The sequence below is a fragment of the Leisingera sp. McT4-56 genome, from assembly GCF_020514995.1.
Taxonomy (GTDB): Bacteria; Pseudomonadota; Alphaproteobacteria; order Rhodobacterales; family Rhodobacteraceae; genus Leisingera; species Leisingera aquaemixtae_A.
The window spans coordinates 1-49,181 of record NZ_JAJALF010000028.1 but is presented as its reverse complement, the minus strand read 5'-3'; the positions used below and the strand labels follow the sequence as shown (position 1 = coordinate 49,181).

Here is a 49,181-nt window from a genome sequence, read left to right as displayed (position 1 = left end):
GCGGACCGAGGAGGATTCGAACCCCCGACCCCTTGATTCGTAGTCAAGTACTCTATCCAGCTGAGCTATCGGTCCACTGCGGCGGGGTTTAATCATAGCTCGGCACGGGCGCAACCCCAAAAGACGCTGGTTCAAACAATTCTTGCCGCATAGGTCGCCGGATCTCGCTGCGGGCATTGAAGCTGGTTACCGCCTCTCCGGCCTGGCTCAAAATAGGCGGTGCCCCGCAAGAACGATGCCAAGGTGCGAATGCCCCGAACCGGCCGAAAATGTGGTACTGTTGGCCGACCATTGCATTTTCAGCCGCAGCAGCTGCGCAACACTTGGCGCAAAGCAAATTGAAAGGGACAGCAGATGCCAGAGCGGCAGTCAGCAGCATTCCGGCTCAGGCCACTGGAGACCGGTGACCTCCCACACATGGCCGGGTGGTTCCAGAATGTCGCCGACCTGGCGCGCTTTGACCGGTCTGTTCGGGCACCCTTCAACACAACGGAGCTGGAGCGGTCATGGGGGCCAGCAATGGATGCGGAAAAAGACGCCTGCAAGTGCTGGTTCGCCATCACCACGGAAAAAGGTGAGCTTTGCGGAATTACCGGGCTGGAAAGCATATCGCCAGTGAACCGGGATGCAGTCATTGCGCTGTTCATCGAGGAAAACCGGCGCCGGCAAGGCATCGGCATCCGGTCTATGGCATTGCTTCTGGACTTTGCCTTCCTCCAGATCGGGCTAAATCGCGTTACATCCTACTACCGGGCTGACAACACGCGCAGCCAGCAAATGACCGCCCGCGCCGGCTTCAAAACAGAGGGCAGGATGCGGGAAGCCTGGTTCGCCGAAGGCCGGTACTTTGACATGATCACTGTCGGGCTGTTGCGCCGGGACTGGACTGCCAGCCGAGAGGGGCTGGCACAGGAGCTTGGCGCCGGCTGCAGTGCCAGCTTCCGAGGCGCCGGCGTCTCCGGGTGGTCATGGCCGCCCGGCCCGCAAGCCCGCCCCGGGTGAGCAGAGATACAACATCCGGCCCGGCAGCAGCAGAACACCGGCCCAGAATGGCAGCCGGTATCAGCCCATACTCACAGGAGGAGGACAGCTTGTGAGCGGCAAAAGCAAGACAACAAAGGTCCGGCGCCAGCTGGGAGCGGTGCTGTTTGCCGATGTGGTCGGATATGCCCGGCTGATGGGAAATGACGAAATCGACACATACAGCGCCCTGAAATCCCTCCTGGAACAACTTGAAGCAGCGTGCCAAGCGCACGATGGGCGGGTTGTAGCGGTCCGTGGCGACGGAGTTCTGGCACTGTTCGAGACCGCCACAAATGCGGTGAAATTCGGGGTCGAGCTGCACCGCATTGCAGATCAGAACAACAGCTCCCGTCCAGAGGACCAGCAGCTGCGCTTTCGCGCCGGCGTGCATATGGGCGAAATTCTGGTCGATGACCGAGGCATTCACGGCGACAACGTCAATATTGCAGCCCGGCTGCAGGAGATCGCTGAACCGGGCCGGGTCTTCGTCAGTTCTTCTGTTTACGAACAGATCCGCAATCGGCTGCGCTTCGGCTTTGAATTCATTGGCCCGCAACGGCTCAAGAACATCGCCGAACCGGTCCCGGCCTATTGCGTCCGCAGCGAGATTGAAGGCGCGGCCATGGCCGCCACCCTGCGACCGGCGACCCAGCCCGTGCATCCGCAAAAACCGGACGTCCCCTCGGTTGCTGTTCTGCCGTTTACCAGCCTGGGCGGAGATCAGTCTGACAGCTGGTTTGCCGACGGGCTGACAGAAGACATCATCCTGAACCTGTCCAAATTCAAGAACCTCTTCGTTATTGCGCGCAACTCCGCATTCTTTTTCAAGGCGCGGTCGATGCCGCCGCAGGAGGCCGCGCGCGAGCTGGGCGTGCGGTATGTCGCCCGCGGCAGCGTCCGCCGGGCAGCGGCACGGGTGCGGATTGCCATCGAACTGATTGACGCCGATTCCGGACGGACGATCTGGGGCGAACGCTACGACCGCGACATCGATGACATCTTTGCCATCCAGGATGAGGTCACTGACGCCATCGTCGCAGCGACGGCTGTGCTGATCGAGGCCCAGGAACGCAAGCGGATGGCGCAGGCCGCCCCCTCCGACCTGGCCGCCTACGGCTATGTCCTGCGCGGCCAGCAGTATATCTTCCGCTATACGCGGCGGGACAACCGAGAGGCCCAGTCCCTGTATGAAAGGGCTTTGGCCCGCGACCAGGACTATGCCCGGGCTTCGGCGGCAATTTCGCGCACCATGAACATTGACTGGCGGTATTCCTGGGCCAAGGACGCCGATCATGCGCTGGATACGGCGCTGGCTTTTGCGCAAAGAGCGGTGGAGCTGGATCCGACCGATGCCCGCGGCTTTGGCGAGCTTGGGTTTGTGCATCTTTACCGCAAGGAGCATGATGCTGCAATCGGTGCCTACCGGCGCGCCCTGGCGCTCAACCCGAATGATGCCGATCTCCTGTCGGACTACGCCGATGCACTGGCCCATTCCGGAGACAATGAAACGGCGATCAGCAACCTGAAGCAGGCGATGCGGCTCAACCCGTATTTCCCGGATCAGTATCTGTGGCACCTGGGCGGCGCATATTACAATCTCAAAGAATATGATGCAGTGATCGACACTCTGACGAGGATGAACAACCCGACTGAGGGCCAGCGCATGCTGGCTGCCAGCTATGCCCAGCTTGGCAAGATGGAACTGGCACGCGAGATGGCAGCCCGGCACCACGATGCACATCCGAATTTCTCGCTGGACCGCTGGGCCAAGGTGCAGCCCGACCGGCTCAAAGAAGACACCCAGCATTTCGTTGAAGGGTTGAAGAAAGCGGGGTTTTGACGGGCGGCAGCACTTCAGGCCGGTCCCTCCGACCTGCCGCTGGTTTTAATTACGCAGTGGTTCAGTCGCCTGAACCGCGCGCCTTTGCTCCGCTCACCTTGGCACCGCTGACTTTCGCGCCGCTCACTTTGGCGCCGCTGACCTTAGCACCGCTGACTTTGGCTCCGCTGACCTTGGCGCCGCTGATATCAGGACCACCGCCGCCGAAGTAGACATCCAGCAGCACCTGCTCCAGCATGCCGGTCATCACGTCCATACGGATCGAGTAATCGGCCTTGTCATAGTCCCAGACCCGGATGTCGTTTGCGATCTGGTACTCGGCTGAGGCGACCCCTGTCACGGAAGGATCCAGAGGAGCGCGGGCTGCCTGACTTGCGGGACTATTCCCACCTGTTGCACTCTCGCCGTCACCGTGCACTAGGAATATCACCGGCTCTGGCAGCTCAAAATATGTGCCTTCATAAGAGAACCCGTAGATCCGCGCGAGCTTCGCATCTTCGCTCAGCTGATCCCCCAGCAAGTTGTTGCGCCCCCGCCCCTTCTGCCGCCGGTTCCGTGCGCGGGAAAACTCCTGCTCCCCTGCGCTGAAATCACCGACCTGTTTCCACAAGCCCTGACGGGGGCCGTGCGTAATCTCAATCACGGTTCCCTTGGGGAATTGCTGCTGATGCAGCCAAGGGTTGTTGTTCCCGCTGCCGACTTCATAGAGTCCGTTTTGCCCCTTGTCGGTCTGAGCCATAACCAGAACCCGGTCTCCTGGTGCAACAGTCTCACCGTTCACAGCAGTACCGCGCAAGTTAGGCAGATTGTTAACTGTGCCAACAGCGGCTCCTGCGATTTTAGGAACCAGCCTGATGTCGTCGATCAAACGTCCAAATAACAGCACTTCGGAAAAACTCAGTAATGACTCGGCCACCGTTCACACTCCCGTGGCTATGGAAACAACACCAGAAGATCTTTTCACATTTCCGCGGGCACGATTGGCGCTGCCCCAATTTCCGGAAAAGTCCCCCTAAGGATGAAAGTAGCACAAAACGGCCAAAATTTACAGCCAATAGGCCCATCAGTTGCCCGGCACTCTTGTCCGCACCGAATGCGCATGGCTGTCCTCGTCCGGTTCATCCAGCCGGGGGCCTGCCTGGACCAGGCCAATGCCGCGCATCCGGAAGTTGCCTTCAATGATCGACTGGAACGCGCCGCCTGTCGATTTCCGGTCTACCAGAAGCAGCGCCTGCGCTACTGCTGCATAGGTGAGGGTTTCCGCCTCCAGCATGCTCCACGCTGCCGCGAGATAAGAGCCCAGAATGTCCCGGGCTTCCAGCAGGGCCAAGCGAAAACCTTCAGGATCAGCGGCATAGCGGGTGTCGAATAACGCCTGCATGACCTCTCCGTAGTAGGGGCTTTCCTCCAACTGGTCGGAGAGATCCTCCATCTCCGGCGTGATAAGACCATGCACCAGTAAACGCTCATGGAAGATATCCACCAGGATATCGAACATCGCACCGGTCAAGGGTTCAGACAGCGCATGCTCGCTGCTCCAGCCTCGGACAAAGTCTTGCAGCGTCCGTGTATTCGCTGCCATCCGGATCTGCGCGCTCCCGGCAAGCTCTGCAAAACGGTTCAATTGGTTGAAGGTGTAAAGGTTGCCGCTGGTGTTTTCGAGCAGCTCCTCGACAACTGAACCAAAGTGCAGGGATGCGATCAGCGCCACCATATCCGCCGCGGATTCGTGAAAGCCGTAATACTCACCCGGAACATTCTCGGTTACCGGCATTCCGGCCATACTGTAGATGATGGCGTGGCCGATTTCATGAGCAACCACATCGAAATTCAGGCTGTATGCGCGGTACTCCCCGCCATGCTCACTGGTGCCGCCGGTCTCCAGAAACCCCCAGCCGATATGGGCATTGTCCAGGCTCGGCAGCAGGGACAACTCCAGCCGGTCGTAATCTCGGGCAAAATGCCAGGGGATTTCATGACCGAAATATTCTTCCCACACATCCAGGGTGAAATGCGCGGCGGCAAACAGATGCGCGGCCTCAAACCCCGGATCGGACGGCGTGATATGAAGGAAATGCCCATCATCATCCGGTTCCGGCGGCGCCTGCAGCTCTCCGTGCCAGGGCGGCAGGTACATGCCCGGTCCGGCAGGCCCCTGTACAATCGCGCCATAAGGGATTGTCTTGCCCAATGCGTTGACCGTGTACATCCGCGGTCCGGACGGCCCCGGGCCAATCGAGCCGGGCGGCGCGGAAATCTCGACCAGTTCCAGCACCGGGTCCTCGTTTCGGAAAGGGGATTGCGGAAACAGCAAAAAGCGGGTTCCCGGAGCTTCCTCCGCCATCTCGTACGGGTCTTCCATTCGGTCCTCCAACCCTGCGGAGGTTTCGCCCGATTGCCCTGCCTAGCCCCTGCTTTTTCGAGCAGATTGTGTTTTGCACCCCTGATGATACATGAATTCACGCCGGATCAGCTCAAAGAATTCTTCCGCACCGTTGAGGCCGATGGACTCAGCATAAGCGCCGAAGTCCTCGGGGACGTCCCGGTGGAGGCGCGTTTCGAAATACCAGACCGCCAGCTGCAGGCGGCCTGCATCAGTCTCTGGCTTGCCTGGCTCACTTATTGCGGCGATCTGCAGCTCTTTATCGGCCGCGCGCGCTTTCAGCCCGGCAAAGGCGCCTGCCTGCCGGAGTTCGGCCAGCAAGTGCGGCTCCAAGTCTTGTTGGCGGGCATCTACGGCAGCCCCGGCAAGGACTGTTTCCTCCAGCTGGTCTTCATACTCCGCAGCCGTCAGCCCGTTCTCTTGCAGCCAGTTCTGCAGGTCTTTGCTGCGGAACAGTTTCTGCGCCTGCCGGTGGCTGTTCAGTTGGGTCAGGATTTCTTGCCGCTCGGCCTGGGCACCCTCACGGCGGGCCTCTTTCAATGCCAGCAAGCGCAATGCAGCCCGGGTCCGGAACAGGCCGAAACGCTCCGGCTCCAGCCGCAATTCATCCAGTACCCGCCGGTCAGCACCCTGCAAACCGCGCTCTTGCGCCTCGACGCGCCGCACCAGCCCCTTCCAAGCCAAGGTGTGCTCCATCGGTTCGGCAGCTGTGCCTGGTACACGGTCTTCACCGTTTAGGAACGCCGCCATCCGGGCGAGCATCTCCTGGGCATCTTCGCGTTTGGTGTCTACCCGCCCGGTCTTCACCCAGGCCGAAAACCGGTCCAGCCAGGGTGCCGCAGGAATATCCGCGAGGATGTTCCGCCAGGTTCTTTGCTGATAAAACCGCGCCTTGGCGGCTTTCAGCACCGCTGCCGCCTGATCTGCATCCAGCACAGCACTGCTGACCGCGCTCTCCACCGTCGCGCGGATGGAAACCATCGGCTCACTCAAAGGTGCGAAGCCCAGTTCCGCCGGGCTGTGCAGAACCGCCACCTCGTCATCGTCACTGATCGCCCCCGCGGCATAGGCCTCGTATATCCTGCCAACGCCAATCATCCCGAAAGCTGACAATTCCGCGGCGCGCAGTGCCCCCATGCTGGCGCTCCCGAACACCGCAATGCCGTGCTCCAGTGCCCAGAGGATTTCCTTGTGCCAGACCGAGGGCACACCTTGGAAATACCCGTCTATCAACCCGATGGCCGTGGCCCCCTGACGGGCTGCCCGAAAGATATCGCCCTGGCCCGCAGGCGGCAGAACGGTGGCCTCCAGCACCGACTGAACGTCCTTGGCCCCGATTGTCGGGCCTGCGAAGACAACCGCACTCACTCCCGAGCCTCCGCTGCTTTCTGCACCCGTTCTCCGGCCACGAAATCCGGATCGTCATGCGGCGCTTCCAATCCGGGAATGACCGCCCTTACCACTGAGATTCCTAAATCGGAGCGTGACAGATCCACGATAAGGACCTGGGCCATCCCCGCGGCGGCAAGCTGGTGCAGAAGCCAGGCCTGATCTTCCTCGGAGGAAGGTGATGAAAACGATGGGCAATCCTGAAAGCGGTCCAAAGCCTGTGTCCGGGAGAGCAGACTGCGGACAAACTGCGCCCGCTCTGCTGAAGCCGCCGGGGTGAACTCCTCCGGGTCCAGATCATCGCGTGCACCGGAAATATATGTCAGCCGGGTTTGCGCCGCCTCGGTCAGCGCCCGCAGCAGAGCAATAGAACGATCCGGATGGCAGCCGCTGCCAATGCCGATGTGGCCGGGCACACTGCCGACTTCGCAAATCATGCAGTGAAACGCCGCAACACCAATGTCCGAAGCAATATTCCACACGCCAGCCAGCAACCCCGCCTGTGAAAACAGGTTCAGCGCTTCTTGGCAGCGCGGGTCGTCAATGGTTGCTGGGTCTAACCGCGGGCCCGGCGGCGCGTGATGCCACAGGGTGATCGCATCCCTTTCGATTAGCTCGCAAATGGCATGGCAGGCGGCCTCTGCCAGGCTGTTCCCGGAGGCAAGACCGTTGGTCGTTCTCGGAAACGCGCCCTGCCCGCCACAGGGCCGCGTGGTGTAATCGGTGTCCACCATTTCATACGGCAGCCAGTGCGCAAGGCCCGTTGCAAGGTCGGCGCCCTCGATCCACAGCATACGGGATTGCGGGTCGAAACTGCCGCCGGTCACGCGCGGCAGCCGCCAGACATCGGCGACACGCGCCTCCTGCCGCAGATCCTGATAGCTGGCCGCGCGCAAGGGCAGCGCGACCCGTTCCGCATGCCAGGTCTCAACGGCCTCCATCACGCCCGATGCCCGGGCCGCGTCCAGCGTCAGCCCCTTGCCCAATGCCACAGCAACTGAGCGGGAATTGGGCCGCGTCACCATTACCGTCGGCAGGCCAACCCGGTCCAGCCCGGTCAGATTTGCAATCCGGGTGATGCCCATGTCCGCCAGGTGCGGGCGGACAGCGGCCAGCGTCTGCGCCGGATCACACAGCCGGTGAGTGTCGTGCAGATATCCTTTCCGCTGTGCCTTTGGCATTAGGCTGGCCTCACTGTCATGACCGCCGCAAGATATCCGCCCTGGGCCAAGCCGCTTGTGGCGGACGTTACCGCAGGATGGTGGATCACACGCTGCCGGTCAACAATGCGGCAGCGTGCTGTATTTGCTGTGCCGTCCGCAGGTCCGTTTGCCAGCAAGCAGAAAACCGGCCCCCGTTCCAAACAGATCCAAGGACTGCAACCGCTTCTCAATCCGACACAAAAGACCCCGGGCGATGCATGCCCGGGGCAGTTTGCCCTAGCGGGCATTCAGGGGAGGTTCTTACTTCTTGAGGTTGGTCCAGATCTGGTCGTAGACCGCTTGGGTTTTCTGGTCGCAGACCTCGATGAATACGCCATCGCCCGCATCGGCATGAGGGTTCTTTTCCGGCTGCGCGGCCAGAGCGGGATCCAGGAAATCGGCGACCCCGGTCACACCGGCATTGTACTGCGCATAGTTGGTGACGGCGGCGATGTTTTCCGGCTCCAGCAGGAAGTCCATGAACTTCAGAGCATTATCGCGGTTGGGCGCGTCCTTCAGCAGAACCACATTGTCCATCCAGGCGACGTAGCCCTGGGTCGGATAGGCATATTCCACATTGGCGCCCTCCTCTCTCGCCTTGGCAGCAAAGCCATCGTAGATCTGCCCGACTGCCGCGTCGCCGGACACCAGCACTTCCTTGGCAGTGTCTGAGTTGAACGAGGCCCAATGCTGCTTGGCGTCCTGCAGCATGGCGTTCAGCGCCTTCAACTGCTCACGGTCGGCGGAGCATTGCGGGATCCCCAGATGCAGCGAAGCCATCGCCATCACCTCACCCTGGCTGTCCAGCATGTTGATCTTGCCCGACAGCTCTGTCGGCGGGTTGAACAGGATGTCGGTGGTCTGGATGTCGCCGCTGTAGGCGTCGCGGTTCACAGCAAAGGAGGTGGATCCCCACTGGTAGGGGATCGAGGAAGCGCGGCCCGGGTCGAAACTGGGGTCGGCCCACTCCGGGGCGATGTTGCCCTTGTTGGCCAGTTCGCCGTCGGCAATGGTGTCCAGCAGGCCCTCGCCCGCCATGATGCTGACCATGTAATCGCCGGGAACTGCCAGGTCATAGGTGCCCATGCCGCCGGCCTTCAGCGTTGCCAGCATGGATTCATTGGAATCGTAGGTGTCCATCGTCACCTCGACGCCGGTTTCCGCTGTGAACTTGTCCAGCACCTCCTGCGGCATGTATTCGAACCAGTGGTAGAGGACCAGTTTGCCCTCGGCCGCGGCGGCATTGGCGGCAACACTCAAAGCAAGGGTTGCGGCGCTGGCTTTCAGCAGGTTTTTCATGTGTTTTCCTCCGGGTTGGATCATTTTGTGTTGTCGGATTTGCTGACGAAGTAACTGATGGTGACCATCACGATTGAGATGCTCAGCAGCATGGTCGAGATCGCCATGATGTTGGGTTTGATGCCCTGTTTGACGGAGCCGAAGATCGCGGTGGGCAGGGTCTCGACACCCGCACCCTTGACGAAGTTGGTGATGATGAAGTCGTCGAGCGAGACGATGAAGGCCAGCAGGAAGCCGGAGATGATGCCCGGTGCCATCAGCGGCATCAGGATCTTGGTGAAGGCCTGCCTGCGGGTTGCGTAAAGATCCATCGCCGCCTGCTCGAAACTGTCCTCAATCCCCTGCATCCGGGCCGAAATCGGCAGGTAGGCGAAGGGGATGCAAAAGGCGATATGGGCAACCAGGATGGTCATGTAGCCGCGGGTGAAGCCGATCGAATTGAAGAAGATCAGCGTGGCCACCGCAGTTACGATTTCCGGCACCATCAGCGGCAGTGAGATCAGGCCGAAAGACACGGTGCGCAGCTTGAAGTTGCCGCCGCGGACCATCGCTGTGGCCGCCAGTGTCGCAATTGCTGTGCTGCAAGTGGCCGCAATGATCGCGATGGTGAAGCTGTTGAAGGCTGCGACCTTGAACTTCTCGCTTTCCGGCCCGGTGAACACATCGGCGTACCAGCGCAGGGAAATCCCTTCCCAGTTGGTGATCGATTGGGAGGCGTTGAAGCTGTAGATGGTGACGATCACCAGCGGGGCATATAGGACCACCAGACACAGCAGGGTGACAGAGCGGAAGCCCTTGTAGGCTTTGATATTGTCATTCACATGCGCCATGGCTCAGCCCTCTGTCTTGTCTGCTTTGGCCTGCTGGCGGGCGGAGAACATCAGGATGATCAGCACCATGGTCAGCAGGATCATTGAGGCGGCGGCGCCGAACGGCCAGTTGCCTGCGTTGCCCTTGAACTGCTCCTCGATCAGCGATCCGATCATGAAGTTCTTGGCGCCGCCCAGCAGATCCGGCGCCAGAAAGGATCCCATCGAGGGCACGAACACCAGGATGCAGCCCGCTACGACGCCCGGTTTCACCGCGGGCAGCACGATCCGGCGCAGGGTGGTCCATTTGCTGGCATAGAGATCCGCCGCAGCCTCACTGAGCGAGAAGTTGTAGCGTTCCACCGCCGCATAGACCGGCAGCACCATGAACGGCAGGTAGGAGTAGAACAGGCCCAGCTGCACCGCAAAGTTGGTGTTGACGATGTGAATGGGGCTGTCGATCAGCCCGGTGCCGATCAGGAAGTCATTGAGCGGCCCCTGGTCGCGCAGCAGGAACTTCATGCTGACGGTACGGATCAGCAGGTTCACCCAATAGGGAATGGTGATCAGGAACACCCAGACGGGCCGCACGTTTTCAGGCCGTGTGGCAATGAAATAGGCGGTCGGGAAGCCGATCACCAGGCTGAGAAGCGTCGCCGCCCCGGCCTGCCAGATCGAACGCCAGAAGATGGTGATATAGGTCCATTCGATGCTTGGCGGCTCATCTCCGAACAGCCCGCGGTCAAAGAAGAACTGGTCATAGGCCGCCAGGGAGAACTCCCAGATCACCCCGCCTCGGAATTCCTTGGTCAGGAAGGAATAGATCAGCATCATGCATACGGGGCCCAGCACAAAGATGCCGAGCACCGCCCAGGACGGCAGCAGCAGCCAGCCGCGGGCGTCCTTGTATGTGTCTGCGCGGGCTGAACCGCCGCTTGCTGCGCCTGCTGCCATCAGTCCATCAGGAGGCGCCCGGCCCCCAGCTCCATGTTGACGAAAATCTCGCTGCCCGGCTCAAAGATCCGCTTGTTGCCGCGGTCGGAATTGGAGGTCCGCACAATGAACTGCGGCCCCTCGGCCAGATCGACCAGCGTGCTGATGTCGGTGCCGACAAAGATGTTTTCTGCGACCCGGCCCTTGAGGCTCTCGGTCTCCACCGGCACATCGGACATGAACAGCCGTTCCGGCCGCACAGACATATGCACCTTGGCACCTTCGCCGATGCCCTCAACTGAGTTACAGGTCAGCGCGTGGCCGCCGCCCAGGTGGCAGAGCGCGCGGCCGTTCATGACTTGATCAACGGAGACTTCCAGCAGGTTTGTCTCGCCGATGAAATCCGCCACGAACATGTTGCGCGGTTGTTCATAGATTTCGGTCGGGGTGCCCAGTTGCTGCATCTCGCCCGCCGACATCACCGCAATGCGGTCGGACATGGTCAGCGCTTCCTCCTGGTCGTGGGTCACGAAGATGAAGGTGATCCCGGTTTCCCGCTGCAGGTGCTTCAGTTCCAATTGCATCTGCTTGCGCAGCTTCAGGTCCAGCGCCGACAGCGGCTCATCCAGCAGCAGGACTTTAGGCTGTGGCGCCAGCGCACGCGCCAGCGCCACACGCTGCTGCTGGCCGCCTGAGAGCTGGGACGGTTTGCGTGCAGCGAATTGCGACAGCTGGACCAGCTCCAGCATCTCGCCCGCGCGCTTGCGGGCGGCGGCTTTGGATTTGCCGCGCATCTCCAGGCCAAAGGCCACGTTGTCCAGAATGGTCATATGCGGGAACAGAGCGTAGTTCTGGAACACGGTGTTCACCGGGCGCTGATGCGGCGGCAGGCTTTCGATCTCGTCGCCATAGAGCAGGATCTCGCCCTCGGTCACGTCCTCGAACCCGGCAATCATCCGCAAGAGGGTGGTCTTGCCGCAGCCTGACGGCCCCAGCAGGGTGAAGAACTCATTGTCCTTGATGGTCAGCGAGATCTGCTTGAGGGCAGTAAAATCCCCATAGCGTTTGACCGCATTGCGCACATCAATCGCGTCTGTCTTGTTACCGGGCACTTGCGCCTCCCCATCTGCCGCGTGTCGTTTGAACCAGCATAGGAAGGCCGGGGGGCTTGCTTAAGAATTGACTCCCTCAGCAAATGTTAGCCTTTGCCTAACCTTTAAAATAACTTCAAAATCAATGAATTGACCACTCCAGGGCCAGTCCTGCGCCTGCTTCGGCAGCTCCTAAGCCGCGCAGCGGAAACCACAGCTTTGGCGCGGCAGCAGATATTGTTAAGGTCACAGAAGACATCCCAGCAGCAGGACAGCAGACAATGCATAAAACGCGCACGGAACGGGATTCCATCGGCCAGGTTGAGCTGCCCGCAGATTGCCTGCACGGCATCCAGACAGAGCGGGCCCGGCAGAACTTCCCGATCACCGGGGTGCCGCTGTCGCATTTCCCTGCACTGGTGCGGGCGCTGGCGATGGTGAAATCCGCCGCCGCCCGCGCCAATGAGGAAACCGGCGGCCTGGTGACGGAGAAGGCAAAGGCAATTGCCGCCGTCTGCAAGGAGATTGTGCGCGGCCGCCATCACCGGCACTTTAGCGTCGACATGATCCAGGGCGGGGCGGGCACCTCCACCAACATGAACGCCAATGAGGTGATCGCCAATCTGGCGCTGCTGCGTATGGGGCACCCGCCCGGTAGCTACGCGCATCTGCACCCGAATGACGACGTGAACCACGGCCAGTCCACCAATGACGTCTACCCGACCGCGATCCGGCTGGCGGTGCTGGCCAGCACCGAACCGCTGTGCGAGGCGCTGCACCGGCTGCAGCAGTCATTCGGCGAACGTGCAGAGGCCTTTGACGGCATCCCCAAGGTTGGCCGCACCCAGCTGCAGGACGCGGTGCCGATGTCTCTGGGCATGGAATTCGCCTCCTTTGCCGTCACCGTGGGCGAGGACGTCGACCGGCTGCGCGATGTCAGCCGCCTGCTGACCGAGGTTAACCTGGGCGGCACCGCGATCGGCACCGGCGTCAACGCCGAACCAGGTTATGCCCCGCTGGCGCTGCAGTATCTGTCGGAAATGTCCGGGTTCGAGCTGCAGCAGGCGGGCAACCTGATCGAGGCCTCGTCCGACCTAGGCGCCTTTGTCGCCTATTCCGGCATCCTGAAACGGGTGGCGGTGAAGCTCTCGAAAATCTGCAATGACCTGCGGCTTTTGTCCTCCGGCCCCCGCGCAGGACTTGGCGAGATCACCCTGCCCGCGGTACAGGCGGGGTCGTCGATCATGCCGGGCAAAGTGAACCCTGTAATCCCAGAGGTGGTCAATCAGGTCTGTTTCCAGGTGATTGGCAATGACCTCACCATCACCATGGCTGCGGAAGCAGGGCAACTGCAGCTGAATGCAATGGAGCCGGTGGTCGCCTACAACCTGCTGGAATCCATCCGTATCCTGAGAAACGCCGTTGACGTGCTAACGGAGAAATGCGTGGCCGGCATTACTGCTAATGCGGACCGCTGCGCCGCCCTGCTGGACAACAGCCTGGTGCTGGCCACTGCTCTTGCCCCGCATCTAGGTTACGACGCCGCTGCCAGGATAGCCAAGGCAGCGCTGTCCTCGGGCCGCAGCATCCGCGCCGTGCTGGAGGAAGAGGGCAGTCTGTCTGCGGACAGGATTGATGAAATCCTTTCGCCCGCTGCCATGCTGAACGGGCCGGAGCGTTAAGCTCTGGCCCGCAGGTTCCGCAGGATGGCAAGCACAGCAATCAGCAAGAACATCACCTCGATCACGATGGCGCCGAGGTTGGGGCGGTAGACCAGCGACAGCATCACCAGCGCACCGCCCGCGATATTTGCGGCATTGAACGGGATCCTGTCCGCAGGCAGCGCACCACGCGTGGCCAGATAATAGGCCGCAACGATGATCACCGAGCCGGCAAGGCCGAGCGCGTCGAACCAGGTGATTTCCGCCATCACAAAGGAATATCCGTGGTCACCGCCAGATAGGATTTGCGCGCAATGTCGCTGCGGATGTCCCACAGGACAGGGGTGCCCTTGGCAATGATCCAGCTGTCACCCGGCCCATAGATCACGGTTTCGCCATTGGCTTCATTGGTCAGTGCCACCTCACCGTCCAGCAAGGTAGCGTGCTCGTGAAAGCCGTAAGTGACGCGGTACTTGCCCTTGGTCACGCTATACAAACCGCCAAACACCGGATCACCGGGAGTGCCCAGCGCAAAACTGCCCGCACATTCAGGCGTGCCTTCAATGGTTTCCGAACCGATGTCCTCCGGCGTGCCCCAGGGCTCCAGGTCTCCGCGTTCCATGGTTTGCAGATAGGCGGTCATTGCCATGTCACATTCCTTAAGTTGTCAGATCTTCCAGAATCCGGTCCATCATCGCGTCGCATTGGCTGAGCTGGCTCAGCTCCAGATATTCGTCGGGCTTGTGCCCCTGCCCCTCCATCGAACCCGGACCGCAGACCACCGTGGGGATACCCAACTGGTCAAAGAACCCGGCCTCAGTGCCAAAGGCGACCTTGGTGGTGGTGTGGCTCTGGGCAAGCTTCTGGGCAAAAGGGACGACAGGGCTGTCTGCGGACACGTCGAGGCCGGGATAGGCGTTGTACTGCTCGACCTCGATGCAGGCCTTCGCCGGGTAACGGCTGCTGACCCGCTCGGCGGCAGCATGGATGCGGGCCAGGATGTCCTCGCCGCGGTCCGCCGCCAGATGGCGGTATTCAAATGTCAGCTCTGCCCGGTCCGGCACGATGTTAAGCGCTGTGCCGCCGATCATCTTGCCGACATGCACGGTCGAGTACGGCACTGCGTAAGCTGCATCCCGCGCGCCATTGGCGGCAAAATCCTCCTGCAGCGCCCGCAGTTCGGCCAGAATATCCCCAGCCAGATGCAGTGCATTGGTGAAATTCGGGGCAAGTGCGGAGTGGCCGCTTTGGCCATAGCAAACCGCACGCAAGGCAGCCTTGCCTTTGTGGCCGATGGCGACTTTCATCTCCGTTGGCTCCCCCACGAAACAGGCCCGCGGCTTGCCGATCAGCAGCGCCAGGCGCTCCAGCATCTCCTGGATACCGACGCAGCCGACTTCCTCGTCATAGGACAGCGCGATCTTCAGCGGCTCTTTCAGTTCTGCTTTCGCCGCCCGATCAGCCAAAGCCAAGGCACTGGCAACATAGCCCTTCATATCGGTTGTGCCGCGGCCATAGACCCGGCTGCCATCACGGGTCAGACGGAACGGGTCGCGGGTCCAGTCCTGCCCGTCCACCGGCACCACATCCGTGTGCGCAGACAGCAGAATCCCCTGCCCCCCCGGACCTTTCTCGGCGTAAAGCCCGGTCTTGGAGCCATCCGGCGAGGGCAGCCGCATCACGGCAAAGCCGCGCTCGGTCAGGAAGCCCTCCACATAGGCGGCAAGCTCCAGGTTTGAGTTGCGGCTGACCGTGTCGAACCCGGTCAGCCGCTCCAGTATGTCCAGCGTCGCTGTCATCGTCAGTCCAGGGCCAGCTCGGTGATCTCGCGGCGGAAGGGCAGCGCATCGCCGATGTCCGGCCCGTCCAGCTCGCGGGCATAGCGGTGGCCCGCATAAGTCGCCCAAGCGATCGGCCCCGGCGCGCTGGCGTCACCGATGGTCTTGACCGACTTGATGCCGGCATCCGCCCATTCCGCCTCGCGGGCGCGCAGGTCTTCGTAAAGGCTGTCGTTGCCGGTGCGCGAGGCGACCATCACCACGGCATCTGCTTCGATGTTCCAGGTTCGATCGGTGTAGGTGCAGTTTGAAACCACATGGCTTGCATGGATTTCGGTCACCCCGCGGTTCAGAACGATCTCCACCCCGGCCTCAACCAGGCGCGGATGGATCGCCACCTGTTCCAGCGTGTTGTTGGTCCAGTCGCTGACATAGGCCGAGGGCGTGACCAGCGTCACCTGCGCGCCCTTGGAGGCCAGTAGTTCGGCCAGAACGCCGCCCATGTAATAGTGATCATCGTCATAAACCACGACGCGGCCTTCGGGGATGGTGCCGTCCATCAAGTCATCCGGTGTATAGACTTTCGCCCCTTCTGCAATCGGCATTGGCACTACGTGCTGGCGCGAGACTCCGTCCCGGCGCCAGGTGGAGCCGGTGGCGATACAGATGTTCTCAAAACCGAACTCAAGGATGCTGTCCGCATCCAGCGGGCTTTCGCGGTAGATCTCCACATTGGGGCGCTGGCTCAGCTGGTAGTCGCGATAATCCACAACGCGGCCCCAGGCATTTAGGCCCGGCAGTGTGCGCTCGCGGGTCACACGCCCGCCGATCACATCCTTGGCCTCTGCCACCGCCACATCATAACCGCGGCGGCAGAGCGCCCAGGCGGCTTCCAGGCCGGCAGGGCCGGAGCCGACCACCAGCACGTTGGAGCTGTCACCCTTGGTATTCATCTTCTCCGGATGCCAGCCCTTGCGCCATTCCTCCATGAAGGTCGGGTTCTGGGTGCAGCGGCTGATCGACATGGTCATGTCGCCGGTGATGCAGATGTTGCAGCCGATGCATTCACGGATGTCCTCGATCCGGCCCTCCTCGATCTTCTTTGGCAGGAAGGGGTCAGCAATCGAGGGGCGCGCACAGCCGATGAAATCGAGCGTGCCGGACTTCACCATCTTGGCCATCACATCCGGGCTGGTGAAGCGGCCGACGCCGACGATAGGCTTGTTAGTCAGTTCATGAATGCCGCGCACCAGTTGTTCCTGCGCAGCTTCTTCCTTGAAGCGGCTGGGCCCAGAGCAGTCTTCCCATGTGCCCTGCGCCAGGTCCCACAGGTCCGGCAGGTCCTTGTTCATCTCGATGTAATCGCGCACCTCGGCGTTGGAGAAGCCCAGCTCGCCAATGGTTTCATCCAAGCTGACGCGCAGGGTGATCGCCATGGTGTCGCCCACGGCGTCGCGCATATCCGCAATAACTTCCTGGCTGAAGCGGGCGCGGTTCTCCAAGGAGCCGCCGTATTCATCCGAACGCTGATTGGTCGCCCGGCTCAGGAAGTGCTGAAAGATGCCAAAGCCATGGGCACCGTAAAGGCAGATCAGGTCGAACCCGGCCTCCTTGGACCGCTTCGCCGCATTCACGAACCAGCGGCGCAGATCCTTGATGTCCTGCTTGTCCAGCGCGCGGGCCTGCACCGGGTCGTTGGTGAAGGTGCGGATCGGCAGCGCAGAGGGCGCCAGCGGCACCTCCTTGGAATAGAGGTTCGGGCCGTTGATCCCGGAGTAGGCCAGCTGGATACCGGCCAGTGCGCCGTGGGTCTTCATCCGCTCCGACATCTTCCTGAGCTGCGGGATGTCCTTGTCCTCCCACAGGCGCAATTCGATGAAAGGCGTGATTTCAGAGGTGTGATGCATCTCGCACTGTTCAGTGAAGATGACGCCCCATCCGCCTTCAGCCTTGATGCCCCGCATCGCCGCAGCGGCAGAGGGGTCACGGTAGCCGCCGCCGTTGCAATGGGGCACCTGGTAAAAGCGGTTTTTGGCGGTGAGCGGGCCGATCTCCATCGGCTCGAACAGAATATCATAGCGGGGGTCGCGCAATTTCCATCTCCTTCGGTGCAAGAGCACTCAAAGGGTACAGGACCCGGTCACAGGCGAAAGTTGCGCTTACGGAAGCATTGATTAGCCGCCGCCTAAGCGCCGCTGCCGTCCCCGATGCGGATCCCCGGAACGGTGCCGTCAGTGATCCGTTCCTGGCAGTAGCTGATGAAGGTCTTGACTGTCAGCACGTTCTCGGCGCCTTCGGCGGTCAGCAAGCCCATCCGCATCGGCCGCAGCTTGCCCTCAATCGGCACGAACTTCAGCCTGCGCCCGTCCGGCGCCATGTCCGTCACCGGGCGGATATTGGCGATTGAATAGCCGAACCCGTTCGCCACCAGCCCGCGCATCACCGCCATATCGCGGGTGCGCTCGGCGATCTGCGGGGCGGCGCCGGCATACTCAAAGAACGATAGAAAATACTCGGCGCTCAAGGGCAAGTCGAGCAACACCATCGGATGTGCGGCCAGTTCCTCTACAGTGACACTTTCGCGGCCAGCAAGCGGATGATCCTCGCTCAGCAAGGCGTAGGGCGGCAGCTCGGCCAGCGCGCTGAACTTCAGGTCTGCAGGAATGTTCAGGTCATATGTCAGCGCCACGTCGATCCGCGCCTGGCGGATCAGGTCGATGAGACCGGCCTGGTCGCGCTCCATCTGGCTGATGGTGACTGCGGGATAGAGCGCCTCGAACTGGCGGCGCAGGCCCGGCACAATCAGCTGGGCAAAAGTCAGAAGGCAGCCCACTGACAAAGGCCCCTGCACAAAACCCGATATATTGTCTGCCAGCCGGCTGAGAGCGCCGGCCTCGTACAGAACAGCGCGCGCCTGATCCATGAACTGGTGGCCGGCCTGGGTCAGCGACAGACCTTGTGCGTGCTTGCGCACGAACAGCTGCAGGCCGAACTCATTTTCCAGCTGCGACACCGCCGCCGAGATCGACGGCGAGGACACATTCACCTTCTCCGAAGCCAGGGCAATGGACCCGGCCTCGCCGACGGCGACGAAATACTCCAGCTGGCGCAGTGTGAAACGCAAAGGCATGTCAGCGACTATGCCGGAGCAGGACCGGGCCGATCAAGCCCGGTATTTGATCCAAGTGGTTTTCAGTGCGGTATATTTTTCCAGGCTGTGCAGCGACAAATCGCGCCCGAAACCGGATTGTTTCATGCCGCCAAAGGGCGTCTGCGCAGACAGAGCGTCCACCGTGTTGACTGAAACCGTGCCCACCTGCAGCTTGTCCGACACCCGGCACGCGCGGCTGAGATTATCGGTCCAGACTGAAGCTGCCAGGCCATAGATCGAGTCATTGGCCATGGCGACCGCCTCATCCTCGCTGTCAAACGGGATCACCGACAGCACCGGGCCAAAAATCTCATCCCGCGCCAGCGGGTTGTCGTGGCCTACGTCGTCAAAAATCGTCGGCTGCACAAAACAGCCCTTGCCATCGACGGTGACACGTTCGCCGCCCGCCACCAGATTGGCCGTAGCTTTGCCTGCCTTGACAAAGCGCATAATGCCCTCGGTCTGCCTCTCATCCACGATGGCACCCATTTTCGAGGCCGGATCCAGCGGATCGCCCGGCTGTGTGGCCGCGGCGCGGGCAATCAGCTTCTCGACAAAGGCATCCTTGATCGAGCGCTCCACATAGAGCCGTGAGTTGGCAGAGCAGACTTCGCCCTGGTTGAAGAAGATACCGAATGCGGCCATGTCGGCAGCCGTTTCCAGATCTTCGCAGTCCGCAAACACCAGGTTGGGACTCTTGCCGCCGGTTTCGGGCCAGACCTGTTTCAGGTTCGATTGCCCCGAATACTGCATGAACATCTTGCCGATGGCGGTGGAGCCAGTGAAGGCGAGGCAATCCACATCCATATGCAGCCCCAGTGCCTTCCCAGCGGTGGCGCCAAAGCCGGGCACCACATTGAATACCCCATCCGGCACGCCGGCCTCTGCCGCCAGCTCTGCCAGCCGCAGGGCAGACAGCGGCGATTGCTCCGCCGGTTTCAAAACCACGGAGTTGCCGGCCGCCAGCGCGGCCGCGGCCTTCCATGTCGCCATGTCCAGGGGGAAGTTCCAGGGCGTCACCGCTCCTACAACTCCCAGAGGCACGCGGGAAACCAGCGCCAGATCGCCCGGCCCGGTCGGCGCCACCTCGTCATAGACCTTGTCGATGGCTTCTGCATACCACTGGAAGAAATGCGCGGAACCGGGTGCGTCGATTGTGGCCGCATCAGTCACCAGCTTGCCCATGTCCAGGCTGTCCAGAAGCGCCATCTCTTCCAAGTTGCCCCGGATCAGGTCCGCCAGCTTCAGCAGCACCGCCTTGCGGTCCCCCGGCGCCATCCGCGACCACCGCCCGTCCTCGAACGCCCTGCGGCCCGCCGCCACGGCGCGGTTCACGTCCTCTTCATCACACTCGGACACCTGCGCCAGCACTTCACCCGTCGCCGGGTTCACACTGGCAAATGTCTTGCCCGATGCCGCGTCCGAAAACTTGCCGTCTATGAAGGCCTGCCCGCGGAACGAGAGACCTGCAGCGCGGGTTTTCCAGTCGTCATATGAATAGTCCAGCATGCTCTCTCTCCTGATTATTCGTCCCCGGGAACGCCGTAAGACGGCGCCGCGCGCGGGTCGAGCGCGCGCTGCACATAGGCGTCCAGCTGCGGCTTGTAGATGTCCCAGGCGGCGGCGATGTTCTCGATCGGGCAGTCCTCAGACCAGTCGCAACGCAGGTCGGCCACTGGCCAGCTCACCTTGTCGACGATCTTCAGTCCCGCCGAATGCACCGGTCCGGCCTCGCCGCCGGCCGCCAGCCCAGCCCGCATCGCGGCAATCAGCCGGTCGCCCAGATGGCCCTCAGCCGCCTGAAACCCGTCCGCAATCGCCTGGCACACCCCGTCGTTGGCCAACAGATTGCCGCCAGAGGCGACATCCCGCCCCTCCGCCTGGGTCCAGATGCCCAGGGAGTTCGGCCCGGAATGGATCGCAGTGCCGCCTAGCATGTCCACCACCAGCACCTGGCGGTATTCGATGAATTTGCCCTGCGCCCGCACCTGTTCCACGGCTTCAGCCGCGGTCATGCCCTGCTCCATCAGGTCCAAGGCCATCGGGCCAAGGCTTGGGTCGGTCACATTCTGGCTTGCCACCGCGCCGACACCGGCCCGGGCAAAGGAACAGCGCGCCGCCACTGCAGGCGAAGAGGACGAGATCGCCACCCCGAACATGCCCGTTTCCGCGCAGCGCGCCACAAGCGAAAATGTCATCGTCTCTCCTCCTCACCAGCCACTAGAGATGATCCGTTCTTCATCTGGCCGGAAATATCCTCGGGGGTGAATTGAGCCTGAGGCTCAAGAGGGGGCCGACAACCCCCTCCGCGCTTCCGGATCAGTCCGGAATGACCGCGGTGCCGTCGATTTCCACCAGCCATTCCGGCCTCGCCAGCGCCTGTACCACCAGGCCGGTCGACACGGGGTGCACCCCTTTGATGTATTCACCCATTGTGCGGTAGACAGCCTCGCGGTGGCGCACGTCGGTGATATAGACCACCACCTTCACCAGATGCTCCATCGAACCGCCGCACTCCTCGATCAACTGCTGGATGTTCTGCATCACCTTGTGGGTCTGCTCGACCGGGTCGTGGCTGTCGATGTTCTTGGCGTCGTCCAGATTCTGCGGGCACTGGCCACGCAGGTAAACGGTCTTGCCGCCCTGGGTCACCACCGCCTGGCACAGATCATTGTCCAGGTTCTGTTCCGGGTAAGTATCCGATGTGTTAAACTTGCGGATGCGGGTATGGGCCATGATGTCCTCCTGGCATGGCGAGATGGCGGGTGCGGCCGGCATCGCGTTTACCGGTGACAGTCGCACACACGTCGGGGCAGCAATATTACCGTCTGGCTACCCGTTGCTTAGGCTGCAGCTAAGCGGCGCGCTCAGAGCACATCGGCACGGCGCTCGCCGGGGCCGCGGTAGCCCTCGTAATGGCGCTGGATAGCGATCTGGTCAGCCACGTGCTTGGCATCATGCCAGACCCCCCAGATGAAGGTCGACCCGCGGCGCGACTGCCAGGGCAGACCCAGGAAGTAGATCCCAGGCTCTGCAGACACGCCGCGCTGATGCTGCGGGCGCCCCCTCTCGTCAAAAGCATCCACTTTCAACCAGTCAAAGTCCTGGCGAAAGCCGGTGGCCCAGAGGATGGTGGTGATGCCTTCCGCCGCTAGATCCAGCTCGCGGATCGGGTTTGTCAGGCTGTCCGGGTCGGGGAAGGCACTGCGCGCTTCCGGTTCTTCCGGCAGATCAATGCCTGTGCGTTCGACATAGGCGTCTGCCAGGTCCAGCATCGTCAGGTAGTCGGCGTCACCACTGGCTATGTTCTCCTGCAGGTCGCCGGCAAAATTCATGGTGCCGCTTACGTAGGACTCGGTCAGGCCCAGCAGGGTCACGCCTTCGCCAGCCAGCCGGCGGAAATCCATGGTCTGGCCGCCGTATGCGCCGCTGACCGAGATTGTCACATGCTCCTTGCCCGGCTCCAGCGCCGCCTGGTCCCACAAGCCCAGAACACCCAGCCACCAGACAAAATCCCGGCCCCGGTACATGCGCGGGGGGCGGTCGTGCGGACCAACCGAGAGATAAACCTTGCGGCCGGCCCGGTTCAGTTCGTCTGCAATCTGAGCGCCAGAGGACCCGGCGCCGACCACCAGCACCGCGCCTTCAGGCAGCTGATCCGGGTTGCGGTAGTGGAAGGAGTGCAGTTGGTTCACCTCTGCGCCTTCCGGCACCAGAGGCGGGATCACCGGATGCTGGAAGGCGCCGGTGGCAGCCACGATCCGCTGCGTCTCGATCACTCCGTCCGAGGTATCGACCCGGAACCCGCCGCTGCCGTTGAGACGCTCAGCCTTGGTCACCTCGACGCCAGTGCGGATCGGTGCATTGAAGCGTTCGGCGTATTCCACAAAGTAGTCCGCGATCCTCTCCTTGCCGGCAAAGGCTTCCGGATCAGTTCCGGTGAACTCCAGGTTCGGGAACCGGTCGTGCCAGGCCGGGCCGTTGGCCACCAGAGAGTCCCAGCGGCCCGACCGCCAGGCCTCGGCAATCCGGTTCTTCTCCAGTACCAGATGCGGCACGCCGTGGCTGGTCAGATGCTCGCTCATTGCCACCCCGGCCTGGCCCGCACCAACAACCAGCGTGTCTACCTTTTCTATCGCCATTTCCAAACCCTCTTCTGACACTCCGGCGCGGGCTGTTGCCTGCCGGTCTTCCCTGACAGAATTTTCACATCTCAGGATTAGGAAAAAGAAATCTATGGCTTACCCCTGCTTCGCTTGCAGCTAACCAGCTGCTGAAACCAAAATAGGCAACTCAAGGGACTTTCACGACAAAGCCTTGATGGGAAACCTTGAACGACGCGGTTTTCCTGGCTGGCCTGCCCGTAATCTACGTCGCCAACTGGCTTCGCTGGGGACACTCGGCCGAAGCACTATGGCTCGAACTCCTTGGGCTCGTCTTTTGGATGGAGTTCGCGGTCTTATCCCGCTGGCGCACAGATTTCATCTGGATAGGCGTTGGACTGCATGCGGTTTGGGACGCGTTCCACTTTGGGAATACCGAATATGTCCCGGACTGGCACATCACCGCTGGCATCGCAGCCAACCTGGGGCTTGTCGGGTTCCTGCTCATCGTGGCTGGCCCCAAAGGAAGCCAGCAACCGAAGCTCGAACGGCCCATGCAATAGCCGCCGGTCACTCTCGGCAAGCGACCGGACGAAGGCGCTCCGGTCGCATTAACATGTATGCGTAATGGAGCCGATGGCCCATTCCCGACCTTCACCGCCGAGTCAAGCGCTGCAGTACAGCTTCACCGAGCCTGCCGTTCGCTTTAGGTGTGAAGTCAGAAGCATGATGAAAGTCGGATCACGGGACACAACTGCGATTTGCCGTTTAGGAGGTTTAGCAGGGTAATCGCACCTGTTCTAATGACCTGCCTCATCGAGTAGACTGTGGTACCGTCGTGTCTGGTATTCGAAATGGCAGAACAGTACGATCACCGCCGCCTCGCGGCAATCATCCTCGCTGACGTAGTCGGTTACAGCCGCCTCATGGAGCAGGGCGAGGCAGCGACGCTCTCGGCCCTGAAGGACCTTCGTAGCTCGCTGATTGACCCGCTGCTGGCAGCACATCGAGGCCGGATCGTCAAGTTGATGGGTGATGGGACCCTGGCAGAGTTCGCCAGCGTGCAGGACGCGGTCCGGTGTGCCGTCGAACTGCAGCGCGAGATAATTGTGCGCAACACCGACATGACTGATGACCGGCGGCTTGAGCTTCGGATCGGTGTCAATCTGGGCGATGTGATTCCGGATGGCGACGATATCTATGGAGAGGGCGTGAATGTCGCAGCGCGGTTGGAAGCCATGGCCGAACCCGGCGGTATTTTTGTTTCTGGAGCTGTACACGATGCTATCGGAGGCGAACTGGCACCAGCCTTTGAGTTCGTTGGCGAACAGTTCGTGAAGAATATAGCAAAGCCCGTGCGCACTTACCGGTTTATTGGCGGCCCGAAGCCGTTACCGAAGCGACCACTGCCGTTGGCTGGTGACCGGAGTGGCTTGGAACCCTCGCTGGCCGTCAAGCCATTCGAAAATCTCAGCGGTGATCCCGAGCAAGATGTCTTCGCTAACGCCTTGTCAAACGGTATTCTTGCGGCGCTCGCGAGAGTTCCCGGCCTAATTATTGTTCAAGATGAGACGCCATTTCTGACCCTGTCAAGCTCAATGGGAGACCAAGAACTGGCCAGCCGGTTTGATGTGCAATATCTGCTTAAGGGCGATCTGCGTAAGCTTGGGAACAGGGTTCGCGTGAACACGGTGCTGATGGAGGTATCAACCGGCCGGTATCTCTCAGCGGAAAAGTTTGACCGCAATCTCGCCGACTACGATGATCTATTTGCCCTTCAGGACGAAATCACCGAGCAGATTCTTGAGTTTCTGGGCGTCAAACTGTTCGGTGGCGAAGCCGTTCGCATCGTCCGCAAGATGTTCAAGAATTCGGAGGCGCTAGAAACCTATTTTCAAGGTGAGTATCTGATCTTCAATGCGAAATCTGGCTTGGACCTGCAAAGAGCGCAGCATCTGCTAGAGGAAGCAATTCGCCTTGAACCAACATGCTCGGCGAGCTACGCAGCAGGATCTCTTGCCTACTGGGCAGCTGTATTCTCCGCACCTGAGGAAAGCGTTGCACAAGTCTTGGAGCGCGCAGAATGGCTTGCCCTTGAAGCAATTCGCCTCGGAGATGCTACAGGGTATCCTCATATGGTTCTGGCACACCTGCATTTGAGCCGTAGGGAATTCAGAGATGCCAGTGAAAAGGCAGACTTAGCCGTATCCGCTCGACCAAGTTGCCCCGCCTCGTATGCACTCAAGGCCGGAGTCCTGAACTTTCTCGGACGCTCGGGCGAGGCCATCGAGCACGCTGAATTCGCATTGCGCCTGGTGCCTCACCAGTCGGTCCCAATTTACCCGGCAATCCTGGCTAGCGCATTTTATGGGGCTGATCGGCATGATGAGGCCATCAAAGCAGCCAAGTCAGCGATTGAAATCGATGGGAACCTTATCGAGCCATATCTCGTGCTGGTGGAGTCTAGCATTGCGCTGGGGCGAAACGAAGAGGCGTATCAAGCTGCTTGCACCGTTAAGAAAATTCAGCCGGACTTCACGCTTGAGAAATTCGCGGCGTCCCAGCCCTATAAGGACCCAGAAAATCTAGAGCAACTACTCGACCGGTTGCGCCGGGCCGGACTGAAGTAGGCTTACAAGCAGCAAGCTGAGGCAAGGCTGACCGCGCCCCCTCAAAGCGATGCTCGGATGCCCTCTAAACTTTGTTGATCTAGGCTTAGGGCCCCAACCTGTCTCAGATGCAACGCAGAGCGATGGCCATACCAAAGAGATCCTCCGGTATGAACGGCCCTTTCCCGACCTTGACCGCCGAGCCAGGCGCTGCAGTGCAGCTTCACCGAAGCTGCCGTTCGCGGCAGGCGTGAAGTCAGAGGCATGATGACGGTCGCTTGAGCGGAAAAGAGCGGCCGTTCCTGCCCTGAGGAGAATAGCGGCAGGCAGCCCAGGGAGCACCCGGAAACCACTTTGATTTCCAGGGCGCTGGGAATGTCGAACGCGCCTGCCAATTCGCGGTGCCCCCAAACCCTTTCTAGCCCAAGCCAGATGCTAGGGAGCTGCGCTTCTTCAGGGCTTGGTTGCAGGCTGACCAGTTACAGGTCTTGCAGTTGGTTGGTGTCTGCTCATTTTTTGGGCAACCACGTTGGCTTCTCGGGTTAAATCCACGTTGGCCTTCGAAAGGTAAAGCCTGGCACTATTGCCAGGCGCTTCAGTCCGCCCCGTTTACAGGCACAAGTATCGGGCAATTTGTGCAGGCGCGGCTGTCGCACAGCCGGCAGGTCCGCAGCTTGTGCGTGTCGTCACCGGCAGCAGCTTGCAGCAATTTTTCCAGCAGCCGGGCCAGGTCCTTTTGTTCGTCAGCGGACAGGCTGCCGGTCACTGCCTCCAGTGCGGCCAGCCGCTCGCGCAGTATGTTCTCCCGAGCGGCTTGGCCGGCTTCTGTGAGATAAAGCGCAATGCTGCGCTTGTCGTGCTCCGCCGCCTGTCGTCTGACAAGGCCGTCCTCGGCCAGCCTGTCGATCAGGCGCACCGTGCCTGTATGGGTGAGATCCAAAAGCCGGCTCAGTGCGTCATTCGACAAACCTGGCTGGTGGCCGAGCGCACAAAGCGCCGCCGGTCCTTCTCCGGAGCGGTGGAACTGCCTCGCCAGAACCGTCTTCAGCTCATCGTGCAGGCAGAGCACCGCCGCCCCCAGTAAATTCGCAGTCCGCCGTGAATCATCCGTCATACGGATAATATGTGACTCACACACTTGAATTGGAAGAGGCCATTTATATATGTGACTCACACACATTTATGGAGAAGCCCAATGACCGTTGACCTTCAGACCAGTGAGCCGGCATCGCAGCAACCCGCTCCAGGCCATGATCCGCGCCTGATCGCGGTCCCTGCCGAAGAGACCTTTGAGGGAACTTGGCCGTTTCAAGCCCGCTACAGTTCCGCCTCCGGCTATCCGATGCACTATGTCGATGAGGGCAGCGGCCCGGAGACGCTGCTGCTGCTGCATGGCGAACCGACCTGGAGCTATCTTCACCGTGCTCAGATTGCTGAATGGTCCCGTGATGCCCGTGTGATTGCCCTTGACCATATGGGATTTGGCAAAAGCGCCACCCCGCAAGACCGCAGCTATTGGCTGCAGGATCACATCGACAATGCGGAACGCTTTGTTTTGGAGCAGGATCTCCGGGATGTGACCCTTGTCATGCATGATTTCGGCGGGCCGGTTGGCATGGGCGTGGCCATCCGGCACCCGGACCGGATCAAACGGATCGTTTCGGTCAACGGCCCGACGCCCCTCGGGCAGCCTGATCTATTGGATCGCTTGATTGCCAATGCCGGTGCTGCACCCTGGTTTCAGTGGATCATGCAGGCAGAGGAAAACGGCACCTTGGAAGCGGTGCTCGGCCAGCTTGACTACAACATCCTGTCGACACTCAAGCTGAATGGATTTGTCCGGAATGAGCTGATCACCGACACTTGGCTGAATGCCTACCGGGCGCCGTTTCCTACGCCTGGATTTGCTGCGGGCGCAATCGGCTGGGCCAAAGGCTTTGCCACCGGCAAACATGCGTTCGAAGAGGCGAGCGGCGCCGTAAAGTCCGAGCTGGCAAAGAAACCTGCTATCGCCATCTGGGGCGAAGCCGACAGGACGCTGCAGGCAGAGCAGTTTCTGCCCCTGTTCCGGCAGGCGTTCCCCGGCGGTCAGATCAAGACCTTGCCCGAAACTGGCCACTACAGCCCGGAAGACGCGCCGCAGCTAGTATCCGGACTGGTGTCCGAGTTTATTGCAACCAGCTGAACGGCGGGCGTGCTATCAGCAAGGCTCTGCATCTGCACCTTCTCCGGCGCGGATGCGGCAGGCGCGGCAGCATGGGGCGCAGGCCAGGCGCAGAACGGGCAGCAATGACCGCAGTCTGCAGGCCTGCTATCAACCTGAGAACGGTCTCAGACAAGGAGTTCAGAATGCAACGGACGGCGACAGAAGAACAGCAGGGCGAGCTGCAGCTGCTGCGCGATGCAGAGGCCAGAGCCGCGCGCTACATTGCCAGCGTGTCGGAGATGCCTGTTTTTCCCGATGCCGCCGTCCGGCAGCAGCTTGCACGCTTTGATGAGCCATTGCCGGACTCCAGGAGGGATGCAACCGAAACGCTGGCGCTGCTTGATGAGGCCGGCTCGCCGGCGACAACCGTTTCAAACGGACCCCGGTACTTTGGCTTTGTAATCGGTGCGACGCTGCCGGTCGCCGCCGCTGCGCAGCGCCTGGCGTCGGCTTGGGATCAATGCGCCTCCTCGCAAATGAACTCTCCGGTGGCGGACAAGATCGAGAAAGTCGCGGCGCGTTGGCTGCTGGAGATCCTGGACCTGCCCCGCGAAAGCGGCGTGGCGTTTGGCACTTCGGCAACCGCGAGCACGCTTGTCTGCCTCAGCGTCGCGCGGCGCGAACTGCTGAAGAAATGCGGATGGGACTTCGATGCCATGGGATTGCTGGGCGCGCCGGAAATCAAGGTTGTGGTTTCCGAGCTGGCCCATATCACGGTTCTCAAGGCCCTCAGAATTCTGGGCTTCGGCCAGGCCCGGCTGATCAAAGCACCGGTCGACAGCGCCGGCCGCATTGACCCGGCCCGGCTTCCTGCACTGGATGGGCAGACCATTCTGTGCCTGCAGGCCGGCGAGGTGAATACGGGCAGCTTTGATCCCTTCCTGCCGCTTATCGAAAAAGCGAAACAGGCCGGCGCATGGGTGCATGTCGACGGGGCCTTTGGATTGTGGGCGCGCGCGTCCCCGGCAAAGCGCGGCCTGACCAGCGGCATAGAGGGCGCGGACAGCTGGACCACTGACGGCCACAAATGGCTCAATACCCCGTATGACGGCGCGGCGGGCATCTGCCGCGACCGCAACGCAATGGCGGCCGCCATGAACAGCGACGCAGTATATTCCACCGCATCCACTGAAAGCCAGAAGAACCTGGGCATCGAATTTTCCCGCAGCGCCCGCGGCGTGCCGATCTGGGCGGCCCTGCGCACGCTTGGCCGCGCCGGCGTCGCCGAACTGATCGAGCAGCACTGCAGCATGGCTGCCCGCATTGCCAAGGCCCTGCCCGGCCTTGGGTTTGAACTGCTGTGCGAGCCCGTCTTGAACCAGGTCCTGTTCCGCTATGGCACCGAGGCGCAGACCAGGGAGCTTCAACAGCGGGTGGAGCGCTCCGGGAAAGCGTGGTTCGGCGGCACCGTCTGGAACGGCGAACCGGCCCTGCGGATCAGCGTGTCGTCCTGGCGCACCAGTGATCAGGATATCGATGCCCTGCTGAACACGCTGCAGGCGGCCCGCGGCAGTTTGGACCGTGGAAACCGGTAAAACTGCTGAAGGCCGGGGGATGCTATGGGGCTAAATCCCAGGCCGCTGGCGCCGAATTGGAAAGTTCGCGGAAGTTGGTTGCGGGAGAAGGATGTGGACACTGTTTCATTCGGTTCGGGTAGCCAAGAGCGTTTTCCAGGCGCATGGCATAGATGAGAACGGAAAAACGGTTTCGTTGAAGCGTCTGGATCGAAGGTCGATGATCCCAATCTTCTCGAAACTACCGCCCGCCATAGTGCACTAAGTCCGGCTGACGCCGCTTTCTTAGGTTTAGGGTTCGCCCTCGGCCTCGATGCCCGCGCTGCCGCTCAGAAGATGCAAAAGCCACTTTGAGCCGCGGCAGGTGATGTTCACTGCTAGGGTCTGCCGGCGCCGGCTCAGGGTACTGAAGTCAGATACGGCCCAGTCCAAACAGACCAGGCGCAAGAGGCTTTCGACGAAGCCTGACGTCTGCCGGAGCGCCATCCCGAACAAATCCTTCGGGGCCAGACAGGATTGGATCGCGGCGGCGCTCTCCTGAGCCCATCAACCGCGCCTGCCAATCCGCGTTGGCACTCAAGCCATTTACGGGTCAAACCAAATAGTTAGGGAGCCGCGCTTCATCAAGGCTTGGCAGTAGGCTGGCCAGTACTTGGTCTTGTAGTTCGGCGGTATGGGGCTGCTTATGCACTTGAGCTGCCACGCAGGTTTCACAAGGCGAATCGCCACTCGGCGCTTACGCAACGAAACTGCCGCCCGGCGCAAATCCCTTTTGTCAATACAGCTTAGGAGCCTGCAGACATTTTGTGGAATTCATGATACACTATATGTTGCAAGCCAATTTGACGAAAGAATCAATACCAGCGAGGTCACGAGCAGTGAGGCCAAATTGGTATCGATGAGGGGGAGTAACATGGCTTCGAAGCTGAGCGCGAAATTCGCCGCAAGCGCGTCAGATTGACAGACATTCCCGTCAACAGACCGACCAACCTAAAATAAAAAATTCGCTCGTATCGGCCTGCGCCGGTATTTCCCGCGAAGAAATAACTCGAGAATTAGCCTCACCTTTCGCGTGAGGCTAAGGGACAGGTGAATCCGGAAACGGGTTCGCCAGCGCCTTTTGTTGCTCTGGCAAAACTCCAACCGGCACAAAAAATTTGAAGGAAATCAAGAATTGCCATAGCGAGGAAGTAAAAAAATACCAAATACAGCACCAACAGCGGTAAATGATTTTTACGTATTAAACGAGGACAGTTTCCTAAAAGTCGCGCCTGGCCTCGGCCTTCTTAATAACGACAGCGATCCAGATCCAGGTGACGCTGCGAAATTGGCCGCGATACTTACTTCCGGGCCAGTTAATCCGCTGTTTGATCTCAACACAAACGGCGCGCTGACCTACGACGCCCGTTACCACGGCCCGCTTTCCGTGGATACGACGCTCGTTGACCTCGACTACACCCCTGGCGGCCAGGACGGTTTCCTCGTCAGCGGCGGCGGTGACGTCGTGCTCCCAAACGGGTTCGACTCCCTCTCCGAAGGTGGCATCATCGTCGACAAGATTACCTACAACGTAATTGACGGCCAGGACTCGGACAGCGGCATAGCTTATTTCACGATCATCGGCGTCAATGACGCGCCCGTGGCCGACGACGACGCAGGTCAGACCACTTCGGGTGGTTCGGTGCTCATCGACGCGCTGGACGGCGACACGGATGTCGATGTCTGGCCGGTCGATGACAACGGGCTTCTGGCCATCACTTCATTCTCAGACATCAACGACAACAATGGCGGAGGATCGTCGGGTAACGGTTCACTTAATCTGACAACGGATGCCGGCGGCACCGTGACACTTTCCGGCGGCCAGATTCTGTACCAGGCAGCCGCGGGCTTTTTCGGGGTGGACACATTCGAATACACCGTCGAAGATCCGCAAGGCGGGTCTGATACCGGCGTGGTGCGCGTGACCGTTTTGCCTGCCAACCAGAACCCGACTGCACTCGACGACAGCTACACTGTCGGCGAGGATGACGGTCCAGTCGTGCGCGGCAGCGTTCTTGACAACGACAGTGATCCCGATGCCGGAGACATCCTGGCCGCGCAGCTCGTGGCCGGCAGCCTGCGGGCGGTGGATGAATTCGGAGCCCCGATCGCAGGGCCGACCGGAGTGCTGGCCGACTTCGATGCCGACGGCAATTTCACCTTCGACCCGGATGGACAGTTTGAGTTCTTGGCCGAAGGTGAGTGTGCTTATGTAGCCTTCGACTACACAGCCAACGATGCGGAAGGCAACCCCGATCAGGCGACTGTCATTGTGAAGATAGATGGCGCGAATGACCCGGTCTTCGGCAATATCGCGGCCAAGAACGCGCAGGTCTTTGAATCGGGTCTGGCGGATGGCAGCCAGGACGGTGGGGACCAGACATTCCCGACCGGCGATACTGTCACGCGGGTCTATGACTTCTCGGCGGAACTGGCGGCGCTGTCGCTACTCGATCCCGAAGGCGATACGATCTTCCTCACGCTCGTCGACGGGAATGGCGAAGGTGTCATCGGGTCAATGGCCGGAGACGTGATCTCGGACGATTACGGGGACTGGACCTTGCTTGGTGCCGGGGCTGTCATCACTGGCGTCAGCTACACGCATGACACCAGTGCCACCCATTCGTCTGGGAACGGACATAATGGCGGTGTCTTTGACACGCTGAACCTCGGCTTCACCGACGGGACGCTGAACGGGGCCGCAACCGCCTATGTCCTCGATTTCACGGGCCAGCCTGGCGGAACGAACAATGTCACCTCTGCTTCGGCGGAAATCATCGACGACATCCCGCTGATCGAAACCGGCCCGGATAGCGTCGGGTCGGATACGGTGGACAATAAGACGGTTGCGTTCACTGCAAACGCTTCGGTTTCCGACACGTTCATCTTTGTCGATAGCGCCGATGGCTCCAATCTGCTGATGAACGGTATTCCGGACACGTTTGTCGTCGAAGCCGGAGATGACGACTGGACGATTACATCAGCGGTTGACTACCAAGCCAATGGCGACATTCTCGTCATCGGCACCTCGGATAACGGGACCGTCGATGATGCCGACGATTTCGTCTTCTACGAGCTGGCAGTCGATAGAGACGGTGGCGGCACGGATGCGAACGGCAACAACCTAGCCGAATATACCTTCACGCAGAAAGCCAGCCCGCCAACGATCATCGTACCGGTCGACTTCTCCTCTGTGAAGGCCGGCGGCCCGCAGGAAACGCTCACGGTCTCCAGCGTGACGTTCGACGGGTTCTTCTACAGCAATACCGATCTCAGCACCAATTACGACGGGCTGTCAGGCCCGCTTAATGGAGATTCCTTGGCCAACATGAAGATCGACGACATTGGCGGAGGATCTGATGACGTCAACCCGAATAATGCCGGTGGTATCGGTGTCGGCAACGGCAACATCGAAACTGCAGAAGGCCTGCTGATCGATGTGTCGGCTGCCTCGCCTCAGCCGACGGGTATTCAATTCATCGTCCAGGGTGTTGGTGGCGGTATCGGCACTGAAACGATTGTCTGGGAAGCATGGGACAGCGGTTCATTAGTCGCCTTCGGTGAAATCGAACTGGATCTCACCAACAATACAGGCCCCAAGGAGGTGAACATCGAGCCTGGTGTTGCCTTCGAAGAACTCTATGTCGGTACGGTTGGGGAGCCCCCGGCCGGCAGTGGCATGGATGGCAACGACAAGTTCCGGATCAATCAAGTCAGCCTGATCACAGAAGCACCTGCAGAGGATTACATCCTGCCGTTCGAGATATTCGCGGACGAACAGACCGTGGATGGCGATCAGACAGCCGTTGCAAGCTGGACCGTCGAAGTCGACGGACCGGAAGCAAACGACAATATCGTTGCGCTGGATACGGCTTTCGACATCCTCGCCTGATACGTTCCGCCGCCAAACATGCGGGGCGGCCTTCGGGCCGCCCCGTTTTTACGTGACATTGACACAATTGGTGACACTCTCTGGCGGCAACAAACCGCCGAATTGGACTTGTTCTCGCAATCCCGCGTGACAGCCTGATACGTTTTCACCAAATTGCCACCAAAGAGAGCCCTTATTGGGCCTGAAAATTGAGGTTGAACGCAGTCCTACACGCTGGATTCTTTCCGCGTGTTCCTTACCAGATTCCGAGTGTTTCGCAGTCTAACCCTAACGGATAGGCCGCCGCAGGTGAACGAGCGGCCGTGAAAAACATGAATAGCAGCAGAAACTTAGCACTGTCACCCGAAAAACTGAACACTCTTGGGCCGCAGGATATGGAATTCCATTTTTCCCAGCCGCTTCCCGGTGCATTTGGCAGGCGAGGCGAGGCAGCCAAATCAGCGCTTGAAAACCGCAATCCGGAGGCCTTGAAACGCCTTTTCGAACTGTGGGAGCAATCTGAGTCGGACACGCTGGCGCCGCTGGAGCAGAACGCTGGCACGGCAGACGTTCCAGTCGACACGGACCCGGGCGACGTCGATCAGGGCGTCGACGCACTGCTGTCACCGTACAAGTGGGATACCACCGAACTGACCTACAGTTTCCCCGACAGCGCCGACGACTATAGCTACTATCCCATCGGATCTTTTGCGCCGATGACAGGCGATTTGCAGCAATTGGCACGCGCGGCTCTGACCGAGTATTCCAGTATTTCCATGCTGACCTTCACCGAAATCACTGGCGACCAAGACCATGATGCGGACCTGCGGATTGCGCTCGATCCGGATTTCATCAGCGCTTACGCCTACCTGCCGAGCAATGGAAGCTCTGGCGGCGATTCCTGGTACGGGTGGTACCTGACAGATCCGGTCTCACCAGAGGTCGGGTCATTTGATTTTCATACTTTTCTTCACGAGACGGGGCATTCGCTCGGTCTGAACCACGCGCATGAGGATACACACGGTGGCGCCGTGCCATATGACTTGAACTCAATGGAGTTTACGGTCATGACCTACAATTCTTATGTCGGATCTCTCGGCGGCGCCTATTCGAACTCCGACGGTGATTTCGCGCAATCCTTGATGATGCTCGACATCGCGGCGATCCAGCGGCTGTACGGCGCGAATTTCGCCGCAAACGCAGGTGATACGGTATATTCTTTCGACCTTGACACCGGGCGGATGTTTGTCAACGGCGCCGACGTGATTGCAGAGGCAGGCCTGACTAAGGTGGATGGTGCCGATACGGTATTCCGGACGATATGGGACGGAAATGGCGTCGATACCTATGATTTTTCGAACTACTCCACCTCGCTTGGCGTAGACCTGCGTCCGGGGGAATGGGTCGACCTTGATACCGGGGGCACATTCCAGCGTGCCCATCTCGGAGCAGGCAATTATGCTCGCGGGCATATAGCGAACGCCCTGCTGTATGAGGGGGACACGCGATCGCTCATCGAGAACGCAATCGGCGGGTCGAGCGATGACTGGTTTATTGGTAACGCCGCCGACAACAAGTTCTGGGGCGGGGCCGGCAACGACACTTTCCATGACAGTCTGGGATCGGACACCTATTTCGGCGAATCCGGCTACGACACGGTCAGCTTTGATGGCGACTTCCAATCTTACGGTTTCAGCGCCGGTTCAAACTTCATCACCGTGGGATCGCTGGCCCTGGATTGGATCGCGGATACTGTTGAAGAGATCCGGTTCGCAGATATTTCCTGGAGTTGGTCGGATCTTTATGGGCATATCACCGGCGGCTCTGAGAACGCCCCCCCCGTCGCTGTAGACGACGCGGCATCGACCAATGAGGATACCGCCGTCTCAATTTCTGTACTCTCAAATGACTCGGACACGGACGGTGAAGCGATAAGCATTCTGGATTTCAGCCAGGCGACAAACGGAACGGTAACGCATGAGGGAGAAGTTCTTGTTTATTCGCCCAGTCAGGGCTTTCAGGGTACAGATAGCTTCACGTACACGATTTCTGACAGTCACGGCGGAGAGGGCACGGCGACGGTTACCGTATTGGTTGAGCCTGCCAACTCTGAACCCACTGTCTATTCGCAAATGCTTACTTTTGAAAGCGGCACCAGCCAAGAAGTGAGCGCGCTTGCCGTATCCGGCCTCAATGTCGTCAGGTCGAGCGAAATGAATGGTGACTTTGCCGGCGAAAGCGGCCGGGACGGAATGTTCGAGATTGACGCCAAGTCGGGTGAATTTGATTTCGATGCCCTGCTGCTGCAGGCCGCCCGGGGTCAGGCAAATGTTGTTATTGAGGCGTGGAACAATGAAGCACTGGTAAGTACCGCTAATTTCCGGATCAGTTCGAACTCACCGGCTCCGGTAGCACTAGGAGAGGATTTTGACGGCGTGGATCGTATCGTCGTAAGATCAGACCGGCCTATCCTCGTCGATGACATAAAAGTAATGGCTCCCGTCGACGGTTTCCAGCCGGCACCTCCGCTGAGGACCGTATCCGAACTGGACTTTGAGGAAGTGGTGCAGGCGGATCCGATCAGGGTGGGTGACTTCGACTTTCTCGGCGCAACCACGAGTTCGCAAGCCAAGGGTGTGGTGTCGGGTGTTCAGGCTTTGCAGTCGGACGTCGAGACGATCTCGATATCCAGGAGCGACAGCGAGACATTCGACTTCGAAAGCGGCTATTTTACTTCCTTCAATGGTCGAAATGTAGATCTGATTGTTGAGGGCTGGCTGAATAACACTTTCGTTGGAACATTGACCTACAGTATTTCTGACAAGAAAGAATCTCTCGTTCTGTTTGACGAGACTTTCGATCAGGTCGATCAGGTTAACATCTACGCAGCCGATGGGTTTATACTGGATGACGCCGTGTTCCTCGTATGATGTTGAGCAGCCTCATCTGATTGGTCCAAGCTGATTGTTAGTGCATGATTGGCCTGCATTCCATTGGGATGATAGTTTCCGGGGCCGGTGGGCGATAGTCCAATGCACTGTGGGGTCTCTTGCTGTTGTAGTGCCAGCGGGCCGAACCGTCAGCGCGGTACCGGGAGCTGTTCGAAGATCTCGCCCGGTCCCTGAACGCGCCAGAGGTACGGCGCGAGGCGACAGCGTCGCTGCGGTCTCTGATTTCAGAGGTGCGGATGGTTCCGGAGGCTGATGCGCCGGGCGGGCATCAGCTTGAACTTGTTGGGGAATTGGCGGGGATCATGGCTTTGGAGAGCCCTGAATCGAGAAAGCCCCCGCTGTTTGCGGAGGCTTGGCCGGAAACGTTGGTTGCGGGAGCAGGATTTGGACACTGTTTCATTCAAGCACGATAACTTACGGCTGCGGTGCCAGCCGCAATCCATTGCAAGCGCTGCTTAAGTATCTTCTTACGTCCGCTGTGCGCAGAATGCACCCTGAACCGCACCGGGTTTGTCCATCTCGCCGGATTGATAGCGTCGCGGCGTCAATCCGAAGTGAGCCGCGACAGTTCTTAAACTCGTAGAGCGTCCGGGGTCATCTACCGCAGCTTTGAAGGTCAGAGCAGCGATTGGTCCCACGCCGGGGATTGCCATGAAGCGCAGGCACGTTTCCTCGTGGCTGGCGGCCCGTTTCACCCGCCGGTCCAACTTGCGATATGCCTTGAAGAGCGTCGCGCGGGCATCCAGCAGCGGCAGCAGAGCATGTGACAGGTCGCCGCCCGTGGTGCCGCCGCTGCTATCCCGCCCCGCAAAAATGCCACTCCCTAGAAGCCAACGAGCCCGGGCGCGGTGGCACGGAGCGAAGTCCTGCGCGCATCAAAGTACCTCGGCCGCGCCATCTGGCGACGGTGGAGCGGCTATCACCGCCGGACCCGGGTCGAGTCAAAGATGAACTGCATCAAGCTGCTCGGCCAATCCCTGATGGCAAAAGACTTCGAACGACAGGTCGCCTACGGGCGGTAAAATTCTACCAACTACATATGTTTAAAAAAATCTCTCGAAGACCTGAGCCATAGCGGCTAACCCTAAGGCATGTTCACGGCTTACCACTCCAAATACACCGCGCATGACCTGACCAAGCTGGCTCCTCCGGGCGCTGAGGACCAGCTTTCGATGTCCCTCTTTGATGCATCGGTTGACCTCAATCCCCACCAGATTGAAGCCGCGATGTTCGCTCTGCAATCGCCTCTCGTAGAAGGCGCGATCCTTGCTGATGAAGTTGGATTGGGAAAGACGATCGAGGCTGGAATTGTGCTCTGCCAGAAATGGGCAGAGCGAAAGCGCACACTTATCATCATCTGTCCGGCTGCCATCCGTCAGCAATGGGCCGCAGAACTCACGAACAAATTCAATTTGCCAGCAGTCGTCATTGACGCGAAGACCTATCGCCAGATGAAGGCAGACGGTATTCCATTTCCCCTGGCCCAGAAGCTGATCGTCGTACTTTCGTACCACTATGCAGCAAAGCTGCAGGATGAGCTGCGCCAGGTCGAATGGGACCTGGTTGTGATTGACGAGGCACACAAGCTCCGGAATGCATATCGTCCGAGCAATCGTATTGGGCAGGCGCTGCAATGGGCCGTCGAGGGCCGCAAAAAACTGCTGCTTACCGCGACACCCCTTCAGAACAGTTTGATGGAAATCTTCGGGCTGACCAACTTCATCGACCCCAATATCTTCGGGGACGCCAACAGTTTTCGCTCGAAATATGTATACGCTGGTGGCGATCTGCCCGAACTGAGAACGCGCTTGACGGGCTTTTGCAAGCGTACACTCAGAAAACAGGTGCTTGAATACGTCCAGTACACTCAGCGCCGTGCAATTACGCAGCCCTTTAGCCCGGCCGAAAATGAACAGGCTTTATATGACGGTATCACCCGCTTTCTCCAAAGGGAGGACACCTTCGCCATCCCGTCCCAGCAGCGGCACCTGACAGTTTTGATCCTTCGCAAACTGCTGGCATCCTCATCACAGGCAATTGCCGGCACGCTAGAAACCCTGAGGGCAAGGCTCGAAGCCATGCTCGAGGGGCTTCCGACGAGTGATAGCTTAGCCGAGGCGATTTCTTTCGAGAACGAACTCGAAGATGACATTCTGGAGGAATGGTACGACCAGGAGGCAACTGTCGAGCCCAGCGCCGAACAAATTGACCCTGCGAAGTTACGTCGCGAGATCGACGACATATCCAACCTCATCCAACTCGCGCATTCGATCCAGACAGACACGAAATCCAAGGCACTCATGAAGGCGCTGGAGATAGGATTTGCAGAACAGCAACGAATGGGAGCGCTCAAGAAGGCCCTGATTTTTACGGAGTCGAGGCGAACTCAGGAATACTTGCGGGAATACTTGGAAAAGAACGGGTACGCCGGGCAAGTCGTGATGTTCAGCGGCACAAACTCAGACAAGAACGCACAAGAAGCATATGAGCGGTGGATCGCCAATCCGCAAAACCGGGAACAGGTGACGGGATCGCGGGCTATCAATGTTCGCGCAGCGTTGATCGAGGAGTTTCGTGAAAGCGCCTCGATCATGATCGCGACCGAAGCGGCCGCTGAAGGCGTCAACCTTCAGTTCTGCTCGCAGGTGATCAACTATGATCTGCCATGGAATCCCCAAAGGATCGAGCAGCGCATAGGCCGATGCCACCGGTACGGTCAGACCCACGACGTGATCGTCGTCAACTTCCTGAACGAAAGAAACGAAGCCGACAAACGGGTTCATACCCTGCTGACAGAGAAATTCAATCTCTTCGACGGAATCTTTGGAGCGTCAGACGAGGTGCTTGGCACCATCGAGTCCGGCGTTGACTTCGAAAAGCGTATCCTAGCCATCTACCAGGACTGCCGCACACCCGAAGCCATTGCGGCCGCCTTTGACGAACTCCAGACGCAGCTTGACGAACAGGTCCGCAGCCGGATGGAGGACACTCGCCGCGCGCTGCTTGAGCATTTTGACGAGGATGTGCATGCCCGCCTCAAACTGCGGCTAGACAATGCGCGCGAGCAACTCGATCGTGTCGGCCGCAGGTTCTGGGACCTCACCAACGCAATTCTGCTGGACCGAGCCAGGTTTTACGAGGCCAATCTGGCATTTGATCTCCTGTCACCGCCGTCATCTGACATTAGGCCCGGCCGGTATCATCTGATCTCACGCAACACCGCCTCTGATCGGACAACCAACGAGCATGGCTATTTCCTGTACAGGCTTTCGCACCCTCTCGGAGAGCATGTTCTCACGACGGCGAGGACTGCCGACACGCCGGTGGCAGAGTTACGGTTCAATGTCACAAACCATCCGACCCGTGTCGCGATTGCCGAAGCGTTGAGGGGTCGGCGTGGCTGGCTCACTCTTCGGAAATTGACTGTAACCACCTTCGAAACCGAGGAGTACCTCCTCTTCTCTGGCATCGACGATAACGGCAGGTCCATCGACCATGAGGCGTGCGCCAAGCTATTCTCAGTCGGCGCCGCGGTCCACGACGTTGTCGATCCCGCACCCGCCGTCGCGGATCGATTGCAGGCGGAAGCCGATCAGCATGCGACTGCGGCACTCAACCGGTCACTCGATGCCAACAACAAGCACTTCGCCTCAGCCCGCGAACGGCTGGAGTGCTGGGCCGAGGACAAGATACTCGCTGCCGAAAAGTTGCTGAAGGACACCAAAGAGCAAATCAAGGCCGTTCGGCGTGAAGCGCGGCAAGCGACCACGCTCGAGGAAGAGGCGGAGATCCAGACGAAGCTACAAGAGCTGGAACGCCGCCAGCGTAAACAGCGGCAGGAGATTTTCAACCAGGAAGACGAGGTAGCCGAAAAGCGCGACGAGCTGATCGCCAAACTGCAGAAACGCCTCCAGCGGGGACACTCGACCGAAACGCTGTTTACGATCCGCTGGGCGGTCGTGTAGACCAGCCCGGCAACACCAAGGAAAAACAAGAACAATGAGCAATTTCGACGCCCTGGTTGGCAAGCTGCGCGAAATCTTTCAAATCGACCGACCTGACCTCGATTTCGGCGTCTACCGAATCCTGAACGCCCGCGCGGGCGAGATCGAGGACTACCTGTCCAATCGCCTGAAGGCGCGGGTGAAAGAGGCGCTCGCCGCCGGTGCCACGGCCAGCACGGAAACGCTCAAGGCCGAAATCGCCAAGGCCGAAAAGGCGGCCGTAGACGCGGGCTTCAACCCTGACGACGCCCCCAAAGTCAAGCAACTCCGTGCCGAACTGGTCGCCGCCAGCGCCGGTGCGTCAGAGCATGAGAACCAGGTATTTTCGCACCTGCTGACCTTCTTCTCGCGCTACTACGACAAGGGCGATTTCATCAGTCAGCGCCGCTACAAGGGCGGCACCTATGCCATTCCCTATTCCGGGGAAGAGGTCGTGCTGCACTGGGCGAACCGCGACCAGTATTACACCAAGAGCGGCGAGTCCTTTTCCAACTTCAGCTTCAAGCTGGATGATGGACGCGCGGTGCATTTCCGTCTGGTCGCCGCCGACACCGCCAAGGACAACCGCAAGGACAACGACAAGGAACGCCGCTTCGTGCTGGCTACCGAACGGACCGTCACGCGCACTGATGAGGATGGAGAACCCTATGAGGAAACCATCCTTCCTGTGGAGGAGGAAGATGGCGCGCTGGTGATCCGTTTTGATTTCGTCCCGCAGCCCAAAGGCACCAAGCAAGAAAAACTGGTCGAAGCCGCCGTCGAAACCATTCTTGGCCATGACGCCGTCAAGGCGCGCTGGCTGACGTTGACCAGTCGTGCGCCGACCGACAAGAAACCCAACCGCACCCTTCTGGAAAAGCATCTGACGACCTACACCCAGAAGAACACCGCCGACTACTTCATCCACAAGGATCTGGGCAGCTTTCTGCAGCGGGAACTGGATTTCTACATCAAGAACGAGGTGATGAACCTCGATGACGTGCAGGATGCCGGCGCCTTTTCCGCCATCGAGAAAAACCTTCGGATGATCCAGTGCCTGCGCGCCATCGCGCTGGACCTGATTACCTTCCTGGCCAGCATCGAGAATTTCCAGAAGAAGCTGTGGCTGAAGAAGAAATTCGTTGTGGCTGCACAGTATTGCGTGACGCTGGACCGGGTGCCGGAGTCGCTTTACCCCGCCGTCGCCGCAAACCCAGCGCAATGGGTGCAGTGGCACGATCTGGGGATGTGGGACAGTGCGGCATCAGGGACAGTCGAGGATCTGAAGGCCAATCCTTACCTGATGGTAGACACGGCGCTATTCGATACGAAGTTTCGGGCCGATCTGCTGAAGGAGATCCCGGATCTGGATGCCAGCCTCGACGGGCTTCTGGTGCAGGGGGACAATTTTCAGGCAATCACTTTGCTTGAACGCGTCTTGTTTCGGCGCTTAAAGCATATCTATATCGACCCCCCCTACAACACAGGTGACGATGGGTTTGCTTATAAAGACTCTTATCGGCACTCATCATGGATGAGCATGCTCGAAAACAGAGTTCGAAAGATGGTTCCGCTCCTTCGAGAGGATGGGATTTTTTCGTCAAGCATTGATCGGGATGAAAACCGAAACTACTTGCCGATGCTATTCTCGATCTTTGGTGAAGAGAACTTCTTGGAAGAAGTTGTCTGGAAGAAAGCCTATGGTGGCGGATCAAAGACAAAGCACATCAACAATCTTCATGAATACATCCACCAGTTCTCGCGCTCCAAAGAGGATGTTCCCTACCTTGATCTGCCCCCAAACCCCGACGCCGTAAAATACTACAAGTTGAAAGACGGTAAGATTGAGAAAAGAGGAAAGCATCGCCTCCAGCCATTGAACACCAATAGTAACGATTTCAGAAAGCAGCTGACCTATCCAATTCCAGTTCCGCCTCTCTCTTCGCTTGGAACAAAGGAGTGGGAGCAGGAAAGTTCAAGGATCGCCTCACTGTTGACCGATGGCGATCTAAACCTTGAAGGAAGTTTTGAGGAGGGCTGGCGACTTGTCCGTCGCGACGGATCAGCCTGGAATGGAGAGAGTCTACTCCCGCCACGTCAATGGCAGTGGAGCTGGGATAAGCTTCGTGGTGCGTTGATTTCCGACGAAATTGTCGTCACACTTTCAGATGGAGATTATTCTGTAAGCTACAAACAGTATCGCTTTGATGAGGCTGGTAGAGAACGCGGCCGCAAACCATCGAGTGTTCATATTGGACCTTATACGCAAAGCGGAACAGATGCTGTTCGCAACCTTTTCGGCTACGATGCCGCGAAATTTCCTAAACCTGCCGGCTTGATTGAAGATATCATAGGCATTGGTTACGCCGAAAGCGACGCAGTGATAGCTGATTTCTTCGCGGGCTCTGGCACGACGGGAGAGGCGATCTTCAGCTTAAACCGCTCTGACGAAGGTCATCGGAAATATGTGCTCACTGACCAGAGCGAAACCTTCGACATCGTTTTGCGTTGGCGGATGCAGAAGCTTGCCTATTCCGCCGATTGGAAATCTGGCAAACCCACAACCCCTGAAACTGGCATAAGCCATGCCTTCAAGGTGCTCAAGATCGAGGGCTATGAAGACACGCTGAATAACCTCGACCTGAAACGGTCAGAGGCGCAGGCCACGTTGCTTGACGGCCTCAGCGACCCGGCCCGCGACGATTACCTGATGCGCTATATGCTGGACGTCGAGGCAAAGGGATCGCTCCTGTCCGTCGCTGATTTCCGCCAGCCCTTCAACTACACGCTGAAGGTTGCGGTCGACAGCGCCGGAGCCTGGGAGGAGCGCAAGGTCGATCTGGTCGAGACCTTCAACTACCTGATCGGCCTGACCGTCCGCCACATCGACATCCAGCTGAAGCAGGGCTTCGTCACCGTCGAAGGCTGGCTGCCCAGCGGCGATAAGACCCTGATCCTGTGGCGTGATTGTGAGAAGATCGGCTACGACGAGCTGACGCGGCTCTGCGACAAGCTGGCGATCAACCCGGCCGACAGCGAATTCGACGTGGTCTACATCAACGGCGACCACAACATCCCCTCGGTCCTGCAGACAACCGAGGAAGAGGGCGGTACTGAAAAGAAGCTGATGCTGCGCCAGATCGAACCCGCCTTCCTGGACGCCATGTTCAACGTGGATGACGTGTGATGGCACGTACCCCGAAGAAGAAGCGCACCTTCCATCAGGAGCTGGTGCTGAACCGCTGGATGCTGGGCCATTTCCACGGAGACGGCCTTATGACGCTGAAGGAACGGCTCGGGCATGACCGGCACGAGGGCATCGACGATGACGGTCAGACAAAGTTCTTTCATGAGCTGACTCGCAACCTGTTCAACATGGACCGGGTAAGCGAGGCCGATCTGCGTCGCTATGACCTGAACATCGTGGCCCATTGGCAGAAGATCACCCATCGCCGCAACGCCGCCTCGGGCGAAGTGCTGACGATGAAGTACTTTCAGTACCTGTCCCTCTTGTTCACCGAGATCTACCTCGACTGGTATTTCAACCGGCGGCAGGAGCTGTTGGACGGGCTGAACGCGCAGATGGCCGAGTACCGGAAAGAGAACGGGGCCGAGACGTTCAAGGACTATACCGCCGACGACCTCAACAAACTCGCCTTCTGGAACGCGACCGGCAGCGGTAAGACGCTGCTCCTTCATGTGAACATCCTGCAGTATCTGTATTACTTCCAGGCGGGCAACAGCGGCCTGTTCCCTGACCGGATCATCCTACTGACCCCGAACGAGGGCCTCTCGCGCCAGCATCTCGAAGAATTTCACGCGTCCGACATCAACGCTCATGTCTTCGACAAGAGCCAGACCGGCTCGCTGTTCAAAGGTTGGGTGGACGTCATCGAAGTCACCAAGCTCGCCGACGAAATGGGCGACAAGACCGTCGCCACGGGCGCCTTCGAGGGCAACAACCTGGTGCTGGTTGACGAAGGTCACCGCGGTGCAGGCAGAGCCGGCGGCGTGTGGATGGCGCGACGTGCGGCGCTAGTGAAGGGTGGATTTGCCTTCGAGTACAGCGCCACCTTCAGCCAGTCGGTTGCCAAGGGCGCAACCGTCGCCAAGGCCGAGGAAGCCATTCTGAAGGCCAAGGCGAAACGGATTTTCGACAAGACGATGCGACAACTGGACGACACAGAACGCGCACAGTTGCTGCTGACGACAGCGGACCTCGCCCGCGCTCGGATCGAAGGCATCCGCGAGGCATATGCCAAGGCCGTTCTGATCGACTACAGCTACAAATATTTCTACGCCGATGGTTACGGGAAAGAATCCCTGATCCTGAACCTCGACGACAAGGGTTACGACAAGCACGGGAGCTTGTATTTCACAGCCTGCCTGCTCAGTTTCTACCAGCAGCTCTGGCTGTGGGACACCCATCGCGACAAGATCCGGGACTTCAACATCGAAAAGCCCCTGTGGGTGTTCGTGGGCAATACGGTGGCAGGCGAGGACAGTGATATCCTCGAGGTTGTCAAATTCCTCTCCAGGTTCATCAACAGCCCAGATCAAGCGACCGCCTGGATTTCCGATCTGGTAGCCGACAAGGCGCGGCTGCTGGACCCCAAAGGCAACGACATCTTCGCAGGCCGTTTTACGCCCCTAATCCATCGCGATGCGCAGACGATCTACGACGACATCATCAGGCGTCTCTTCAACGCGGATGCGCGCCAGCGGCTGAAGCTGGTGAATTTGAAGAACAGCAAAGGCGAATTAGCGCTTCGAGTCGGCTCAGCCGATCCCTTCGGCCTGATCAACATCGGCGATGATTCAGGTTTCTTTAAGAAGGCCGAGGACATCGCCGATTTCGACACCGAAGCCGATGATTTCGGAAACGGCCTGTTCGACACGATCAATCGGAAGGACAGCAAGCTCAATGTTCTGATCGGTTCACGAAAGTTCACCGAGGGCTGGTCGAGCTGGCGGGTGTCCACCATGGGCCTTTTGAACATGGGGCAAGGGGAAGGCTCGCAGATCATCCAACTTTTCGGTCGCGGCGTCCGGCTGAAGGGGCGCGGCATGTCGCTGAAGCGGTCACTTCCCACCGAACGCCCAAAGGGAACCCACATGGAACGCCTTGAAACGCTAAACATCTTTGGCGTGCGGGCGAATTACATGGCCAACTTCAAGGACTACTTGAAGGAAGAAGGGATCACACCGAGCGACGAGATCATCCAGCTCGATTTCCCGACCAGAACCAACCTGCCCACTGGCACGCGGCTGAAGACCCTGAAACTCAAAGACGGTTACAAGGACAACCAGATCAAGGGCTTCAAGCGTGTCCACTTCCCGACGCTCTACGAAGTGCCGACGGAATTCGTGGGCAAGATCAAGCTGCCGCATGTTGTCCTCGACCTCTATCCTCGGGTGGAAGCGATTGGCTCGAAGGTGAATCCTGACACCAGCGCCCCTGACAAGCGAAACCACGGCAAGCTGAAAAAGGAGGCGATTGCCTGCTTCGACTGGGACGTGGTGTTCAACGCCGTTCAAGAGTACAAGCTATTGAAGAGCTGGAGCAATCTGCGAGTCGACCGGGACTGCCTTGTTCAATTCTGCCTTGCCGACGACAGCTGGTATACGCTCCTGATCCCAGATTCTGAACTCGCGGTTCATGGGTATGGTGACATCCAGCGACAACAAGACATCATGATGCAGCTGCTTACTGATTACACCGATCGGTTCTACCAGGGATTGAAGGCGGCATACGAAGGGAAATTCTACGACGTCACCCACGTGACTGAAGACTCGGGTTCAATAATCAAGCTGTATCAGTTCGAAATCGAAAACACAGACGACGGGCTTGAATACAAACAACGCTTGGAGCAGCTGAGCGAACTCGTAGCCGAAGGGAAACTTGGCGAGGCGAGCTCTTGGAATGCACCCCACATGGTCGCAATCAGCTTTGGCCAGCATCTGTACTATCCTCTAATGTCGCCCGAGAAGGACACGGTGGTGCCGCTGAAGATGCGCCCGCTTGCGATTTCAGAGCCGAGCGAAGTCAAGTTTGTTCAGGACGTTGCAGCATTCTACGATTCAGCTGAGGGAAAGGAAAAGCTGCGAGGTCTGAGTCTGTATCTGCTGCGCAATGCGGACAACCGAGCCAAGGGCCTTGGCTTCGCTTTGGCGGGCAATTTCTACCCAGACTTTCTGCTTTGGCTGGTCGACGACAAGTCGGGAAAACAATGGCTGTCGTTCATCGATCCCAAAGGGATCCGCAGTATGAATATTTCGGATCCAAAGTTTGGTCTGTATCGGGAAATAAAACAGATAGAGAGCCAGTTACGGGATACGACGATTAGCCTCAGCGCTTTCATCCTGTCAGTGACCGCATTCAACGATCTACTCAACGTGACAGGATCGACAACGAAATCCGATCTCGAAGACCGCAACGTGTTGTTCCTGGATGATGGTGGGTCTGCCTATCTTGGCAAGCTTCTGGACAAAGCGCTCGCGTGAGGAAGACCTTAGAGGCATTTTCTGTCTTGTCGCTTGCTGACCAGTCAGCTGGTAGCGGTGTCCGACAATCGCCAAGCTGAGCCTCCCCCGAAGAAGTGATCCGCCCCTACGCTCGAGCCGGGCGCGACGGTGAATGGCATGTCAGCGCATTATGGGATCTTAGCGAACCAGCTGTCGGCCTAGCGCCGACTGGCGAAGCAGGGGAAACTGGTATTGCCAGCGGCGGAGCCGGCCGAACCCGTCTTCGCCCGGCTGGTGCTTCACAGACGCCGCCTACACCGCAACATTGAATTTTGTCGACCAACGGTAGGTTTGGGTCGGCCTTTCAAATCGAGTCTATATAATGGTTCAGCTTCTTCCGTGCCCAAGCGGCACAAACAAGCATTACGACGGCAGCCGTGATCAGCCCGTAAGCAAAGTACCTCCCCAATACTGTCACACTTGAACTGCCATGATCGAGGTAAAGTATTAGTCCTCCAAATCCGAAAAAAAGAATAACCGCGAGCCAGTAGGAAACTGTGGTAATTGTCTTCAATTGAGCCCCAAGGGGACTTTGATCAGTACGACCTGTTGGATCCATAGCGTTCCGGATCTTCATCACTTGGTGTGCCAACGGCAGCAAAAGGAACAAGGCCAGAATTAATTGAACCAGTCTCCCAGCTTCGCCGACTTGAAAAGTGCTAAACAATCTCGCAGTTAACGCAAGTATTATCCATGCAAAAATGAAATCCAGGAGGATTAGCAATGGTGCTAAAAATCTAGGGTCCGCCAATACTTGTACGTTCGAGTTTGGCGACTCGTGAATATTTACGCGCACGCCTTTTTCCACCCCAGATTTGAAAGAAGGTGTAGCGTCACTCGCTTCCATCAATTGCCGAGCTTCCAACTCAAGCTTTTTTATTTCAACCGATGTTTTTCGATAAGTGAGGTATACCATCGGGAGGCCAAGCAGGGCTGCAACTCCAGTTATTATTGCAACTCCAGTTTTGACCAAATTCTCAAAGGTCTCGACAGAGGATTTCTCACCTTCAACAGCGCCTTGCGCAAATGCGAAAGTCGCTACAACGGTGAGAGTCAAGGTCAACAATACTCGGTTTATCTTGGTTCTCATTTTGGATCAAATCTTGTAATGACAATATTTTTACCGGAATCAGAAACTATTGGCGGAATATGCCCTTCAAGGCCAGCTCGCGCAATAACTGTGTTCTGCTAATGCCCGTTTGCGGAAAGCTGCCAGGTGGCAGTTCCATCCAAAGGGAAGGTTCGGCTTGGACCGAAAAAGCTACTCTCTTTAGCTCTGCCAGGCGCGTTCACAATTCGTCGCCACTGCTGCCAAAACCCGGGGTGAAGAGGCGATTATACAGCCGCTCGGCGTAGCTGTCTGTCATCCCTGCAATGTAGTCACATACGCGGCGCTCTTTGGAGTTTTCTGTACACCCATCCTGCCAAGATGACTGAGGAATCAGCTTCTCAGGATCTGAGAGTAATGAATCGAACAGTCGCGCTACGATCATTTGACCTCTCCGCTCAAGTTGCTGAACCTTCGCCTTCCGGATCACGAGTTCGTAAGCCAGCCCTTTGAGGGCTTTCAGGAGCTTCTGATGACGGTCGGGTAGAGCAGCGTTGAACCTAAGAAGCGGGTGCTCGTAAGCATTGTCCTCCGTGATCGTCACACTGGTGACAAACAGATTTACAAGCCCGGAAATAGTCTGCTTTCTCTGGAAGCTGTCAGAAAGCAGGCCTTCGCAGACTAACTTGGCTTCAAAACCATCTAAGGAAGCACTGTCGACTTTTTTGAACGCTTTGGTTATCTCGTCTTGGACTTCACTTGTTGTCGCTAAACCCCGAGCAACAATATCTTCGATGTCATGAATGCCATACGCAATGTCATCAGCGAGTTCGAGAATACTGCAGTCAAGGCTGTGGTGAGCCCCATTGCCGTCGGCTGATTGTATCAGTCGATCTTTATCGGCAGTGGTGAAGCCTTCAAGCGCCCATTCAACAACATCTGCCTCGTCTTCGTGAAACGACTTCGGTGGCTTAGTCGCATAGTCGTCAAGGTTGAACGAGCTCATAGAACGCGGATACTTCAAGATCCCGAGAACCAGTCGACGGGTCGGATACAACCCTTTACCTCGCTTTTTGTACTTCTCAAGTTTCGTAAGTATGCGAAGGGTTTGGCCGTTTCCTTCAAATCCCCCATGTCGCAACATTGCGCTGTGAAGTGCTTGCTCTCCCCTATGCCCAAAGGGAGGGTGGCCAAGATCGTGGGCAAGGCAGGCGGCCTCAATCAAATCACGCGGTGGCAGCCAAACTTGCACATCCTCGTGAAAGGTTGCTTTCTTGAACTGTAGCGCTTCCAACAGGCCATAGCCAATCTGGGCCACTTCGATGGAGTGCGTCAGTCGAGTGCGATGAAAATCACCCTCTCCAGTACCCATCACCTGTGTCTTGCCTTGCAGCCGCCGAAATGCCGCCGAATGCATAATGCGCGCACGGTCCCGCTGGAACGGCGATCGGTTGTCTTTTGAACGGTTGGGCTGATCCTCGTACAGCCGAGTTTCGAAGAAGGTAGGATTAGAAATCATAAATTCGTCCTGGAGCAAATAATCGGAGTTGAGGCTAAGTCGAAAGCTGTAGCCTTTCAATGGTGCTATGGAGAAGCAGCCTTGCCGACATAGGGTGCGCGCAAGCATGTAATTCGCACGTCTGGTTACACCTAGCCATTACCCGGCTCCCCATGTGTCTTTGCCCCCTAAACCTGGGCCACTACTTTTGCCGAGGAAGGGGGATAGAAGATGGCTCGGAACCGGTATTCGGACGAGGACATCCTGAAGCTTTT

33 protein-coding genes, 1 tRNA gene and 2 pseudogenes are annotated in these 49,181 nt (G+C 58.9%); 13 read left to right on the top strand and 23 right to left on the bottom strand.

Annotated features, from left to right (window positions below; genetic code table 11):
* Position 1 precedes the first annotated feature (1 nt).
* A tRNA-Arg gene (locus LHL23_RS21190) sits at positions 2-75 on the bottom strand.
* Between the two features lie 279 nt (positions 76-354).
* On the opposite strand from LHL23_RS21190, the gene LHL23_RS21185 reads away from it, so the two are divergent.
* A complete protein-coding gene (locus tag LHL23_RS21185) occupies positions 355-1,002 on the top strand; it encodes a GNAT family N-acetyltransferase (RefSeq protein WP_222481410.1) in 648 nt (215 codons plus the stop codon).
* A gap of 91 nt (positions 1,003-1,093) precedes the next feature.
* The gene (locus tag LHL23_RS21180; RefSeq protein WP_226431455.1) at positions 1,094-2,863 is read left to right on the top strand and encodes an adenylate/guanylate cyclase domain-containing protein; all 1,770 of its coding nucleotides are present in this window, start codon (positions 1,094-1,096) and stop codon (positions 2,861-2,863) included.
* Positions 2,864-2,924: 61 nt separating this feature from the next.
* Here the strand turns inward: LHL23_RS21180 and LHL23_RS21175 are convergent, their stop codons facing one another.
* The 8 genes from LHL23_RS21175 to LHL23_RS21140 form a co-directional block, all read right to left on the bottom strand.
* Positions 2,925-3,779 (bottom strand): hypothetical protein, encoded by an 855-nt coding sequence (locus tag LHL23_RS21175; protein ID WP_226431454.1) that lies wholly within the window; start codon positions 3,777-3,779, stop codon positions 2,925-2,927.
* Between the two features lie 147 nt (positions 3,780-3,926).
* The gene (locus tag LHL23_RS21170; RefSeq protein WP_226431453.1) at positions 3,927-5,225 is read right to left on the bottom strand and encodes a hypothetical protein; all 1,299 of its coding nucleotides are present in this window, start codon (positions 5,223-5,225) and stop codon (positions 3,927-3,929) included.
* Between the two features lie 42 nt (positions 5,226-5,267).
* Complete coding sequence (locus LHL23_RS21165; protein ID WP_226431452.1) at positions 5,268-6,614, bottom strand: TfuA-like protein; 1,347 nt, start codon at positions 6,612-6,614, stop codon at positions 5,268-5,270.
* Entirely contained in the window at positions 6,611-7,816 is a 1,206-nt protein-coding gene (locus LHL23_RS21160; RefSeq protein WP_226431451.1) for a YcaO-like family protein, read from the bottom strand. The genes LHL23_RS21165 and LHL23_RS21160 overlap by 4 nt, the downstream gene beginning before the upstream one ends.
* A 282-nt stretch (positions 7,817-8,098) precedes the next feature.
* Entirely contained in the window at positions 8,099-9,136 is a 1,038-nt protein-coding gene (locus LHL23_RS21155) for an extracellular solute-binding protein (RefSeq protein ID WP_226431450.1), read from the bottom strand.
* Positions 9,137-9,156: 20 nt separating this feature from the next.
* Entirely contained in the window at positions 9,157-9,966 is an 810-nt protein-coding gene (locus LHL23_RS21150) for an ABC transporter permease (protein WP_226431449.1), read from the bottom strand.
* A gap of 3 nt (positions 9,967-9,969) precedes the next feature.
* Positions 9,970-10,899 (bottom strand): ABC transporter permease, encoded by a 930-nt coding sequence (locus LHL23_RS21145; protein WP_226431448.1) that lies wholly within the window; start codon positions 10,897-10,899, stop codon positions 9,970-9,972.
* Positions 10,899-11,990 (bottom strand): ABC transporter ATP-binding protein, encoded by a 1,092-nt coding sequence (locus LHL23_RS21140; RefSeq protein ID WP_319005226.1) that lies wholly within the window; start codon positions 11,988-11,990, stop codon positions 10,899-10,901. Before LHL23_RS21140 ends, LHL23_RS21145 begins: the two co-directional genes overlap by 1 nt.
* Positions 11,991-12,250: 260 nt before the next feature.
* Here LHL23_RS21140 and LHL23_RS21135 point away from each other — a divergent pair, with 260 nt between their 5' ends.
* On the top strand, positions 12,251-13,651 hold the full coding sequence (locus LHL23_RS21135) for an aspartate ammonia-lyase (protein WP_226431447.1): 1,401 nt from the start codon (positions 12,251-12,253) through the stop codon (positions 13,649-13,651).
* Here the strand turns inward: LHL23_RS21135 and LHL23_RS21130 are convergent.
* From LHL23_RS21130 to LHL23_RS21090, 9 genes are all read right to left on the bottom strand, one after another.
* Positions 13,648-13,899, bottom strand: a complete 252-nt coding sequence (locus tag LHL23_RS21130; RefSeq protein ID WP_222481386.1) for a CBU_0592 family membrane protein — start codon at positions 13,897-13,899, stop codon at positions 13,648-13,650. The two genes, LHL23_RS21135 and LHL23_RS21130, sit on opposite strands and share 4 nt — an antisense overlap.
* Positions 13,899-14,279, bottom strand: a complete 381-nt coding sequence (locus LHL23_RS21125) for a cupin domain-containing protein (protein ID WP_226431446.1) — start codon at positions 14,277-14,279, stop codon at positions 13,899-13,901. The genes LHL23_RS21130 and LHL23_RS21125 overlap by 1 nt, the downstream gene beginning before the upstream one ends.
* A 10-nt stretch (positions 14,280-14,289) precedes the next feature.
* Positions 14,290-15,429, bottom strand: a complete 1,140-nt coding sequence (argE, locus tag LHL23_RS21120) for an acetylornithine deacetylase (RefSeq protein ID WP_226431445.1) — start codon at positions 15,427-15,429, stop codon at positions 14,290-14,292.
* A 2-nt stretch (positions 15,430-15,431) separates the two neighbouring features.
* Positions 15,432-17,501 carry an oxidoreductase gene (locus tag LHL23_RS21115; protein ID WP_226431444.1) on the bottom strand — a complete coding sequence of 690 codons (2,070 nt, stop codon included), beginning with the start codon at positions 17,499-17,501 and terminating at the stop codon, positions 15,432-15,434.
* Between the two features lie 92 nt (positions 17,502-17,593).
* Entirely contained in the window at positions 17,594-18,538 is a 945-nt protein-coding gene (locus tag LHL23_RS21110) for a LysR substrate-binding domain-containing protein (protein WP_226431443.1), read from the bottom strand.
* Positions 18,539-18,571: 33 nt separating this feature from the next.
* The gene (locus tag LHL23_RS21105; protein ID WP_222481376.1) at positions 18,572-20,068 is read right to left on the bottom strand and encodes an aldehyde dehydrogenase; all 1,497 of its coding nucleotides are present in this window, start codon (positions 20,066-20,068) and stop codon (positions 18,572-18,574) included.
* Between the two features lie 14 nt (positions 20,069-20,082).
* A complete protein-coding gene (locus LHL23_RS21100; protein WP_222481374.1) occupies positions 20,083-20,757 on the bottom strand; it encodes a DUF1028 domain-containing protein in 675 nt (224 codons plus the stop codon).
* A 121-nt stretch (positions 20,758-20,878) separates the two neighbouring features.
* Positions 20,879-21,295: a RidA family protein gene (locus LHL23_RS21095; RefSeq protein ID WP_222481371.1), complete on the bottom strand. Its 417-nt coding sequence runs from the start codon at positions 21,293-21,295 to the stop codon at positions 20,879-20,881.
* Between the two features lie 131 nt (positions 21,296-21,426).
* Positions 21,427-22,701 carry a flavin-containing monooxygenase gene (locus tag LHL23_RS21090; protein WP_222481369.1) on the bottom strand — a complete coding sequence of 425 codons (1,275 nt, stop codon included), beginning with the start codon at positions 22,699-22,701 and terminating at the stop codon, positions 21,427-21,429.
* A 188-nt stretch (positions 22,702-22,889) separates the two neighbouring features.
* Between LHL23_RS21090 and LHL23_RS21085 the strand changes: the two genes are divergently transcribed.
* Together LHL23_RS21085 and LHL23_RS21080 are read left to right on the top strand one after the other, a co-directional pair.
* The gene (locus LHL23_RS21085) at positions 22,890-23,225 is read left to right on the top strand and encodes a hypothetical protein (protein WP_226431442.1); all 336 of its coding nucleotides are present in this window, start codon (positions 22,890-22,892) and stop codon (positions 23,223-23,225) included.
* 291 nt (positions 23,226-23,516) lie between these two features.
* A complete protein-coding gene (locus LHL23_RS21080) occupies positions 23,517-25,292 on the top strand; it encodes an adenylate/guanylate cyclase domain-containing protein (protein ID WP_226431441.1) in 1,776 nt (591 codons plus the stop codon).
* A 574-nt stretch (positions 25,293-25,866) separates the two neighbouring features.
* Here LHL23_RS21080 and LHL23_RS21075 read toward each other — a convergent pair.
* Positions 25,867-26,385: a MarR family winged helix-turn-helix transcriptional regulator gene (locus LHL23_RS21075; protein WP_226431440.1), complete on the bottom strand. Its 519-nt coding sequence runs from the start codon at positions 26,383-26,385 to the stop codon at positions 25,867-25,869.
* Positions 26,386-26,466: 81 nt separating this feature from the next.
* On the opposite strand from LHL23_RS21075, the gene LHL23_RS21070 reads away from it, so the two are divergent.
* Together LHL23_RS21070 and LHL23_RS21065 are read left to right on the top strand one after the other, a co-directional pair.
* The gene (locus LHL23_RS21070) at positions 26,467-27,456 is read left to right on the top strand and encodes an alpha/beta fold hydrolase (RefSeq protein WP_226431439.1); all 990 of its coding nucleotides are present in this window, start codon (positions 26,467-26,469) and stop codon (positions 27,454-27,456) included.
* A gap of 164 nt (positions 27,457-27,620) precedes the next feature.
* Entirely contained in the window at positions 27,621-29,012 is a 1,392-nt protein-coding gene (locus LHL23_RS21065) for a pyridoxal phosphate-dependent decarboxylase family protein (protein ID WP_226431438.1), read from the top strand.
* A 276-nt stretch (positions 29,013-29,288) separates the two neighbouring features.
* Here the strand turns inward: LHL23_RS21065 and LHL23_RS21060 are convergent.
* Positions 29,289-29,678, bottom strand: a pseudogene (locus LHL23_RS21060) (transposase); the annotation flags it as partial.
* Between the two features lie 511 nt (positions 29,679-30,189).
* Here LHL23_RS21060 and LHL23_RS21055 point away from each other — a divergent pair.
* Both LHL23_RS21055 and LHL23_RS21050 read left to right on the top strand, forming a co-directional pair.
* Positions 30,190-32,922 (top strand): Ig-like domain-containing protein, encoded by a 2,733-nt coding sequence (locus LHL23_RS21055; RefSeq protein ID WP_226431457.1) that lies wholly within the window; start codon positions 30,190-30,192, stop codon positions 32,920-32,922.
* Between the two features lie 311 nt (positions 32,923-33,233).
* Positions 33,234-35,831: an Ig-like domain-containing protein gene (locus LHL23_RS21050; RefSeq protein WP_226431456.1), complete on the top strand. Its 2,598-nt coding sequence runs from the start codon at positions 33,234-33,236 to the stop codon at positions 35,829-35,831.
* A 488-nt stretch (positions 35,832-36,319) separates the two neighbouring features.
* On the opposite strand, the gene LHL23_RS21045 is transcribed toward LHL23_RS21050, so the two are convergent.
* Entirely contained in the window at positions 36,320-36,505 is a 186-nt protein-coding gene (locus LHL23_RS21045) for a transposase (protein ID WP_413229488.1), read from the bottom strand.
* A 117-nt stretch (positions 36,506-36,622) separates the two neighbouring features.
* Between LHL23_RS21045 and LHL23_RS21040 the strand changes: the two are divergent.
* From LHL23_RS21040 to LHL23_RS21025, 4 genes and pseudogenes are all read left to right on the top strand, one after another.
* A pseudogene (locus tag LHL23_RS21040) lies at positions 36,623-36,862 on the top strand (IS5/IS1182 family transposase); the annotation flags it as partial.
* 81 nt (positions 36,863-36,943) lie between these two features.
* Entirely contained in the window at positions 36,944-39,817 is a 2,874-nt protein-coding gene (locus tag LHL23_RS21035) for an SNF2-related protein (RefSeq protein ID WP_226431437.1), read from the top strand.
* Between the two features lie 34 nt (positions 39,818-39,851).
* Positions 39,852-43,022: a site-specific DNA-methyltransferase gene (locus tag LHL23_RS21030; protein WP_226431436.1), complete on the top strand. Its 3,171-nt coding sequence runs from the start codon at positions 39,852-39,854 to the stop codon at positions 43,020-43,022.
* Complete coding sequence (locus LHL23_RS21025) at positions 43,022-46,339, top strand: DEAD/DEAH box helicase family protein (RefSeq protein ID WP_226431435.1); 3,318 nt, start codon at positions 43,022-43,024, stop codon at positions 46,337-46,339. Before LHL23_RS21030 ends, LHL23_RS21025 begins: the two co-directional genes overlap by 1 nt.
* Before the next feature lie 325 nt (positions 46,340-46,664).
* On the opposite strand, the gene LHL23_RS21020 is transcribed toward LHL23_RS21025, so the two are convergent.
* Both LHL23_RS21020 and LHL23_RS21015 read right to left on the bottom strand, forming a co-directional pair.
* Positions 46,665-47,423 carry a hypothetical protein gene (locus LHL23_RS21020; protein WP_226431434.1) on the bottom strand — a complete coding sequence of 253 codons (759 nt, stop codon included), beginning with the start codon at positions 47,421-47,423 and terminating at the stop codon, positions 46,665-46,667.
* Positions 47,424-47,649: 226 nt separating this feature from the next.
* Positions 47,650-48,987 (bottom strand): anti-phage deoxyguanosine triphosphatase, encoded by a 1,338-nt coding sequence (locus tag LHL23_RS21015; RefSeq protein ID WP_226431433.1) that lies wholly within the window; start codon positions 48,985-48,987, stop codon positions 47,650-47,652.
* Between the last annotated feature and the right edge of the window lie 194 nt (positions 48,988-49,181).

Excerpts from the sequence above, each read along its gene's own strand:
- LHL23_RS21090 (WP_222481369.1), bottom strand. The coding sequence starts at position 22,701 with ATGGCGATAGAAAAGGTAGACACGCTGGTTGTTGGTGCGGGCCAGGCC.
- LHL23_RS21130 (WP_222481386.1), bottom strand. The coding sequence starts at position 13,899 with ATGGCGGAAATCACCTGGTTCGACGCGCTCGGCCTTGCCGGCTCGGTG.
- LHL23_RS21150 (WP_226431449.1), bottom strand. The coding sequence starts at position 9,966 with ATGGCGCATGTGAATGACAATATCAAAGCCTACAAGGGCTTCCGCTCT.
- LHL23_RS21080 (WP_226431441.1), top strand. The coding sequence starts at position 23,517 with ATGGCAGAACAGTACGATCACCGCCGCCTCGCGGCAATCATCCTCGCT.
- LHL23_RS21145 (WP_226431448.1), bottom strand. The coding sequence starts at position 10,899 with ATGGCAGCAGGCGCAGCAAGCGGCGGTTCAGCCCGCGCAGACACATAC.
- LHL23_RS21045 (WP_413229488.1), bottom strand. The coding sequence starts at position 36,505 with ATGGCAATCCCCGGCGTGGGACCAATCGCTGCTCTGACCTTCAAAGCT.
- LHL23_RS21070 (WP_226431439.1), top strand. The coding sequence starts at position 26,467 with ATGACCGTTGACCTTCAGACCAGTGAGCCGGCATCGCAGCAACCCGCT.
- LHL23_RS21110 (WP_226431443.1), bottom strand. The coding sequence starts at position 18,538 with ATGCCTTTGCGTTTCACACTGCGCCAGCTGGAGTATTTCGTCGCCGTC.
- LHL23_RS21105 (WP_222481376.1), bottom strand. The coding sequence starts at position 20,068 with ATGCTGGACTATTCATATGACGACTGGAAAACCCGCGCTGCAGGTCTC.
- LHL23_RS21185 (WP_222481410.1), top strand. The coding sequence starts at position 355 with ATGCCAGAGCGGCAGTCAGCAGCATTCCGGCTCAGGCCACTGGAGACC.
- LHL23_RS21100 (WP_222481374.1), bottom strand. The coding sequence starts at position 20,757 with ATGACATTTTCGCTTGTGGCGCGCTGCGCGGAAACGGGCATGTTCGGG.
- LHL23_RS21095 (WP_222481371.1), bottom strand. The coding sequence starts at position 21,295 with ATGGCCCATACCCGCATCCGCAAGTTTAACACATCGGATACTTACCCG.
- LHL23_RS21155 (WP_226431450.1), bottom strand. The coding sequence starts at position 9,136 with ATGAAAAACCTGCTGAAAGCCAGCGCCGCAACCCTTGCTTTGAGTGTT.
- LHL23_RS21030 (WP_226431436.1), top strand. The coding sequence starts at position 39,852 with ATGAGCAATTTCGACGCCCTGGTTGGCAAGCTGCGCGAAATCTTTCAA.
- LHL23_RS21170 (WP_226431453.1), bottom strand. The coding sequence starts at position 5,225 with ATGGAAGACCCGTACGAGATGGCGGAGGAAGCTCCGGGAACCCGCTTT.
- LHL23_RS21035 (WP_226431437.1), top strand. The coding sequence starts at position 36,944 with ATGTTCACGGCTTACCACTCCAAATACACCGCGCATGACCTGACCAAG.
- LHL23_RS21160 (WP_226431451.1), bottom strand. The coding sequence starts at position 7,816 with ATGCCAAAGGCACAGCGGAAAGGATATCTGCACGACACTCACCGGCTG.
- LHL23_RS21025 (WP_226431435.1), top strand. The coding sequence starts at position 43,022 with ATGGCACGTACCCCGAAGAAGAAGCGCACCTTCCATCAGGAGCTGGTG.
- LHL23_RS21135 (WP_226431447.1), top strand. The coding sequence starts at position 12,251 with ATGCATAAAACGCGCACGGAACGGGATTCCATCGGCCAGGTTGAGCTG.
- LHL23_RS21075 (WP_226431440.1), bottom strand. The coding sequence starts at position 26,385 with ATGACGGATGATTCACGGCGGACTGCGAATTTACTGGGGGCGGCGGTG.
- LHL23_RS21065 (WP_226431438.1), top strand. The coding sequence starts at position 27,621 with ATGCAACGGACGGCGACAGAAGAACAGCAGGGCGAGCTGCAGCTGCTG.
- argE (WP_226431445.1), bottom strand. The coding sequence starts at position 15,429 with ATGACAGCGACGCTGGACATACTGGAGCGGCTGACCGGGTTCGACACG.
- LHL23_RS21125 (WP_226431446.1), bottom strand. The coding sequence starts at position 14,279 with ATGGCAATGACCGCCTATCTGCAAACCATGGAACGCGGAGACCTGGAG.
- LHL23_RS21050 (WP_226431456.1), top strand. The coding sequence starts at position 33,234 with ATGAATAGCAGCAGAAACTTAGCACTGTCACCCGAAAAACTGAACACT.